Origin of the sequence: Kitasatospora sp. NPDC058115, assembly GCF_042884635.1 — a bacterium.
GTDB lineage: Bacteria > Actinomycetota > Actinomycetes > Streptomycetales > Streptomycetaceae > Kitasatospora.
Genome location: NZ_JBHVTL010000045.1, coordinates 1 through 40,758 on the forward strand (window position 1 = coordinate 1; position 40,758 = coordinate 40,758).

Below are 40,758 nucleotides of genomic sequence, written 5' to 3' on the forward strand. Positions count from 1 at the left end.
TCTCGGAGTGCCACGCGCAGGCGCACTGGACCAACCCGCCCTGCAAGCCGGCAACCGACTCGTGGGCAACGAACCCGACACCACCACCAACGCCGCCCACCCAGCCCACCCCGCCCACCGACGGCCGGAGGCACCACATGCCTGACGCGATGACCGTGATCCGGTCCGGACCGTTGAGCACGGTGCAGGACCTGGGACGACGCGGAGTCGCACATCTCGGAGTGCCACGCGCAGGCGCACTGGACCAACCCGCCCTGCGAGCCGGCAACCGGCTCGTGGGCAACGAACCCGACGCCGCCGCCGTCGAAACCACGCTGGGCGGGATCGCCGTGCGCGCGCTGCGGCCGCTGCTGGTCGCGGTGACCGGGGCGCCGTCGCCGGTGCGGGTGGACGGCCGGCCCGCCGCCTGGGGCGCGCCGGTGCTGGTGCCCGCCGGGGCGGTGCTGGACGTCGGTCCCGCGGCCGCCGGGGTGCGCGCCTATCTGGCGGTGGCCGGCGGGATCGCCGTGCCGCCCGTGCTCGGCAGCCGCTCGGCCGACCTGCTCTCCGGGCTCGGTCCGGCCCCGCTGGCCGACGGCGACCGTCTGCCGGTCGGCCCGCGCCCGCCGCTCGGGCCCGCGCCCGAACTGGTCCCGCTGCCCGCTCCCCCGGCCGAGCTGGTGCTGCGGCTGCGGCTCGGCCCGCGCGCCGACTGGTTCGCCCCGGACACGGCGGACCGGCTCGCGCGCACGCGCCTGCGGGTCGCCGCCGCGAGCAACCGGATCGCGCTGCGCACCGAAGGCCCCGCGCTCGACCGCGCCCGGGAGGGCGAACTGCCCAGCGAGGGCATGGTGCTGGGGGCCGTGCAGGTACCGCCGGACGGCCTGCCGGTGGTCTTCCTGGCCGACCATCCGACCACCGGCGGCTACCCGGTGGTCGGGGTCGTGCCGCCCGCCGACCTGCCCGCCGCCGCACAGGCCCGCCCGGGCACGCCGCTGCGCTTCGTCGTCCTCCCGGGCCGCCCCGCCGCCCGCTGACGGCCGGGCCGGCCACGGCGGTGACGGCCGTCCGGGAGCGCGGCACCGTGCCGGGCGTGCCGGTCCGGTCCCGACCCGGCATGCCCGACCGGTGACCCGCAGATGATCGTGAACGCGGAACGAAGTGGTCGGCCCGGCCGCCCGCTCCACCGCACCCCTGGCGACGGCATGCGGACCGGAGGGCGGATTCGGGCCGGCCGGAGGCTCCGGGCGTTCCTGCCCCAGGTCGACGTGAGGTACGACGACCCGGACGCGGTCGGGCTGCGCCGGGCCGGGCTGCGTCCCGGGCCGCGGTGGAGTGGGCGGCCGGCCGACGACGATCAACGGGCCCGCCGGGGACGGCGGACTCGTCACCGCGGCCGTCTGCGGCGAGGTCGTCGTCGTGGGATCGACGGGTGACCGGATCACGGCGGTGCTCGCGGTCCCGAACCCGCACCGGGCGGGCACCCCTCCGGCGCCGCGTCGGATTCATGCTCCGGGACGGCGCACTCCCGGGCGTCGGAGCCGGCACCGTGAGGACCTGGCCCGCACGGGACCGGCGCCGCCCCGCAACCGGGTGCCCACCGCATCGTCCGGCGGGCCACCGGAACGGGTCACCGGCACGGGCCCCGGGGCGGCCTACCGCCCCGACAGGGCCGAGGCGACGGCCCGTTGGTGGCCGTCGATGACCGACGCGCCGTCCTCGACGTCCCAGAGGACGTTCTGCAGGACCCGGGCGAGGGTCCAGCGGACGGCGCGGGCGCGGTCCAGGGCGAGGCGGTCGGTCATCAGGTCGAAGCGGCGGCGCAGGGCGTGCGGGAGGTCGCCGGTGGCGGTGAGGTCGGACCGGCGGTTCTGCAGGGCCGGCAGGAGCTCGAACCCCGGGTCGCCGGCGAGGGGTTTGGGGTCGATGGCCAGCCAGGGGGCGCGGGCGCCGGGGGCGGGCGGGGCGAGCACGTTGCCGTAGTGCAGGTCCCAGTGGAGCAGACGGTCGCCGGGTTCGGGCCGGACCTCGCGCAGGGCGGCCGCGAGGTCGGCGAGCAGCCGGCGGTCCCCCTCATCGGCCAGCCGCTCGCGCGCCCGCGGGACCTCCGCCAGCATGGCGTCCGCGACGGCCGCCAGGGTCCGCACACCCTCCGGGGCCTGATGCTGCGTCAATTCCGCCAGCAGTTCGGCGAGGACACCGGTGGCGGCGAGGTGGTCGGGGACGGCGAACAGGGAGCGCGCGGGATCGAGGCGCTCCAGCAGCAGGGAGCCGGTGGCCGGGTCGTGGTCGAGCAGCCGGACGGCGCCCCGGCCGCCCCAGGCGCGCAGGGCGAGCGGTTCGCCGGCCGTCTCCTCGTCCACGGGCTGGAGCTTGAGCACGGCGCCGGTACCGTCGGCCCGCCGGACGGGCAGCACCAGGCCGACCACGCCGTGCGCGGGCGCGCCGTCGATCCGCAGCTCCCACCGATCGGCCAACTCCGAAGCCAGCGCGGGCAGTCGGCGGACCCAGGCCCGCCCCTGCGCCCCGAAGAGGTCGACGAGGGAGGCGGCCAGCGCTTCGGGGACCCGGATCGGCACGACGGACACGGGACGACCCTACGCCAGCGCGGCGGCGACGGCCCGCGCGAAGCCCTCCGGGTTGTCGATCATGATGTTGTGCCCGCAGTCCGGCACCGCCTCCAGCACCACGCCCGCCGCGCGGAGCCGGTCCGCGCCGGGCAGTTCGCCGTCGGCCCCGGGGTGGAGGAAGGTGCGCGGCAGGTCCAGGCCGTGGAGCTGCTCGCGCAGGGGCGGCACGGTCGCCCGGCAGCGGTGGACGGCGCTGCGGTGGAGCGCCTCGGGACCGGCGAGCCGCATGGTGGCCCACCAGAACGGGCCCGCCCACTGCTCGACCTGCTCCCGGCCGCCGGCCAGGAACTCCTCCTCGGTGAAGGTGGCGATGCCGCTGCTGCCCGGGCCCCGGCTCGGGGTCACCGGGTCGATGACGGCGTCGACCAGCACCAGCCGGGTGACCAGCCCGGGGTGCCGGTGGGCCAGCGCGATCGCGACCGCGCCGCCCAGGCTGTGGCCGATCACCTCCACCCGCTCCGCCCCCGCCGCGCGGACGGCCGCGGCGACGGCGTCGGCGTGCGCCTCCAGGGTGTAGGGGAAGTCGGCGGGCCGGTCGCTGATGCCGAAGCCGAGCAGGTCGAGCAGCAGCGAGCGGTGACCGGTGAGCAGCGGGTGGGCGGCGGCCGCGGCGTAGTAGACCGGCGAGCTGGCGCCGAGGCCGTGCAGGTAGAGGCGGACGGGCTCGCGGCCGGGGATCTCCACCCAGCGGATCCGGTCGCCGTTCGGGGTGACGGTGGCGTCGCGCACGGTCGTGCTCCTCTTCTGGTCGTCGGGGTGGCGCCGGGGGCTGCCCCCGGGGCGCCGCGAAAGACCATACCTCGATTCCGAGGTATCTCAACAGCGAGATATCGGCCCCCGGATCTGAGAGAGTGGCCCCATGCTGAAGCTCGCGATCCTCGGGTTCCTCCACGACCGGCCCCTGCACGGCTACGAGCTGCGGCGCCACCTCGCCGCGCTCACCGGCCACGTGCGGCCGATCAGCGACGGCACGCTCTACCCGGCGATCAAGCGGCTGGAGGCCGACGGCCTGCTGGTGCGCGCCACCGAGCCCGGCGCGGCGGCCGCGCCCCGGCACACCCTGCGGCTCACCGACGCCGGGCGGGCCGCCCTGCTCGACCGGCTGCGCACCCCGGACGACCTGGACGTCAGCGACGAGAACCGCTGGTTCACCGTGCTCGCCTTCCTGCGTCACCTCGACGGCGAACCGGCCGCGCAGGCCGCCGTGCTCCGGCGCCGCCTCGCCTTCCTGGACGAGCCGGCCAGCTTCTTCTACGACGGCGACCGGCCGGTGGACGCCGAGGAGGTGGCCGATCCGTTCCGCCGCGGCATGCTGCTGATCGCCCGTGCGACCACCACCGCCGAGCGGGACTGGCTGCGCGCCACCCTCACGGAGCTCGACCGCACGGCCTGAGCGCGCGCGGCCTGAGCGCGCACCGCCCGGGCACCCCCGGCCGGGCACACGCCCACCGGGCGCACGCCGGAAACGCCGCGGCCCGCGCCGGCCCCCTGCGGAGGGAGCGGGCGCGGGCCGCGGCGTCCGGTGCGGGCAGCGCGGGCCGACCGGTCAGTGCTGGTGGTAGGCGTGGACCACGGCGTGGCCGCGGCCCTTGCCGATCATCCACTTGTTGACCGGCACGGTCAGGACGAAGGCCAGGGCGAGCGAACCGGCCAGCGCCAGCCAGAACAGGATGTCGGCGAGGCCCGCGTCCATCGCGCCGGGCACGGTCATCATCACGGTGTTGTCGATGATCTCCATGACGATGATCGAGACGGTGTCGGCGGCCAGCGCGACCTTGACGGCGGTGCGGACGTCGAGGCCGGCCTTGAGCACGCCGCGCATGGTCAGCGCGTAGCCGAAGACGAAGGCCAGCAGGACCGAGAGCACCACGGTGGTGCCGTTGCCCAGCCCGAAGGCGGTGCCGAGCACCATGCCGAGGATCTCGCCGATGGCGCAGCCGGTGAGGCAGTGCAGGGTCGCCTGCGCCGCGGCCGCCCAGGTCACCGCCCCGCCGCCGTGCCCGTGGTGCGCGTGCTGCTCGTGGTGCTCCGCGTGACCGGCGTGCTCCGCGTGACCGGCGTGGTCCCGGTGCTCGCCGTGGTGCTCGTGGTGGCCCTGGTGCTCGTGGCCGGCGTGCTGCTGGTGGTCGTGCTGGGCGGGGTGTGCCATGTCGTCCTCCACGTGCTCGTTGCCTCGGTCGTGCTGCCCGGTTCGTCGATGACTCTATACCCCCCTGGGGTATCTGCCAAGCATGGATCCCCACGCCCTCTTCCCACCTCGCGCCCACCGTGTTCGGATGGTTCGCATGGCTGACGAAGGACACGACGAGGGACACGGCGAAGGACACCGCGAAGGACACGAGGAGTTCCGCGAGGGGTACCGGGGCACCGGCCCCGGCGCGATCACCCCGGACGGCTGCGCGGTCGACATGTACGCGCGACTGCCGGTCAACGACGAGCCCGAGGTGATCGCCGGCGCCGTGCCGCCCGGTGCGAGCCTGCTCGAACTCGGCTGCGGCGTGGGCCGGATGACCCGCCCGCTCGTGGACCTGGGCTTCCGGGTGACGGCGGTGGACGAGTCCGCCGAGATGCTGGCGCGGGTGCGCGGGGCGCGCACCGTGCGCAGCCCGATCGAGCACCTCGACCTCGGCGAGCGCTTCGACGTCGTCCTGCTCGCCTCCTTCCTGGTGCACGCCGGCAGCCTGGACGTCCGCCGGGGCCTGCTGGACGCCTGCCGCCGGCACGTCGCCGAGGACGGCTGCGTGCTGATCCAGCGCGAGGGCGAGGACTGGCAGACCAACGTGCCGCGCGAACGTCCGCTGGGCGAGGGCGGGCTGGTGCGGGTGGCGTCGGCCACGCCGGTGTCCGCGGGCGTCAACCGGGTGCACGTCGAGTACGAGTTCCCGGACGCGCGGTGGACCCAGACCTTCCTGTCCCGCCCGATGGACCGGGCGGAGTTCGAACAGGCGCTGGCCGAGGCCGGGCTGGCGGTCGACGCCTACCTGACCGAGGACCGGATCTGGGTGCGGGCCCGGCCGGTGGCCGGCTGACCGGTACGGGACCGCCGCGGCCGGCGGTCGCGGGAACGGCCCCCGAGGGTGGGGGCGCGCGACAGGCCGTCACCTGAACGGCGTAGCATCAGGCGGACGCCGGGCCCGCGCGCGGCCCGAGCGCCGGGCGGGACCGGTGGTTCGCCTGCCATCGAGCCGCGCCACTGGACCGCGCCGGCCGGTTCGCAGGGCCGTTCCCGCACCGACCAACAAGGAACGCTTCATGCGCATCGAGCGACGGATACCCCGGGCGGGTGTCCGGTGATCGAATGGTTCCACGGGGCCGTCCTCGGCCTGATCCAGGGACTCACCGAGTTCCTGCCGATCTCCTCCAGCGCCCACCTCCGGGTCTTCCCCGCCCTGATGGGCTGGAAGGACCCGGGCGCGGCGTTCACCGCGGTGACCCAGCTCGGCACCGAGACCGCGGTGCTGATCTACTTCCGTCGCGACATCGCCTCGATCGTGAAGACCTGGACGCTCTCGCTGTTCCGGCCCGCGCTCCGCTCGCACCAGGACGCCCGGATGGGCTGGTTCGTGATCATGGGGACCCTGCCGATCGGCATCCTGGGCAAGCTGTTCCAGGACACCATCGAGCAGGACCTGCGCGACCTGCGGATCATCGGCACCACGCTGATCCTGTTCGGCGTGATCCTGGCGGTCGCCGACCGGACCCGGGCCGTGCGCTACGCCAAGCCGATCACCGAGCTGACCCTGCCGCACGCGGCCGGCTACGGCATGGCCCAGGCGCTCGCGCTCATCCCGGGCGTGTCGCGCTCCGGCGGCACGATCAGCGCAGGCCTGCTGCTCGGCTACAGCCGCGAGGCGGCGGCCCGGTACTCGTTCCTGCTGGCGATCCCGGCGGTGCTGGCCTCCGGCGTGCTGGAGCTGTTCAAGATCGGCGAGGGGCCCGCGCCGGCCTGGGGGCCGACCCTCCTGGCCACCGCGATCGCCTTCGTGGTCGGGTACGCGGCGATCTCCTGGTTCCTCAAGTACATCTCGAACAACAGCTTCATGCCGTTCGTGATCTACCGCATCGCGCTCGGCATCCTGATCATCGTCCTGGTCTCGGTCGGCACCCTGGCGCCGGACGCCGGCGTGGTCGCCAAGTAGCGGCGAACGAGAACGGCGTTCCACAGCGAAGCGGGCCGGTCCACCCCCGGGGGTGGACCGGCCCGCTTCGTCGTCCTCGAAGGCGGCCGCGAACCTCGGCGGCCGCGAACCCTCAGCGGCGGCGCTCCCGGGCGGCGGTCAGCCGGCCCCGGACGGCGGCGTGGACCTCGGCCTCCTCGGCCGGATCGGCGGCGAGGCGGCGCAGGCGCTCCAGCACACGGGCGTCACCGGTGGTGGCGACGTGCCTCGCGGCGAGCTCCCTGGTCGATTCCTCGCAGTCCCAGAGGCACTCGACGGCGGGCCCCTCGGGGAAGTGCACGTCGGTCGCGGCGAGCGCCCGGGCGGCGCGGCCGCGCAGTTCCGAGGAGACGGCCTCCCCGTAGATGTGGCGCAGGACCGGGACGGCACCGGCGGCGGCCAGCCGCCCCGCGCCGTCGACCAGCGTCCCGAGCCCGGCGTCGGCCCCGGACACCCCGTGCAGCGAGACCCAGCGGCGCAGCCCGGCCACCACCAGCGGGCCGTCGGCCGGCTCCCCGGCGTCGGCCAGCAGCCGGACGGCGGCCTCGCCGAGGGCGCTGTCGGCGCCGCCGGTGGCCGGATCGGCCCAGCGGCGGGCCTGGGCCAGCGCCTCCGGGCCGCGCATCCGGCCGAGCAGTTCCAGGGCGAACCGGACCATCCGGTCGTCCACGTCGGCGGCGGCCAGCTCGATCAGGCCGGCCGCGGCCGGGTCGCGCTGGTCGACGAGGTAGCGCAGGGCGGCCCGGCGGGCGCCCGGCAGGCCGGTGCGGGCGGCCTCCAGGACGGCGCAGCGGTCCTCGGCGCGCACCACGGCGGCCAGGCAGCGGGCGGCCGCGGCGGCGCGGCGGTCCACCCCGTCGGGGCGGGCCGGTGAGCCGTTGTCGCAGGAGGCCTCCGGGCGGACCGGGCCGCCGGCGAAGGCCCCGGCGCCGAGGCCGCCGAGGTCGCCCTGATCGGCCCAGGCCAGGACGTCGGCGGTGGACCAGCCGGGGGTGACGCCGCTGCGGTTCAGCTGGCGCTGCCACAGGTCGAAGGGGGACTGCTCGCTCGCCGCCGCGACTCTCGGGTGGTAGGCGGCCCAGAGCCGCCAGGGCCGGGGCTCGTAGGCGCCGCGGATGGTCTCGCGCAGCTCGGCGTCGCCCTCGGGGCCCGGCGGGAAGCGGTCCAGCACGGCGGTGCCGAGCAGCAGCAGGCCGCGGTCGTCGTCGCGCAGCGCGAGCTCGTCCAGCGCCCAGGCCCAGTTGGTGCCGGTGGCGGCGTACTCGCGGAGCATGAGGAGGGCGTCCCGGCGGCCGTACGCGGCGAGGTGGCCGAGGACGGAGAGCGCGAGGCCGGTGCGGGCCTCGTCCTCGTCGAGGAGGTCCTCCGGGGAGTGGAGGTGGTCCTCGATGCCGTCCAGCGACGCCTCCAGCTCCATGTAGAGGCGCGCGTAGTAGAGGGAGCGGTTCTCGACCTGCCAGTCGGCTCGCGGATCCCTGGTGACGCACTCCTCCAACGCGGTGATGGCCTCGGTGCGGTCGGCGGCCAGCGCATGGAGCTGCCCGTCACCGCGACCTCGCTGCAGGAGGCCGAGGAGGCTGGCACTGGGTGCTATCACTGGCTCGAACATGAGGTCAGCATCCGTTGCGGCGGTCGTAGTGGCAACGGGATTTCCGTCGCCGGGGTCTCTGGTCGGTACTGCGCGGGCGCCCGGGCGCCGGAATCACCGAAGGTTACCGCCTCGGACAGCCCGTCGCACACAGGGCGACGGACGCTTTGTGCGCACTGGCATATGCCGGGGGCCCTTTGTCGGCGTTCTGTCCAAATCGCGGACGGCTGTCGGACCGCTGTGCGACAGTCGTTCCCACACCCGCCGACCGACCGCCGCGAACGGACGAGTGGACCTGCCATGCCCATGACACCGACGCCCGGCCGCGACACGGTCGCCGCGGCCGAATGGGATCTGCGCACCGACGACGTGCGCTGGTCCGCCGAGGCCTACCCGCTGCTCGGCTGCGACCCCGGCCACGGCCCGCTCAGCCTCGACCGGCTGCCCGACCGGCTGGCCGAGGCGGACCGGCCGCAGCTGCGCCGGATGATGACCGACGCGCTGGTGCACGGCCGGTACGCCGTCGGCACCCTCCGTGTCCGCCACCCTGGCGGCGGACACGGCACGGTGGAATGCGCCGGCGAACCCGTCCTGGGCACCGACGGCACCGTCACCGCCCTGCGCATGCTGCTGCGCCCGGCGGACCCCGACTAGCGGACGGCTGCCGGACGCCCCGGACGCCGACTCCGACGCCTCAGACGGGCTGCGGCCGGTACTTCGCCCCCACTGTCCTCAGCTCCCGGCCCAGCTCGTCCCGCAACTCGTCCACCACCGGAACCCCCCGGTAGCGCGCGGTCAGCCGGTACATCTCCCGCAGCCGGTCCCACGTCCGGTGCGAGGAGTTCTGGCCGATCAGGTTCAGCACCAGCTTGACCTGGGTGTCCGCCGCGTCCGGCTCCCCGGTGAGCCAGTGCACCGAGGCCAGCGTGATCCGGTCGAACAGCGCCGAGCGCAGCTGACCGGTCCCCTCCCGCAGCTCGATCACCCGCTCGGCGTGCCGGCGGGCCTGCCCGGCGGCCGACAGGTCGTGCTCGGCGAGCGTGCGCAGCACCAGCGCCTGCATCCCGCGCAGCTCCGCCTCGTCGAACACCTGCATCCAGGACGGCGGCGGCCCGTCCGGGTCCTCCGCGAAGAGGTCCTCCGCCTCCCCCAGCAGCCGCCAGGTCGTCTGCGACTGCCCGATCGACGCGAACGCCCACGCCTCGACGGTGTTCAGCATCGCCTGCGTCCTCGGCAGCATCCGGCCGCCGCTCGCCCGCGCGGCGGCCATCAGGTCGATCGCGTCGTCGGCCCGCCCGAGGTGCACCATCTGGCGCGCCGCCCGGGAGATCGCCTCCCCGGCACGCGGCCGGTCCCCGGCCTCCTTCGCCGACTCGGCCGCCAGCATGAAGTACTTCTGCGCGGTCGGCTCCAGCCCCACGTCGTGCGACATCCAGCCCGCCAGCACCGCGAGGTTGGCCGCGACCAGCCACAACCGCTGCTCCACGGAGCCACCGTGGCGGTGCGTCAGCAGCCCGCCCACCTCGTTGAGTTGACCGACCACCGCCTTCCGCTGCAGGCCGCCGCCGCGGGCCGCGTCCCAGGCCCGGAACACCTGCACCGAGTGCTCCAGCGCCTCCACCTCGTCGGGCCCCACCGGGCCCGCGTCGTACTGGTCCACCACCGGCCGGACACCGCCCTGGGTGACCACCCGGCGCGGGCCGGGCGCCGAGGCCGCGTACGCGACCGCGTCCCCGCCCAGCCAGCCCTTCAGCGAGTCGGCGATGACCGCCCCGGCGGTGAGCGCGGCACCCGCGCCCATCAATCCACGTCGGTTCAGCATGAGGTCCATTCCCGTGAACTCGGTGAGGACCGCGGCCGTCCGATCCGGCTCCCACGGCGACGAGGTGGCGGACTGCGCCGCTCCGGTCCTGGTGGGCCGGTGTCGTTCCAGACCGAGGTCCTCAGTGGTGACGACACGGCCGAGCCGCTCCGTGAACACGGCTGCCAGTACCCTCGGCACCGGATCGCGCGGGATCTCCCCCTGCTCGATCCACCGCCGCACCCGCGAGGTGTCGGTGGACAGCTGCTGCTGTCCCATCGCGGCACCACGCCTGTTGACCAGCCGCGCGAGCTCGCCCTTCGACCATCCGGTCAGGACGAACAGATCGGCGAGTCGGGTGTTGGGTCCCCTGCTCACGTGAAGCCCCCAGGTTCCTCGGCTGATCCGAGGCTAGAGCTTCCGTCATGTGCCGGGCGAGCATTCGCCAGGCTTCGCCAGGGTCCGCCACATTACCAACCACCGTCCTGCGGGTGTCATGTAGAGGTGCGCCACCTCGCCCCCGGGTCGGGCGGCGTCCCAGGCCGGTTCGGGGGTTCCCCCGTGCGGGTCGCGGGGCGCTCCCGGTCCTCACCCGAGGGGGTGGCGCGGCCGGGTGGCGCGGGGGCGCCGGGCACGGCCACGGCAGAACCGGCCATCCGCATTCCCCAGGGTGCGGAAGGCCGGTCCACCGCCGCAGCACGGGGTTCCGGCCCCGGCGTCCGTGCCCGGCGCCCGCGCACCACCCACCGGACCGCACCAGGGCCGGCCGCCGGACCAGGAACCCGGCGGCACCGGCCCTCCCGCCCCCGCGGGCCTCCGAGACGGACCAGGAAGGGACTTCCCTCACCCCATGTACTCCTCAGCGACCTCCCCGACGCCGACCGCGCCCCGGACCGCGCTGCGCCCGCCCACCGCAGCCGCCGGCCGTCCCGGCCCGAAGCAGGTCCCGCCGCCGTCCCGGCCGGCCGCCCCCCGCGGTGCCGTCGACGGCCGGCCCGTGGACCCGCGGGGCCCGGCCGCGCGGACCGCGCTGGGGCTCCGCTCGCCCGAGACCGCCGCCCCGGCCGGCCCGTGGACCCCCGGAACCCGGATCCCCGCCGCCCGTCCCGGCGACGGCCGGCTGCTGCGTCCGCCGACGCGGCCGGGCCAGCCCGCGGCGCAGGAGCGGATCGACCCCTCGGCGCTGCAGACGCCGTCCGTGCGGGCCGCGCTCGCCGGCGTCTCGCGGATATGTCCCGCGTTCACCCCGCGCCAGGTACTGCGCGAGGGGAGCCGCCACATCCTGGTGGCGGGCACCATCGGCCGGGCCCCGGTGGTCGCCAAGTGCCTGGCCCCGCAAGCGGTGCGCAGCGAGTACTTCGACCAGCTGGTGGCCGACTTCCACCACGAGGTCGCGGTCTACCGGGCCTTCGTCCGGCACCGCCCGCCGGTACGGCTGCCCCGGCTGGTGGCGGCCGACCACGACCGCTGCGTGCTGGTCATGGAGCGCGTCCCCGGCCGGCCGGCCGCCCGGGAGCGCCACCCGGCCAACGCGCCCACCCCGGGCGAGGTGCGGGCGCTGCTGACCGCGGTGCGCACGCTCAACCTGTGGCGGCCGCCGACCGACGTGTTCCAGCCCCGGCTGGACTACCCGTTGGAGATCGCCCGCTACCACTCGGTGGGCCAGCTCACCGACCGGGACGCCGGGGACCTGCGCGGTCTGCTGCACGGCCTCGGGCACGCCCCGCTCCAGCTCTGCCACGGCGACGCGCTGCTCAGCAACATGCTGCTGGCGCCGTCCGGTCCGGTGCTGGTCGACTGGGAGCAGGCCGGCTGGTACCTGCCCGGCTACGACCTGGCGGTGCTCTGGAGCGTGCTGTCCGGGGACACCGCGGCCCGTCGGCAGATCAGCCAACTCGCCCAGAGCGGCGGCACCCTGGCCCGGGACGCGTTCCTGGTGAACCTGGTGCTGGTGCTGATGCGGGAGATCCGCCTGTACGACGTGCCGGGCGCCGGCGAGGAGCAGCGGATCATGATCCGCCGGCTCTACGACGACGCCGCGCTGGCCCGCCGCGCGGTCCGGGCCGCCGTCGGGACGCGATGAGGCCGCCCGGCCGCCGGCACCCGGTCAGGGCCGGGTGCCCCGCTCCAGGGCGGCCCGGCCCGCGGCCTCCAGGACGGCCTCGTCAGAAGCCAGGTGGACCCGGCTGCTGAGCACGTCCCGCAGGTAGCGCTCCAGCGGGTGACGGCGGCTCAGTCCCGGGTTGCCGGTGAGCGAAACGGCCTGCTGGACGGCGGCGATCGCGGCCCGGGTGGCCAGCAGGTGGGCCGGTCCGGTGCGGGCGACCGCGTCCGGCTCGGCCCGGTCCACCCGGGGGGCCAGGCCGTGGACGAGCTCCTCGGCACCGATCAGCTGGGCCTCGATCTCGCCCAGCGCGCCGCGGTAGCGGGGCAGGCTGCCGAGCGGCTCGGTGAGATTGGCCGGAGTTCGCTGGTGCAGGAACCGGACCAGCCAATCCTGGGCCGAGCGGGCCACCCCGACGGCCACCGCGGAGAGCGCCAGATCGTGCCAGGCCCGGGCCAGTTCGGCCGCCGGGACGGCCCCGGCGGCCGGCGCGGTGGCGGAACCGGGGCGCGCGGCCGCACCGGACGCGCCCTTTCCGCCGCCGCCCTTCGGCGGGTTCAGGCCGAGCGCGAGTTCGGCGGGCACCCGCACCTCGTCCAGCACCACGTCGTGGCTGGCGCTGGCCCGCAGGCCGAGCTGGTCCCAGGTCGGGTCGACCTCCAGGCCCTCGCTCTCGCCGCGCACCAGGAACGTCCCGCTCCGGGGCTCCGGTTCGTCGGTGCGGGCGGTCACCGCCATCCAGGCGAGCGCCTCGGCGCCGGTGCAGTAGGTCTTGCGGCCGGTGAGCCGCCAGCCGGTGCCGTCCCAGCGGGCCAGCGTGGCCGGCGGCTCGCCGCTGCGGCCGCCGGGTTCCGCGTGCAGGGTGTTGACCAGGGCCGGCCCGCGCCGGGACTCGGTGAGCAGCCGCCGGTAGCCGGCGGTCGGCCAGTTCGCCGTCCGCGCCTGCTCGGCGTGCTGGAGCAGGGTGAACGCGGTGACCACGGCCACCGAGGCGTCCCCGCGCCCGAGTTGGGCCAGTACCTGGACGGTGTCGGCGAGCGTTCCGCCGGGGCCGCCGTACCGCCGGTCGACGGTCAGGGTGAGCAGTCCGGCGTCGTGGACGGCCTCGATGCCCTGGTAGGGGAAGGTCGCGTCGCGGTCGTGCTCCTCGGCCCGGGCGGCCAGCAGGTCGACGACCCGGGGCAGCCCGGCGAGGGCGGCCTCGACGGGGGACGGGGCGGCGGGCGAATGGTCGGCAGTGATGATGCTCATGGGGCAGGTGCCTCCGGGCGGCAGCGTGGGCTCTGGCTCCTCGGCACGCCGGGACGGGCGCGCGGGACGGGCAGGCGACCCCGGAGGTCGGTGGAACACCCGCCCCCGGAACCCGGGCTCGGCGGACACCCGCCCCCGGACCGGCGCCGGCCGCTCGGCCGGCCGCCCGCCGCCTCGGGGACGAATCCCCCTCAGTGACCCGGACACACCGCGCTGGCGGTGCGCCGCAGGTCGAGGTAGCTGCGACGGGTCAGCAGCGGGAGACGGCACGGCATGTCCGCGACTTTACGAAGCCGTGATCGAGGCCGTCAAGCAGTGCCCGAGGCCCGGAACGAGCGGGGTGACGCAAGCGCCGCGAGGACCGGAACGGGAAGCGGAACCCTGCCCTCCGGGGCACGGTCGCGGCGTCCGGTCAGCCCTGCTGGAACATGTCCGCGGGCAGCGGTTTGAGCAACTGGTAGAGGTCGTCCGAAATCGGTCGGTCCCAGGAGGCGATGGTGACCTGCACGCCGTCACTCCGGCCGAACTGGGCACAGAAGACCCGGCCCTCGCTGACCTTGACCTTCTTCACGATCAGCAGGTCGTCCCCGAGCATGACCGGGAAGTCCTCCGCCGAGACGAACTCGACCGGTTCCTCGTCCCCCAGGGCGGCGAGCAGCTGGCGCACCTCGAAGGGCACGCTGTCGCCGGTCTCCCGGGCCGGCGAACCCTCGGGGAGGTTGCCGATGAACATCGCCGGGCCTCTGCCGCCGAACAGGTCGTAGCGCAGGAAAATCCCCTGGCAGGAGCCGTCCGGGCCGGTCATCATGGCCGCACCGAAGTCGCCGGGCCAGTCGCCCGGGTCCATGGCGAGCACGTCGAAGTCCGGGCCGGTGGGCTGACCGGAGCGACGGCGGAGAAAAGACATGGGAACATCGTACGTGCCCGGCAGACCCCGCTCGCGGGGTGGGTGGGGCGCCGGACGGAGATCCACGCTCAGAGACCAATGTTGACTCTGAGCAACCGTCCGGGCTACGTTCGGTTCAGCACGACAGCCGTTCTGGGTTTCACCCTTCGGGGGGACGGCATGTCGCAAACGCGGCCCTACACGCGTTTCCCTCACTGTGCATACCGTCGTGCCGATCCGCCGAGCACCCAGCTTCGACGTCGCACACCGCACAGCACACAAGCCAACAGTTCCATGCACCACAAGCAAGGTCCGCGGGGCCCCGGCCCGTCGCTCCCGCGGATCTGCTCGGGACGCCGCCGCGTGGGGGCGTGCGGGTCCCGGGCACCGGCGCCACCTCCCGAGTCGCTCTCGGGTCCGGCGCCATCCTCCCGGCGACTGCCGGCCCCTCCGTGGGGCCGGGACCGGCCGACGCACCCCCGGTGCGCAGGGGATGACTGGGAGGAGACTCGGCAGCACTGCCGGGTTGCACAGCAGGCGCCGTGTCTGGCCGCGTGGGGGCGGTGGGCACGGCGTCTGCCTGTGCTCATACTCTGAGCTGCGTTTGTCCAGCAGTCAACAGAAATTATGACGGGGCACGTTCAAATGTGATCGGAACGATGACCACCGGAGACCTTCGGGCCCGGCCGGGCGCCCCGTGCGGGACGTCCGGCCGGATCCGGTCAGGTGAGGTCGAACTCGCCGTCCCGCGCGCCGAGCACGAAGGCCCGCCACTCCCCGGGCGTGAACACCAGCACCGGGCCGTCCTCCTGACGACCGTCCCGCATGCCGATGTAGCCGTCGACGAACGCGATCTGCACGTCGCCGACGCCCTGGCTGCTGCACAGCCAGGTCGCCCCGGTGAAGTCCACCTTCGGCTTGCCGTTCGCGCCGAGCTCCGCCGGCCCCGCCTCGACCGGCTCCACCCCGGTCCCGCTGTTGGCTGTCACTGCTGGTCTCTCCTCCCGACGGCCTGAACGGCCCCAGCCTAGTCACCCGCACGGCCCCGGTCAGCGGGATCGGGAGGACTCCCCCGGCCGCGTCCGACGGCCCGTCAGCGGCCCCGGCCCGCCCCCGCCGGGCGCGTGTCCCGCGCGGCGGGCGGCGGGCGAACTGCCAGAGTGTGGGGAGCCCCCACCGGGCCCCACCGAGTCCCTTCCCGCCCCCACCCCGCCCCCACCGAGCGCCCCGAGGAGCAGCCGATGAGCCGCCGGGACGGCACCCGCGCCGATGTCATCCCCATCTCCGAGGCCCCCTCGGCCCACCCCCCGGCGCCCCGCACCCCGCCCGCCCCGGCCCCGCTGCCCCGGCCCACCCCGGGCCGCCCGCCCGGGCACGGCCGGGTCGGCGTCGTCCTCGTCTCGCACAGCCAGGAACTCGCCACCGCCGTCCGCGCCCTGGCCCTCGCGCTGACCGGTGACGACTCCGCCGCACCGGTGGCCGCGACCGGCGGCGACCTGGTGTCCGGCCCCGGCATCAGCGCCGTGCTGGTCGCCGCCGCCACCCGGCGGGTCGACCAGGGCCACGGGGTGGTCGTGCTGGCCGACCTCGGCGGCGCGGTGACCACCGTCCGGGCCCTGCTCGCCGACGCCGACGAGCACGGCCTGCCGTTCCCGGTCCGGTTCGCCAACGCACCGTTCGTCGAGGGCGCGGTGGCTGCGGTCGCCACCGCCACGGCCGGCGGCGACCTCGCGGCGGTGCTGGACGCCGCCGAGGAGGCGTACCGCCAGCCCAAGGGCTGATCCCCCGTCCGGGGGCCGCCTCGACCCGCCGGGACCGCCGGTGACCGCTTCCTGCCGTTCTGCGGGATCGGTTCCACAGCGGGTGACCGCACGGCTACCATCGGCACCGGGCCGGCCGCGGGGCCGGCCGGTCATGAGGGGGGAACCTCGGCCATGCGCGCGGTCGTCACCGGCGGAGCCGGACTCGTCAGGGCCGGACTCGTCGGAGCCGACCCGCCGGCCGGTGACCACGCCGACGCTGGCGGCGCCCCGGAGGTGCCGGAGGGCTCGCCACCCGGCCCTGCCGGGCGTGCCGACGCTGCGGTTCCCACCCGACTGATCACCGGGGAGGCCGGCCTTCGGCACCCGCACCCGCGCGCCGGTCCCGGACGTCCGGCCGGCGCCGCTGCGGGAACCTGCGCCGGGGCCCGCCGTCAGGGGCGCGGCGCGCCGTTCCACTCGAAACCGGCCTCGGCGTGACCGGCCACCGCGCGCTGGATCCAGGCGAGTTCCTTCTCCGCCATCGGCGGCAGCGCGTCCAGCGCGTACCAGCCGACCGCGAGCGTCTCGTCCTCGTCCACCCGCACCTCGCCGCCCACCGGGCGGCAGCGGAAGATCAGCTCCAGGTACTGCGTCATGTCGCCGTTGGGATAGGTGACCTCCGGCGAGACGGTGACCGCCACCAGCCGGTCCGGGACGGCCACGACACCGCTCTCCTCCAGGCACTCGCGGACCGCGCCGTCGGCGGGCTGCTCGCCCGGGTCGAGGATGCCGCCGGGCGGCGTCCAGCTGCCGTCGTCGGCGCGCTGCACGAGCAGCACCCGGCCGTCGTCGTCCAGGACGACCGCCACGACGGCGCTGAGCCAGAGCATGCGGGATCCGACCACGGCGCGGAGGTCGGCGAGGAACTCGGGAATGGCCATGGCCCGCACCCTATCCGGCGGGGGCGTCGCCGACCGGCGCCGTCCGCCGGCAGCACGGCGCCGCGGCGTCATGGCAGGACGGCGCCGCGACGCCCACGACGGCCCGCCCGGACGGGCCGTCACCCGCCGGGCGGTCGAGCCCCGACGGGGCGGTCGAAGTCCTACGGGGCGGTCCGGCCCGCGCAGGCCGCGGCCGTCACCAGGGCGGTGAAGGCGGCCTCGGAGGCGTGCCGCCCGGCGGAGTCGTACGGATTGCGGACGAGCACGACCTGGCGCGTCCCGGTGTCGTCGCTGAGCATGATGCTGCTGTAGCCGATGCTGTCGCCGCGGTGGCCCCAGAAGTTCCCGCAGGGGGTGGGCGTGCGCTCCAGGCCGAGGCCGTAGTCGGCCCCGCGCCCGAGGCCCGTGGTGCGCTTCATCTCGGCGAGTTCGGCGGGCCCCAGGAGCCGTCCGCCGAGCAGGGCCGAAACGAAGGCGGCGAGGTCGGCAGTGGTCGAGATGCCGGCGCCGGACGGGCCCGCGACGCTCGGGTCGAACAGCGTGACGTCCACCGGGCCGCCGGGCAGGGCGACGTAGCCGTGGGTGTGGTGGCCGGGCACCGCGGGGTCGTTCTCCGGCATGGTGGTCTCCCGCAGGCCGAGGGGCCGGATGATCCGTCGTTCGACCTCCTGCTGCCAGGTGCGGCCGGTGGTCCTCTCGATGAGCATGCCGAGCAGGATGTAGTCGGTGTTGGAGTAGTGCCAGTCCTGACCCGGCGGGAAGTACGGCGGGTGGCTCTCGGCGACGGCGACGAGTTCCGCCGGTGACCACGACTTCCAGCGGTCGGTGCTGAGCCAGGTCCGGAACGAGGCCTCGTCGTCGTACGCGAAGGCCGGGTCCGAGGTGTAGTTGTAGACGCCGCCCGTGTGGTTGAGCAACTGGCGGAGACTGATCGCGGCGCCGTTGTGCACGACGCCGGGCAGGTACTTCTCCACCGGCTCGTCCAGGCCGATCCGGTGCTCCGCGACGAGCTGGAGGACGACCGTCGCCACGAAGGTCTTGGTGGCGCTGCCGATCCGGAAGCGGTCGCGGGCCGCGGCGGGCTCACCGGTGGCGAGGTCGCCGGTTCCGGCCGCGCCCCTCCAGAGGGTGCGGCCGTTCTCGCTCACCCGGCCGAGCGCGGCGGTCGCACCGCCCGGCGCCACCACCGCCCGCAGCCCGGCGTCCAGCGCCGCCCGGTCGACCCGTCGTGCCGAGTCCGACACCGCACCCGCGTCGACGGCGCCGGCGGCGCCCCCTGCGTACGCCGCCGGGACCACGCCGGCCACCAGGCCCGCCCCCGCCAGCACAACCGCCGCCCGGCGCACGGCCCTGCTCCTTGACGTCCCCACCGCTCCGACCTCCGCCTCATCCGCCCGGAGTCCTGTTCAACTCCAGCTGTTCGCATGGCTGTTGAAACTGTCGCAGCGCACAGGGGGCGGAGCGTCGGCCTGGGGTCCCACCTCGTGTCGCCATCAAGTCGCACGCCTCGCGCCGGGTCTCTACGACTTGGGGAGGGGGCGACCCCCGACGGCTCCCGGGGTCGACGCCGCCCCGGACGGCCGTCGCGGGAGGGGAAGGGGAATGTGGGGCTGCTGCCCCGGAATTGTGAAAGAAACGAGAAGGAATTGGCGGATGGGCCGATTACCCGCCGACCCGACCGGATGAACGCGATCGGGCGATCGGCGTTCGAGCGACTTCCCGGTTTGCCGGTTTGTCGGTTTGCCGGTTTGCCCCGGGATCCGCCGCGGCGGTCCGCGCTCAGGCCGCCGCGCGGCGGCGGCGGAACAGCGCGAAGCCGATCCGCCCGAGCAGCAGCACGCCGGCCGCCAGGCAGCCCGCCACCGCCATCGCCCAGGCCGGACCGTCACTGTCCGGAACCACGACCGCCACCACGATCCCCAGCGCGAGGCAGGCCAGGCCCACCAGCGCGAGCGGCACCTGGTGTGTGACCAGCGGACCGCCGTGACAGTACCGGGCCAGCCGGGTCGCTCCGTGCGGGTGGAAGTGATCACGTTCCGCATCTGCCATGAGCCCAAGGTACCCCGGAGCCGCCGCCCCGGCAGCATGCGGGACGCGATCGGGCGGACACCCTCGGTGAAGGCCGCCGACGGGCGTCGGCGGATGTTCGGAAAGGTGTCGCCATGCCGTCCCGAAGCCGTTCCGGGCTCGTCCCGGAATTGTTCCCGATCTGCGAAAAAACCTTGCCGGTCCCGTACAACCATCAACGGGGCGTAGCTGTCTCCATTACATTGAGCGATCCAGGAGCCGTCCGCGGTGCGGGTTGGGAGTCCCCGCCGTGGACCGGACATACCCAGGGGGCGGAGCCGCCGTGCCCTGGAGTCGGAGGCCGGGCTCCGTCCTCCGGCGGTACCGCCACGCCGCATCGGCGACCGAGGGGGAACCGTGCCGCAGTCCCATTCCACGACATCGACCTCCAGCCCCACGGCCCGGACCAGGGCCGTGGTGACCGCCCTGTCGGACCTGCGGCCGCCACCCACCACCGCCGCCCCGCCCGTGCCGCCCCGCCCGGCCGGACCGCCCGGGCCGGGCACCGTGACGACCGACGGGCAGCCGGTCGTCACCCCGCCGGCCGTCACCCCGCCGACCGGCCTCCAGCCCGCCGTACTCCCGCCCGGCGTGCACCCGGCCGGCGGCCGCGCGCTACGCTCCGCCGTCCCCCTGACCTGCCCCCGGCCGGTCCGCCGGCCGGCCGAGCCCGAGCGGGCCGACCGCCGCGCCGGCCACCGCGCCGACGCGCGCGGCGAGTGGCTGCGGTTCGCCCCCGTCCAGCCGCTCTTCCGCGCCCGGGCGGCGCAGCGCCTCGCCGTGCTCGCCTACCACGGGGTCACCGACCCGCGCTCCTTCGGCGCCCAGCTGGACCGGCTGCGAAGACTCGCGACCCCCGTCTCGCTGGCCGCCGTGCAGCAGGCCGTCGCCGAACGGCGCCCGCTGCCCGCCCGCAGCGTGCTGGTGACCTTCGACGACGCCGACCGCAGCGTGCTCACCCATGCGCTGCCCGCGCTGATCGAACGCGGCATCCCCGCCGCCGCCTTCGTCATCTCCGAGCTGATCGGCACCGAGAAGCCGTTCTGGTGGCACGAGGCCGACTTCCTCGCCCGGCACGGCGGCCGCGCCCGCTCGCTCGACTGCGGCCATCCCTCCCAGCTGCTCCGCCGGCTCAAGGCGATGCCCGACCCGGACCGCCGGCGCAGCCTCCAGGAACTGCGGGTCAGCGCCGACCGGCGCCCGCCCGGCCAGGAACAGCTCACCCCCGCCGACCTGCTCGCGCTCCGCGAGGGCGGCGTCGCCATCGGCAACCACACCCAGGGGCACCCGTGCCTGGGCCGCTGCGACGACGCCACCGTCCGGGCCGAGATCACCGGCGCCCACGAAGCCCTCACCCGCTGGCTCGGCGAGCCCCCGATCGCGTTCGCCTACCCGGACGGCGGCCACGACGTCCGGGCCGAAACCGTCCTTCAGGAGCTGGGCTACCGGCTCGGCTTCCTCTCCGACCACCGCCTCGGCCCCCGGCTGCCCTCCCACCCCCTCCAGATCAGCCGGCTCCAGGTGGACTCCACGACCAGCAGCCGGTGCTTCGACACCATCCTCTCCGGCCTCGAACCCGCCTACCGCCGCTGGCGCGGCCGCGCCGCCTGACCCTCCCCCGCGCAGGAAGTCGCCCCACCGGCTTCCTGCGCACACCACCCCGCCACACGCTCCGGCCCCCTCACCCGCGAGCCCCGAGCGGCGCCAACCGGCAGGCCCCCCGGGCACCCCGCCGAGCCCGTCGCCCGGGCGGCCTTCGGCCACCACCGAGCCGGAACGGCGGACCGTCGTCCGCAGCCAGCCCCACGCAGCGCCCCGCCCGGGTCCCGGCCCGGCGCCGGGACAGTCGGCGTACCCGCCCCCGACTGTCGGGCCGGGATGACGGAGATCTCCAGCGCGACCGACGCCCGCATGCAGGCCCGGAACCCGGGCGCGCGCCGCCAACGGCCGGCGAGGCAGGGCGGCGGACGACTCCGCCGCCCTCCACACCCGCCCGCACACCCACGACCCGCACAGACCCTGCCCGGCGCCGAGCCGGAACAACGATCAAAAACCACACCCCCGCCACAGCGCCGAACGGCTCCACCACATCCACGCCTCACTGCGCCCACGACCTGCACGGACACCGGCCGGTGCCGAGCAGGACAGCGATCACGCCCGCCGCCACGCCCAGAAGCCCGGACTCGCCACCAACGGCCTGCGGGGCAGAGCGGCGGACGAATCCGCCGCCATTCGCAGGGGGCGCAACGGGCCCGGGTCCGGGGATGGGCAGGCCGGGCGGAGGCCGCCACCGCCGTCTGCGCCAGGACACGGGGCGGTGAGGGCCGCACGACGAAGGTCGGCGCCGCCGCGCCGGGCCGGAGCTGCCCAGGGCAAAAGGCCCGGCCTCTGCGAGCCCAAGCCTCACGGGCAGACCGTCAGCCCCGCTGACCGACCGCGCCCGGACGCCGAAGCGCCATGAACTCGCCGCCGCCACGATCCGCGGCCACCCAGGAAACCAAGCTTCGCGGACAGCCCATCGCACCCCCGACCGCACCCGGCGCCCAAGCGCCCCGAACTGGGCACCGCCTCGATCCGCGGCAGCTCAGGACACCGAGCCTCGCGGACAGGCCATCGTCGCCCCCGACCTCACCCGGGTACCACGAACTGGCCACCGCCACGATCCGCGGCCACGCACGAAACCGAGCCTCGCGGACAGGCCATCGCCGCCCCCGAGCCCCACGAGCGTCTGCGCGAGCTCGGGGTGCCGGGTCCTGCGGCCCAGGCCGTTGCCGAACCGCGCCAGGGGTCAGGGTCAGGGGTCAGGACGCCGGGGCGGTGAGGGACAGGGTCTGGGGGTAGGCGAGGGCGGCGGGAGGGAGGGTGGTGGGGGTGCCGGCGTGGAGGACGGTGAGGGTGGCGGTGCCCTCGCGGGTGGGGTCGAGGACACGGCGCAGGGCCTGGGCGGCGACCGGGTCGGCGGAGCCGTGCAGGGTCAGCGAGGGCAGCGCGGCCGGGGCGACGGCGGCGCGGATGCGCTCGGCGACCAGTTCGTAGTGGGTGCAGCCGAGCACGACCGCCGCCGTGCCGGCCGGGGTGCGGGCGGCCGCGTCGGCGACGGCGGCGTCGATGGCCGCCTCGTCGCCGTGCTCGACGGCGTCGGCGAGCCCGGGGCAGGCGACCTCGGTGACCGCGGCCGTTCCCGCGAAGTCGCGGATCAGCCCGCGCTGGTAGGCGCTGCCGGTGGTGGCGGGGGTGGCCCAGATGGCGACCGGGCCGCCGAGGGCGGCGGCCGGCTTGATCGCCGGGACGGTGCCGATGACCGGCAGCGCGGGCTCCAGTTCGGCCCGCAGCGCGGCGAGCGCGTGCACCGAGGCGGTGTTGCAGGCGACGATCAGCGCGTCCGGCCGGTACTCGGCGGCGGCCCGGGCGCAGCCGAGGGCGAGTTCGGTGATCGCCTCGGGCGTCCGGGGCCCCCAGGGCATCGAGGCAGGGTTGGAGGAGAGCACCAGATCGACGTCCGGACGCAGCGCCCGGAGTGCGGCGGCGGCGGCCAGCAGGCCGATTCCCGAGTCCATCAGTGCGATCTTCACGGGTCAAGACTTTAGTCGATGCCCCCCGTCGGGCCCCGGGTGCGGCAGACTGCCCGGGTGACCGTCCTGCTGTGGATCGCCGCGTTCTCCCTGCTGGTCTGGCTCTGGCTGGCGGGCTGCCACGGGTTGTTCTGGCGCACCGACGTGCGGCTGCCGCCGCGCCGGCCGCCGGTGCGCTGGCCGCAGGTGGCGGTGGTGGTGCCGGCCCGGGACGAGGCCGGGGTGCTGCCGCTGTCGCTGCCGGGCCTGCTGGCGCAGAAGTACCCGGGGCGGGCCCGGGTGGTGCTGGTGGACGACCACAGCTCGGACGGGACGGGCGCGCTGGCGCGCTCGCTCGCCGCCCCGGGGGGCCTGGAGCTGACGGTCACCACCCCTCCCCCGCTGCCGCCGGGCTGGACCGGCAAGCTGTGGGCGCTGCGACACGGGGTGGAGCTGGCCGGGCCGGACGCGGAGTACCTCCTGCTGACCGACGCGGACATCGCGCACGGGCCGGACTCGCTGGCCGAGCTGGTGGCGGCGGCGGAGAGCGGCCGGCTGGACCTGGTGTCGCAGATGGCCCGGCTGCGGGTGGAGACCGGGTGGGAGCGGCTGATCGTGCCGGCCTTCGTGTACTTCTTCGCCCAGCTGTACCCGTTCCGGTGGAGCAACCGGCCCGGGTCACGGACGGCCGCGGCGGCGGGCGGCTGCTCGCTGGTGCGGCGCGAGGCCCTGGAGCGGGCGGGCGGGGTGGCGGCGATCCGGGGCGCGGTGATCGACGACGTGTCGCTGGCCCGGGCGGTGAAGGCGGCCGGGGGCCGGACCTGGCTGGGGCTGGCGGAGCAGGTGGACAGCGTGCGCCCCTATCCGCGCCTGGCGCAGCTGTGGCGGATGGTGTCGCGCAGCGCGTACGCCCAGCTGCGGCACTCACCGGTGCTGCTGCTGGGGACGGTGCTGGGGCTGGCGCTGGTGTACCTGGTGCCGCCGGTGGCGGCGGTGGCCGGGCTGGTGGGGGGCGCGTGGCCGGTGGCGGTGGCGGGCGCGGCGGCGTGGGCGCTGATGGCGGGGACGTTCGTGCCGATGCTGCGCTACTACGGGCGGCCGGCGCCGGCCGCGCTGCTGCTGCCGTTCACGGCCTCGCTCTACCTGCTGATGACGGTCGACTCGGCGGTGCAGCACTGGCGGGGCCGGGGCGCGTCCTGGAAAGGCCGGACGTACTGAGGCCGGGTGGGTCACACTGGCCGGATGGACCGTCGGACGATCTCCCGGCTCGCGCACGCGCGTCATCCGATCGCCGCGCCGCTCTGCGACGCGTCGGTGGCGGCGCTGCTGGAACGGGCGCTCGCGCCGGACGAGCAGGGGCGGGCGCTGGACCTCGGCTGCGGGCGGGCGGCCTGGCTGCTGCGGGCGCTGGGCGCGCGCCCGCGCTGGCGGGCGGTCGGGGTGGACGTGGACGCGGCGGCGCTGACCCTGGCCCGGGAGTCGGCCGAGGCGCTGGGGGTGCAGCGGCGGCTGGGGCTGCACCACCTGGACGCCCGGGAGTTCACCGACCGCCGGCCCTTCGAGCTGGTCCTGAACGTCGGCGCGACGCACGTCTTCGGCGGTCTGCTGCCGGCGCTGGCCGCGGCCCGGGAGTTCCTGGCGCCGGGCGGCCGGGTGCTGGTGGGCGAGGGGTTCTGGGAGCGCGAGCCCTCGGCGGCGGCGCCGGCCGCGCTCGGCGCCGCGCGCGAGGACTACGCGGACCTGGCCACCACCGTGGACCGGGTGACGGCCGACGGCTGGACGCCGGTGTACGGCCATGTGAGCAGCCGGCAGGAGTGGGACGACTACGAGTTCTCCTGGACGGGCACGGCGGCCGAGTGGGCGCTGGACCACCCGGAGCACCCGGACGCCGCGGCCGTCCGGGCGGCGGCGGAGCTGCACCGCGCCCAGTGGCTGCACGGCTACCGGGGGACGCTCGGCTTCGTCACGCTGCTGCTGCGCCGGGACTGAACGCCCGCGGGGGCGCGCTACTTCCCGATCCGGGTGAGGAAGTCGTCGATCAGCGGGGCGATTTCGGGCAGCTTCTCCTCCAGGGCGAAGTGCCCGGTGTCGAACACGTGCAGGTCGGCGTCGGGCAGGTCGCGCAGGTAGGCGCGGGCGCCGGGTTCGGTGAAGAACGGGTCGTTGCGGCCCCAGACGACGAGCGCGGGCGGGCGGTGGGTGCGCAGCCACTCCTGCCAGACGGGGTAGAGCTCGACGTTGTGGTGGTAGTCGAGGGCGAGTTCGACCTGGACGTCCTTGCGGCCGGGCAGGTCGAGGTGGTGCTGGTCGAGGGTCCAGCCGTCGGGGGCGACGAGGGTGGGGTCGCCGGTGCCGCCCTCGTACTGGGAGCGGGTGATCTCCAGGGTGAGGATGGCGCGGGCGCGTTCGGCGGCGCCCTCGACGCCGGGGCGGTTGGCTATGAACGCGCGGGCCTGCTCGGAGAGTCCCTCCTCGTAGGCGTTGCCGTTCTGGACGACCAGGCCGGTGATCCATTCGGGGTGGCGGGTGGCGAGCCGCAGGCCGACGGGGGCGCCGAAGTCGAAGACGTAGAGGGCGAAGCGGTCGAGGCCCAGGGCCCGGCAGAAGCCCTCGACGACGTCGGCCAGGGTGTCGAAGCGGTACGCGAAGGCGTCGGGCGCGGGGCTGTCGCTGTGGCCGAAGCCCGGGTAGTCGGGGGCGATCAGCCGGTGGCGGGTGCCGAGCGCGTCGAAGAGCCGCCGGAACTGGTGGGAGGCGGACGGGAAGCCGTGCAGCAGCAGGAGCACGGGGGCGTCGGCCGGGCCGGTCTCCCGGTAGAAGACGCGCAGGCCGTCGACGTCGACGTGGCGGTGGTGGACGTGCGGGATCGTCAGCTCGCTCATGCTAACCATTAAACACACTGGTAATGGTTAGGGGAAGGGCCGGAAAGCAGCCCGGCGGGCCGGCCTCGTGCGGCCGGCCCGCCGGGACCATCCGGGGAGATGACGGGAGATCAGAACAGCGTGTGGGCCCGCGGGTGGCGCTGCTGGTCCTCCGCGACCAGACGGTCCATCACCCCGGGCATCGCCTCGACGCCGCCGGCCTTGGTCGGCGAGGTCCGCGCGTCACCGTGCACGACCACGGTCGGCAGCTCGTTGATGCCGTGGCGGACGAACAGCTCGGCCGCCTCGTCCACCGCCTTGGCCACCTGCTGCGAGCCGTAGGCCTCGCGGAAGCGCTGCTGGTCGACGCCCTGGCGCTGCGCCCAGGCGGTGGCGGTGGCCTCGGTGGTGAGGTCCTGGTCCTCGGTGTGGACGGCCCGGAAGGCACCGGCCTGCAGGCGATCGACCAGACCGAGCCGCTCCAGCGTGTAGTACAGCCGGGCGTGCCCGCGCTGCGCGGTCTCCTCGCGGCTGCCCGGCCAGATGGCCGGCACCCGGCGCAGGTCGACGTCGGCGCGGTGCCGCTCGGCCCAGGCCTGCAGCGGCTGCTCCAGCGCCTGCGAGTGGCTGCAGTCGTACCAGAAGAACTCCAGCGCCTCGGTGCGGGCGCTCTCCCGCACCGGCTGGATGGTGTTGAGGTGGGAGAACGGGGTGCCCTCGCGGGGCGGCTGGTGACTGACGGCGGCGGCCTGGAGGGGGGACGCGGCGATCCCGGCGGCGACGGCCAGCAACAGGGAGGTTCGAAGGATCGGCTTCACACCGGGAGTGTGACCCGTGACGAGGCGTCAACGGCCTGTCGTCCCGGTGCGTCGGGCCGGGATTCGCCTGAACAGCGCACCCGACCCGGCGCACCGGGACGCGTCGGCCGCGTCAGCCGCGCCCGCGCGGTCCGCCGCGGTCGCAGACCTCGTTGAACAGGCGCTGCCAGGCGTCGGCCACCACGTCGAGATCGCAGTGGGCCAGCGCGTGGGCGCGGGCGGCGGCGCCGAGTCCGGCGCGGTCGCCGGCCAGCACCCCGGCCAGCGCCTCGGCGAGGGCGAGCGGGTCGCCGGGGGCGACCAGCGTGCCGGTGACGCCGTCCCGGACCACCGAGCCGACCCAGCCGACGTCGGTGGCGACGGCCGGCAGGCCGGCCAGCGCGGCCTCGATCAGCACCCCGGGCACCCCCTCGCTGTCACTGCTGAGCAGCACGGCGTCGGCGGCCCGGTAGAGCGGCGCCGGGTCGGCGAGGGTGCCCAGGAAGTGGGCCCGGGCGGCGGCCGGATGTCGCTCCAGGGCGGTGCGTTGCGGGCCGTCGCCGGCCACGGCGAGCCGCACGTCGGGGAGCCGGTCGAGGGCGTCGAGGGCGAGGTCGAGGCGCTTCGCGGGGGCGATCGGGCCGAGCCAGGCCACCAGCAGGCCGTCCGGCGGCAGGCCCAGCGACTGCCGGGCGGCGCGCCGGTCGGCCTGCCCCTGCGCGGGCGGGTAGCGGTCGGCGGCACGGGCGTTGGGGATGGTGCGGACGGTGGCGGCGGGCAGCCGGAAGTGTTCCACGAGCAGGTCGCGGGCCCCGTCGGAGAGGGCGGTGACGGCGGCGGCGCGGTGCAGCAGGGCGCCGGTGCGCAGCCTGCGGACCGGGCCGGCCGTCCAGTTCCGGGGGTCGCCGATGGAGGCGTAGACGAACGGGGTGCGGGTGCCGGCGAGGGCGAGGGCACAGGCGGGGAGGGTGGCGGCCCCGTGGGCGACCACGAGGTCGGCGGTGCGGGCGGCGGCGCGCAGGGCGCCGAGGGTGCGCGGGTGGAGCCGGCCGGGGCCGAGGACGGTGGTGCGGGAGTCGGAGGCGTCCGGGTGCGGGGCGAGCGCGCGCAGGGCGGAGGCCTGGCCCCGGCGGCGCAGTTCGCGGTGGAGGTCGTGGGCGAGGTTCTGGGCGCCGCTGCGGCGTGGATCGGTGATGAGGTGGAGGATGCGGGGGCGGGTTCCGGTCACCTTGACCGGTGTCGCGTCAGGCATGGGAACGACCTTGGCACAGCCTCCGGCCAGGGACGACCCCTTGGCGCAACCCGGCGGTGGTCCGCACGCCAGCGCGGGTACTCCTGAAAAGCGCCGGACGGGAGCCGTCGTGCGCCCTTCGAGGGGCCAACACGCCCTGCTGCACGCTGTCGTCCGCCCCCGGACGGTTCGCCACCGGCCCTCCGGCACCGCTCCGGGTGTGACCTAATCGCTGGCGGGCACCGACCGCGACCTGCGATGCTGAGCGGCAGTCAGGGCGCCGTCCCGGCACGGGAGAACGGGCGCGCCCAGGAGGGCGGGGGTTGGCCTGTGCATGTGCTCTATGTGATCGACAGCGTGAGCCGGGCCGGCGGGGCCGAGCAGGGCCTGATGGCGATGGCCCCCCAACTGACGCGGGCCGGGGTGAAGCTGGACGTCGCGTACCTCAAGGACTCCCCCGGCGGCTTCCAGCCGGAGCTCACCGCGGCCGGCGCCGAGGTGTTCGGGGTCGGCCGGCCGACCCGGGGGCGCACGGCCGCCGCCCTGCACCGACTGGTCCGCGAGCGCCGCCCGGACCTGGTGCACACCACGCTGTACGAGTCGGACGTGCTCGGCCGGGCCGCCGCGCTGGCCGCCCGCACCCCGGTGGTGACCACCCTGGTCGACGCCTCGTACGGCCCCGAGCACCGCAACGCGCGCGGACTGAGCCCGTGGAAGGTGCGGGCCGCGCAGACCGTGGACGCGGCGACCGCGCAGGGCACCCGGCGCTTCCACGCGCTGACCCGCTACGTGGCCGGGGCGATGGCGCGCCGCCTGCGGGTGCCGTACCAGCGGATCGACGTGGTGCCGCGCGGGCGCGACCCGGAGCGCCTCGGCACGGTGACGCCGGACCGGCGGGCCGCCGTGCGCACCGCGCTGGAGCTGCCCCCGGAGGTGCCGGTGGTGCTGGCGGCGGCCCGTCAGCAGTACCGCAAGGGCCTGGACGTCCTGCTGGAGGCCTGGCCGGAGGTGCTGCGCGCGGAGCCGGAGGCGGTGCTGCTGCTGGCGGGCGGCGAGGGCGCCGAGAGCGAACGGCTGCGGGCGCTGGCCTCGACGACGGCCGGGGTGCGCTTCCTCGGGCCGCGCGACGACGTGTTCGACCTGATGGCGGCCTCCGACGCGTTCGCCGTGCCGTCCCGCTGGGAGGGGCTGGGCAGCGCGGCGCTGGAGGCGATGGGCGTCGGCGTGCCGCTGGTCGCCGCCGATGTGCCGGCGCTGCGCGAGACGGTGGGCTCGGAGGACTACGCGCGGCTGGTGCCGCCGGAGCGGCCCGCCGCGCTGGCGGAGGCGCTGACCGACACCTTGCAGGACCGGGCCTCGGCGCGGGTGCGGGCGAAGTCCGCGCGGGCGCGGTTCCTGACCTCCTTCACGCTGCACCGGGTGTCGGCGCAGATGGTGGAGTTCTACGAGCGCTCGCTGCGCCTGCGGGTGGTCTGACGCCCGCCGGACGGGAACCGCCGAAGTGCCCGCGCCGCGCGTCGGGGCCCGACGCGCGGAGCCGGGGCCGGTTCCGGTCCCACCGCACCGGCGTGCGCCGACGCGCTGCGCGCCGACGAGATCGGCTCGCGCCGTCGCGTCCACCCGCCGGTGCGGCGCCGGTGCTCCGGCACCCGCCCCGGGCAGGCGCGGGCGGTGGTCCGGATCCAGCCGTACGCGGAGCGTCCGGGCGGCGCCCGAGCCGTCGGCACCGTCCCGCGGTCCCGTTACGCGGTTCGGGTGACGCCGGTTGGACCGCGGGCCCGCCCGGTCGGCAGGATGACCGGCCGGGACCCGTGGTCCCGCCCCACCCTCCCCCGTACCGTTTGGAGTTCCCGGTGTTCAAGGGATTCCGCAGCTTCCTGCTGCGTGGAAACGTGGTCGACCTGGCCGTCGGCATCGTGATCGGCGCGGCCTTCACGGCCGTGGTCACCGGGTTCGTCACGGCGTTCCTCACCCCGTTGGTCGGGGTGGCGACGGGCGCGGTCGGCGACTTCACCGAGAAGACCTTCGAGGTGGCGGGCGCCCGCTTCCCGTACGGGGTCTTCGTCAACGCGCTGATCGGCTTCGTGCTGGTGGCCGCGGTGATCTACTTCGTCGTGGTGGTGCCGGTCGGCAAGCTCCAGGCGAAGCTGGCGGGCGCCGAGCCGGAGCCGGTCGCCAAGGAGGACTGCCCGGAGTGCCTGAGCCGGATCCCGGTCGCGGCGGTGCGCTGCTCGTTCTGCACCACCGAGGTCGCCGGCCGCCCGGGCTTCCCGGCCCAGCGCGGACCCGTCGAGCCGCCCGCCGCGAAGACCGGCGGCAAGACCACCGGGAAGACCGCCGCGAAGGCCGCCGAGCGCGGCGCCGAGCAGGGTGGCGAGCAGGCGGCGGAGCAGTCCGCCGAGCAGGCCGCCCCCGCGCGCTGAACGGTCTCCGGCCGCGCTGACCGCGGCCCGCGAAAGACCTGACGGGGACTTTATTCCCGAAACATTCACGAGCCCCCGCCGCGCCCCCGGCGGGGGCTCGAATGCGCCGGTGCACGCCCCGCCCGCAAAAGTTTCTTCGACGGTCCCCGAACCGTCCACCGGCCCGTCACCGCACGGGCCTTCGGCACCCCCGTCCGGACCGCGTTCGAACCCCCCGAGCCACCGGACAGTGGCCGGAAGTCGCCGCCGGAATGTCCGTTCTTCCCACTTTCGAAACTTTTGTTCGAGCGAAGCTTGTGTAAACACTCGAACTGCTCCGCCTCCCAGTCTCCTCAGCAGGCGCGTTGTGGGCTTACCGTATGCCCCATGACCTCGCCCCGCTCCTACGACGGAGTCGGCTACCCCTCTCCGTCCTTCTCCTCCGGCACGCCCATCTACGACAGCCTCGTCGCAGAGCGCGGTGTCCCGCAGATCGCCCCCATCAACGTGCCGGCCGCCCTGCCGCCGGCCCTGTCGACCGGTTACGGATCCGGCCTCTCCGGCCCGTCCTACGAGAACAACCGGTACGGCACCGGGTACGACGCCCCCGGCGGCAACCTCCCCGCCCTGCCGCCCGCCCGCCTCGCCCTGGGCCCCGGCCCGAGCAGCGCGCCGTCCTCCGGCCCGGCCACCGCGTACATCCCGGCGCAGCCCGCGCCCGCGTACGCCGCCGCGCCGCAGCCGCCGGTCCCCGGCTACGGCGGCCCGCAGCCGTACCTGCCCGGCCAGCGCCCGCAGACCCCGCCCCCGGGCTTCACCCAGGCCGCCACCGGCGGGTACCAGCCGTCCGGCGGTCAGAGCTTCGGCGGCCAGAACACCTTCGTCGGCGGCCACGGCGGTCCGCAGACCTTCGGCGCGCAGCCGGCCGGCGGCCCCACCGGTCCGCACGGCGCCGGCCAGCCCCAGGGCCCGCAGGCCTTCGGCGGCCCGCAGGGCTTCGGCGGCCCGGGCAGCCAGCCCGGCGGCTTCGGCGGCTCCGGCGACCAGTCCTTCGGCGGCGCCCAGCTGCGCCCGGCGGTCACCCCGGTCGCCCCGGTCCGCCCGATGCAGCCGCAGCGGCCCGGCCCGTACGGCGAGCCCGGCCAGTTCCAGCAGGGCTACCAGCCGCAGGCGCAGGGCTACTGACGCCTTCCGGGCCGGCCCCCTCCGGCCCGCACCCCGCACCACCTAGCACCACCCGGCGCACCCACATCCGCCGGGCGTACGGAGAAACGGGTCATCCACGGACCGCCCGGAACGCCGCCCCACCAGCGTCCCGGGCGGTCCGTGCGCATTCGGGCACCCTCCGGGGAGGGCACCCGGGACGTCTCGGGCCGCATCGGAGCGCGTCGGGCGCGTCGGTTCGCGTCGGGGGCACGTCGGGGGCACGTCGGTCCACGTCGGGGGCACGTCGGCGGCACGTCCGGGCGCCGACCGCGGGCGCCGGCGGTCCGCGCACGGCTGGCAGGATGGAGGAATGCAGCTCACCGGACTCCACGTCTACCCCGTCAAGTCCATGTACCGCCTGAGCCCCGAGAGCGCCCGCGTCGAACCGTGGGGCCTGGCCGGCGACCGGCGCTGGATGCTCGCCGACGCCACCGGCCGGTTCGTCAGCCAGCGCGAGAACGCCGCCCTCGGGCAGGTCCGCGCCGAGCTCACCCCCGCCGGGACCCTCGTGCTCACCACCGCCGACGGCTCGCGCGCCGAGATCCCCGCCCCCGCCGTCGCGGCCGGCGACCAGCTCGCCGACGTCGAGGTCTGGGGCACCCGCTTCCACGCCGTCGAGGCCGGCAAGGAGAGCCAGCTGTGGATCGCCGAGCACGTCGGCGACTACCGGCTGGTGCACCTGGACGACCCGCGCGCCCGGCCCGCCGACCCCCAGTTCTCCTCCCCCGGCGACACCGTCTCGATGGCCGACGGCTTCCCGCTGCTGCTCACCACCACCGCCTCGCTCGCCCGGCTCAACGCGCTGATCGCCGCCGAGCACCCGGACGGCCACGAGCAGCTGCCGATGGAGCGGTTCCGCCCCAACGTGGTGGTCTCCGGCAGCGAGCCCTGGGCCGAGGACGGCTGGCGGCGGATCCGGATCGGCGAGCTCACCTTCCGGGTGGTCAAGCCCTGCGGGCGCTGCGTGGTCACCACCACCGACCAGGAGAGCGGCGAGCGGCGCGGCCCGGAGCCGCTGCGCACCCTGGCCCGGCACCACCGGCTGCTGAAGAAGGCGGCGTTCGGGCAGAACCTGATCCCCGAGCGCCCGGCCGGCGTCGAGGACGACGTGCTCGGCACGCTGCGGCTCGGCGACGAGGTCGAGGTGCTGGAGGACGGCGCGCACTGGCCGGCCGACCTCAGGGTCTGACGGCGGGCGCCGGGCGGTGCGCTCCCGTTCCCGCACCCCGGTCCCGGTACCGGGCGTGTGCGCGCTCGTTGAAGCAGGTATTGGCGCACGCCGTGGGGCCGCGGCGCCCGGCCGCCCCGCCCGGCCCGCGCGGCCGGACCACCCGCGCGGGCGCGCTACGGTGGGCGGACGACCCGCGCACCCCGGTGCGCCGCGTCCGGGCGCGCCGCGTCCGCGTGCGTCCGGTCCGCAGATCACCGGCTCGATGAAGGTGGGGACGACAGACCGTCATGGCTGAGCACAGGGTCCGGGTCACCCAGGACAGCGCATCCCGCTGGCGGCGCCGCGCCGGCGAGTACGACACGCTCACGGAGGCCCTGGCGGCCGCCGAGCCGGGAGACACGGTGGCCGTGCGTCCGGGCACCTTCCGGGAGAACGTGGTCGTGGACAAGGCGGTGACGCTCGTCGCCGCCCAGGGCCCCGGCAGCGTCCGGATCGACCCGCCGGGCGGGGTCCCGCTCACCGTGACCGCCGCGGCGGTGGTCCGCGACCTGGTGATCGAGGGCAGCGACCGCTCCGTGCCCGCCGTCCTGGTGACCGGGCGGGACGCGACCCCCGCGTTCACCGGCTGCCGGGTGGAGACCCACTCGGCCGCCGGGGTCGAGGTGACCGACGGTGCCCGGCCGACCCTGAAGGGCTGCGTGGTGGCCAACCCCGACGGCCTCGGGCTGCGGCTGCGCGGCGCGGGCACCGCCGCCGCCTTCGAGGACTGCGAGGTCGCCGTCGCCGGGCAGGCCGGGCTGGCGGTGCTCGGCGGCGCGACCGTCGCGCTGGACCGCTGCCGGGTGCACCACGCCGCCGGCGCGGGCGTCCTACTCTCCGACCCGGGCAGCGCGGCCGAGCTGACCGGCTGCGAGATCTACGAGATCCGCGGCAGCGGGGTGCAGGCCGAGGCCCAGGCGGGCGGGCGGCTGGTCGACTGCGACATCCACCGGGTCACCGGCAACGGGCTCACCCTCGACGGCGAGGCCGAGCTCGTGCTCACCGGCTGCCGGGTGCACGACGTCCCGGAGAACGCCGCCGACCTGCGCGGCCGGGCCCGGCTGAGCCTCGCCCACTCCACCGTGCGGGACTTCGGGCGCGGGGCGCTGTCGGTCTGGGACCAGGGCACCGAGGCGAGCGCCGAGTCCTGCCAGATCCACGGCTCGAACGGCGAGTACCCGGCGCTCTGGGTGAGCGACGGCGCCCGGCTCACGCTCACCGACTGCGCGCTGCACGACCTGCCGGACGCGCTGTTCGTCCTGGACCGCGACTCCGCCGCCGTCGCCGAGGGCTGCTCGTTCAGCCGGATCCGCAGCTCGGCGGTGTCGGTCAGCGGCGGCGCCACGGTGACGCTCACCGGCTGCCGGGTCCAGGAGGCGGGCACCGGGCTCTGGTTCCGCGACCACGGCAGCGGGGGCGTGCTCACCGGCTGCGAGATCTCCGACGTGGCCACCGGCGTGATCGTCACCAAGGGCGCCGACCCGGTGCTGCGGGACTGCACCGTGCGGGCCGGTTCGGACGCCGGCGTCTACGTCTCCGCCCAGGGCCGGGGCACCTTCGAGGACTGCCGGGTCTCGCACGGCAAGGGCTTCGGCTTCCACATCATCGACGGCTGCCGGACGGTGCTCACCCGGTGCCGGGCCGAGCAGAACGAGCGGGCCGGCTTCGAGTTCTCCGAGCCCGGACCGGTCGTCGAGGGGTGCACCTCGGACGACGTCCCGGCGGCGTCGGCCGCGGCCCCCGAGATCCCCACCCCGCGCACCCAGCCGGCGCCCACCACCGCGCCCTTGGCGTCCTCCGCACCCACCGCCACGGCCGCCGCGGCGGTGATCGGCCCGATCCCGGACTGCCGGCCCGCCGACGAGGCGCTGGCCGAACTCGACGGGCTGGTGGGCCTGGCCACCGTCAAGCAGGAGGTGCGCACGCTGATCGACCTCATCTCGGTCGGCCGGCGGCGCCGGCAGGCCGGGCTGAAGGCGCCCTCGCTCCGCCGCCACCTGGTCTTCACCGGCGCCCCCGGCACCGGCAAGACCACGGTGGCGCGGCTGTACGGCGAGATCCTCGCCTCGCTCGGGGTGCTGCAGCGCGGCCACCTGGTCGAGGTGGCCCGGGTGGACCTCGTCGGCGAGCACATCGGTTCCACCGCGATCCGCACCGCCGCCGCCTTCGACCGGGCGCGCGGCGGCGTCCTGTTCATCGACGAGGCGTACGCGCTGGCGCCGGAGGACGGCGCCCGTGACTTCGGGCGGGAGGCGATCGACACGCTGGTGAAGCTGATGGAGGACCACCGGGACGAGGTGGTCGTCATCGTGGCCGGCTACACCGCCGAGATGGAACGCTTCCTCTCCGCCAACCCCGGGGTGTCCTCGCGGTTCTCGCGCACCATCACCTTCCCGGACTACTCGGCGGAGGAGCTGCTGGAGATCGCCCGGGCCCAGTGCGCCGAGCACGAGTACGCGCTCTCCGACGCCACCGAGCACGCGCTGCTCGACCACTTCGCCCGCATTGAGCGGGGCCCCAACTTCGGCAACGGGCGCACCGCCCGGCAGGTCTTCGAGACCATGGTCGAGCGGCACGCCATGCGGGTCGCCCAGCTTCCCGACGCCTCCACCGAGGACCTCCAGCTGCTCGTCCCCGCCGACCTCCCGGCGCAGCGCCTGCCGTAGGGCGGCGGGGTCCGGCGGGTCCGGCGGGTCCGGCGGGTCCGGCGGAAGGGGAACTCCCCTCCGCTGCGGGTCCGTTGGACCTGTCATGAGCTCCCTCCTCAGCGGCGCGGCGGGCGGCCTGCTGCTCCCGGCCCTCCTCGTGGTGGTCTTCTTCCTCGGGGCCGCCGGGCGACGGCTGCTCGGCCGCCGGGGCGGGCGCGGCGTGGGCGGGGTCGGCGTCGATCGGGGTGCCGGGCACGGGGTCGGCGCGACGGCCACCGAGGAACTGCACGCGCTGCTGTACCCGGGCAAGCGGGCGCAGCTGGAGCAGCGGCGGGTCGAGCTGGTGCTGCGGGAGGACGAGCACGACGGGGCGCCGCGGCGGACCGGGATCGACCTGGCGGGCGGCCGGGCGGTGATCCGGGGCGACGCCCGCCGGTCGTCGCGGTGGTGACGGTCAGACGCGTTCGCCTGCGAGCATCAGGGCGATCAGGAGGTTCAGGCGGTCCTCCGCGAGGTCGGGGCGCAGGCGGCCGCTGCGGGTCAGGGTGACCAGGCCGTGCAGGGCCGTCCAGACGACCTCGGTGAAGGTCTCCGGATCGTGGGGGCCGGACGCCTCGGCGACCGGGGCGGCCAGGGCGGCGAACGCCTCCTTGAGCTGTGCGGGGGTCTCGGGCCGGCCGAAGGGGAGGCCGGTGGCGAGGGTGAACATGGCGTCGTAGAGGGCGGGGTGGGCGGCCGCGAACCTCGCGTAGGCGCCGACGACGGCGGCGAACGCCTCGACCGGGCCCTCGGCGTTCCGGGGCGCCTCCCGCAGGTCCGCGGCGAGTTCCTCGAAGCCCTCCAGGGCGACGGCGGCGATGATCGCGTCCCTGTTGGCGAAGTGACTGTAGAGGACGGGCTGGCTGTACTCGATCAGCGCGGCGAGGCGGCGGACCGTCACCGCCTCCCAGCCCTCGTCCTCGGCGAGGTCGCGAGCGGTCCGGATGATCAGTTGATGCCGTTCGGCGCGTTCGCGCTCGCGGCGGTCGTAAGCGGTCATGCCAGATATGCTAGCAGTGCTAGATATTCGAGCGACGATCGCACTGTTGTTCCCTCCATCTTCTGGCGGCCGCTAGAAGTTCTGGCGGCCGCCGGAAGACTCCGCGACGGCGCTCGGTACCGCGCGTCAGCCCGTCCACTCACCACCGGCGAGGAAGGACTCCAGTCCGGCCAGGTAGGGCGCGATGTCGATCCGCTCGCCCGCCAGCCAGTCGTCCGAGTAGTACCTGTCGAGATAGCGGTCACCCGGGTCGCAGATCAGGGTGACCACGCTGCCGCGCTCCCCTGCCGCGCGCATCTGCGCGACGATCCGCAGCGCACTCCACAGCCCGGTCCCGGTGGACGCGCCCGCCTTGCGGCCGAGCACCTGGTCCAGCATCCGCACGGCCGCGACCGAGGCGGCGTCCGGGACCTTCATCATCCGGTCGATCGCCCCGGGCACGAAGCTCGGCTCCATCCGGGGCCGGCCGATCCCCTCGATCCGCGAGCCGCGCTCGCACACCGCCGCCGGATCGTCGTGCACCCAGCCGTCGAAGAAACAGGAGTTCTCCGGATCGGCGACACAGATCCGGGTGTCGTACTGCATGTAGTGGACGTACCGGGCGATGGTCGCCGAGGTGCCGCCGGTACCGGCGGTGGCCACGATCCAGGCCGGCTCGGGGTGCGGCTCCAGGCGCAGCTGGGCGAAGACCGACTCGGCGATGTTGTTGTTGCCCCGCCAGTCGGTGGCCCGTTCGGCGTAGGTGAACTGGTCCATGTAGTGGCCGCCGGTCTCCTCGGCGAGCCGGGCCGAGGCCTCGTAGACCTCGTCCGGCCGGTCCACCAGGTGGCACTCACCGCCGTGGAACTCGATGAGGTCGATCTTGGCCTGGCTGGTGGACTTGGCCATCACCGCGATGAACGGCACCCCGACGAGCTGCGCGAAGTACGCCTCGGAGACGGCCGTGGAGCCGCTGGACGCCTCGATGACCGGCTTGCCGGGGCGGATCCAGCCGTTGCAGAGCCCGTAGAGGAACAGCGAACGGGCCAGCCGGTGCTTGAGCGAGCCGGTGGGGTGGGTGGACTCGTCCTTGAGGTAGAGGTCGATGCCCCACTGCGCGGGGAGCGGGAAGCGCAGCAGGTGGGTGTCGGCCGAGCGGTTGGCGTCCGCCTGGACCTTGCGGACCGCCTCCTTGAGCCAGCGCCGGTACGCCGGGTCGGAACGGTCCACGTCGGCCGTCGGGTCGATCCCCATCTGTGCCACTCTCCTCGTGCGGTTCGTGCGGGTCGTGCGGGCCCCGGAAGGCCCCCCGGCCCGCTCACAACGAGTGTACGAGTGTCACGATAAGTAACATTATCTGAAGCCCCAGGCTCCGCTTATCCCCCGCTCGCCCCGCCCACCCGCCGTGCCCACCGCACCGCCCGGACGCACCGCGCCCGCGCCCGCGCCCGCCTACCCGGCGGTCACCGACTGCGGGTCCGCCAGGTAGGGCATCCAGCCCAGCTCGGCCGCCCCGGCCAGCGCGCTGTGCTCCAGCTCGGCCCCGACGATCGGCACCCGGCCGCTGCGCCCCCACAGGCTGCGCTCGGCCACGACCGCGCGCAGCCGGTCCGGCGCGGCCTCCAGCAGGTCCAGGTGCAGCCCGCTGAGCACCACCCGGTCCGGGTTGAGGATGTTGGCGACCCCGGCCAGGCCGAGCCCGAGCCGGTCGATGACGTGCTCCACGGCCGCCCGGGCCCGCTCGTCGGTGGCCGCGGCCCGGCAGAGCTCGCCGGCCTGGTCGAGCGGCGGCCGGGCCGGATCCGGCGTCAGGCCCGCGGCCGCGAACAGCGCGTCCGGGTCGGTCTCCGAGTTGAGGCAGCCCCGGTTGCCGCACCCGCAGGGCCGGCCCTGCGGGTCGACGGTCAGGTGGCCGACCTCCAGGGCGAGCCCGGCGCTGCCGGTGTGCAGCCGCCCGTCGATGACCAGCGCCCCGCCGACGCCCCGGTGGCCGGAGGTGACCAGCAGCAGGTGCCGCGCACCGCGGCCGGCCCCGTGCCGGTACTCGGCGAGGGCGGCCAGGTTGGCGTCGTTGGCGATCGCGGTGGGCAGCGGGTCGAACGCGCGCGGACCGTGGTCGGCGCGCCCCACCTCCACGTCGTACAGGTCCGCCACCGGCGTGCCGCTGGGCCAGGCGAAGTGCAGCGCGGCGAGCGCGGTGCCGTCCGGCTCGGTGACCGGGTTGGGCAGCGCCAGTGCCGCGCCGAGGCAGCGCCGCTCGGTGCCGCGGGCGAGTTCGGCGCCCGCCTGGGCGACGGCGCGCAGCATCCGCACCGGGTCGGTGGCGGCGGGCAGCGGCAGGTGGACCGGCGGGTCGAGCAGGCCGCCGAGGCCGGCCAGGGTGACGCTCAGGCCGTCGGCGTGGATCTGCCCGGCGACCACCACCGGGCCGGCCGGGTCGATGGCCAGCCGGTGCGAGGGGCGTCCGCGGCCGCCGCCGGCGGGGCGGGAGTCGACCGTGATGAGGCCGAGCGCCTCCAGTTCGGCCGTGACGGCGCCGGCGGTGGCCCGGGTGACGTCGAGCGCGCGGGTGAGCGCCGAGCGGGTCGGGGTCCGGCCGGTGTGGATCAGCTGGAGCGCGGGGCCGAGCAGCGTCCGCCCCCGGTCGGGAGCCGCGCGGCGGTGGGCGTCGCGCTGCGCGTCGTGGTCGGCCCCGGTCCCGGGCTTCGGGCTTGAAGGTGAGAGCTGCACGGACCTATTGTTACTTTGTGCCGCTCCGAAACAAAATCCGTCCCCACGGCCCCACCCGACGGCCGTTCCCCCAGTCTCGCAGGACCGCGGCGAAATCCCCCAGCCCCTTCGCGCACTCCCGCGTCTCCTGGGGCACCGCCCGGCTCGCCCTCACCGCCTTCTTCGCCGTCGACGGCCTGCTCTTCGCCGCCTGGGTCGTCCGCATCCCGGACGTCCGCAGCCAGGTCAGCGCCTCGCACAGCGCCCTCGGACTCGCCCTGCTCTGCGTCTCGGCGGGCGCCGTCGCCACCATGCCGATGGTCGGCCGGCTCTGCGTGCGGTACGGCTCCCGGCCGGTCACCGTCGCCTCGCTCGCCGTGCTGGCACTCTCCGTCCCGCTGCCCGCGCACGCCCACTCGGTGGCCTCGCTCGGCGGCGGCCTGCTGCTCTTCGGGGCCGGCTACGGCGGGGCCAACGTCGCCATGAACAGCGCCGCCGTGGAGATCGTCGGCGAGCTCGGACGCCCGGTCATGCCCAGCTTCCACGCCGGGTACAGCCTCGGCGGCCTGCTCGGGGCGGGCATCGGCGGACTGCTCGCCGGTCCCCTCACGGCCGCGCAGTGGCTCGCCCTGGCCGGGCTCACCGGCCTGGCGGTCACCGCGGCGGCGGGCGTCGCGCTGCTCCGCTGCCCGCCGGCCCGGCCGGTCACCCCCGCCACCGCCGCCTCCGCCACCCCGGCCGCCGCCGCCTCCGGACGGCTGCTCGTCCTGCTGCTCGGCCTCACCGCACTCTGCACCGCGTACGGCGAGGGCGCCGTTGCCGACTGGGCCACCCTCCACCTCACCGACGACGTCCACGCCGGCGCCCGGGTGGCCGCCGCCGGCTACGCCGCCTACGCGCTCGCCATGACCACCGGGCGGGTCAGCGGCACCTGGCTCTCGCTGCGCCTCGGCCAGCACCGGGTGATGGTCCTCGGCGGCCTCACCGCGGCCGCCGGGATGCTGCTGGCCGCCCTCGCGCCGCTGGTGCCGCTGGCCCTGGCCGGCTTCGTCCTGACCGGGCTCGGGCTGGCCAACATCTTCCCGCTCGCCATCGCCCGGGCCGGCGCCACCGGCGGGCCGCGCGGTGTCGCCCTCGCCTCGACGCTCGGCTACGCGGGCATGCTGATCGGCCCGCCGGTGATCGGCTTCCTCGCCGACGCGACCAGCCTGCCGCTCGCCCTCACCACCGTCGCCGCCACCGCGTGCGCCGCCGCCGTCCTCCCCCTGGCCGCCCGCCGCCACTGAAACCCCTCCCCGGAAACCCCGCTCCCCGCCGGACCGGTGCCGTGCGAGGATCACGCCATGACGAACAGCACCGCCCCGGTCCGGTACCTGCGCGCCGCCGAGCGTCCGGCCATCGCCTGGCGGAACGGCGGCGGGGTGACCAGGGAGGTCGCCGGGTTCCCCGAGGGCGCCGGGCTGGACGACTTCGAGTGGCGGGTCAGCCTCGCCGACGTCGCCGCCGCCGGGCCGTTCTCCGCGTTCCCGGGCGTCGACCGGGTGATCACCCTGGTCGAGGGCCCGGGCATGGCGCTGACCGTCGACGGCGCCGAGCACGTGGTCGACGCGCCGTTCCGCCCGTTCGCCTTCCCGGGCGACGCGGCCACCGACTGCCGGCTGCTCGGCGGACCGCTCGTCGACTTCAATGTGATGACCCGTCGCGGCCGCGCCGCCGCCGGCCTCGTGCTCGCCGAACGGCCGGGCCCGGTCACCGTCCCGCCCGGCGCCACCGTGCTGCTGGTCTGCCTCTCCGGCACCGCGACCCTCGACGGCGCCGCCCTCGCCCGCTACGACGCCGCGCTCCTCACCGCCCCGGCCACCCACGCGCTGCACCCCGACGGCGTCACCGCCGTGGTCACCCTCCGCGGCTGACGCCCCCGGCCCGGCCCGCCCGCCCGCCGGGAGGCCGGTCTGCGGGTTCGGGCCCGGGCCCGGGCC

General features: G+C 75.8%; 37 protein-coding genes. 19 read left to right on the forward strand and 18 right to left on the reverse strand.

Annotated elements, in window-relative coordinates:
* The first annotated feature begins 7 nt into the window (after nt 1–7).
* Nucleotides 8–145: a hypothetical protein gene (locus tag ACFVVL_RS33190; RefSeq protein ID WP_387681939.1), complete on the forward strand. Its 138-nt coding sequence runs from the start codon at nt 8–10 to the stop codon at nt 143–145.
* On the forward strand, nt 138–1,016 hold the full coding sequence (locus ACFVVL_RS33195; RefSeq protein ID WP_387681860.1) for a biotin-dependent carboxyltransferase family protein: 879 nt from the start codon (nt 138–140) through the stop codon (nt 1,014–1,016). Before ACFVVL_RS33190 ends, ACFVVL_RS33195 begins: the two co-directional genes overlap by 8 nt.
* A gap of 618 nt (nt 1,017–1,634) precedes the next feature.
* On the opposite strand, the gene ACFVVL_RS33200 is transcribed toward ACFVVL_RS33195, so the two are convergent.
* On the reverse strand, nt 1,635–2,567 hold the full coding sequence (locus ACFVVL_RS33200) for an aminoglycoside phosphotransferase family protein (RefSeq protein WP_387681863.1): 933 nt from the start codon (nt 2,565–2,567) through the stop codon (nt 1,635–1,637).
* A gap of 9 nt (nt 2,568–2,576) precedes the next feature.
* Complete coding sequence (locus ACFVVL_RS33205) at nt 2,577–3,338, reverse strand: alpha/beta fold hydrolase (RefSeq protein ID WP_387681866.1); 762 nt, start codon at nt 3,336–3,338, stop codon at nt 2,577–2,579.
* 130 nt (nt 3,339–3,468) lie between these two features.
* On the opposite strand from ACFVVL_RS33205, the gene ACFVVL_RS33210 reads away from it, so the two are divergent.
* Nucleotides 3,469–4,002 carry a PadR family transcriptional regulator gene (locus tag ACFVVL_RS33210; RefSeq protein ID WP_380292187.1) on the forward strand — a complete coding sequence of 178 codons (534 nt, stop codon included), beginning with the start codon at nt 3,469–3,471 and terminating at the stop codon, nt 4,000–4,002.
* 153 nt (nt 4,003–4,155) lie between these two features.
* Here ACFVVL_RS33210 and ACFVVL_RS33215 read toward each other — a convergent pair whose 3' ends face one another.
* Nucleotides 4,156–4,758 carry a DUF4396 domain-containing protein gene (locus ACFVVL_RS33215; protein ID WP_387681869.1) on the reverse strand — a complete coding sequence of 201 codons (603 nt, stop codon included), beginning with the start codon at nt 4,756–4,758 and terminating at the stop codon, nt 4,156–4,158.
* A 136-nt stretch (nt 4,759–4,894) separates the two neighbouring features.
* Here ACFVVL_RS33215 and ACFVVL_RS33220 point away from each other — a divergent pair, with 136 nt between their 5' ends.
* Nucleotides 4,895–5,638 carry a class I SAM-dependent methyltransferase gene (locus tag ACFVVL_RS33220; RefSeq protein WP_387681872.1) on the forward strand — a complete coding sequence of 248 codons (744 nt, stop codon included), beginning with the start codon at nt 4,895–4,897 and terminating at the stop codon, nt 5,636–5,638.
* A gap of 264 nt (nt 5,639–5,902) precedes the next feature.
* Nucleotides 5,903–6,748: an undecaprenyl-diphosphate phosphatase gene (locus ACFVVL_RS33225; RefSeq protein WP_380292215.1), complete on the forward strand. Its 846-nt coding sequence runs from the start codon at nt 5,903–5,905 to the stop codon at nt 6,746–6,748.
* 112 nt (nt 6,749–6,860) lie between these two features.
* Here ACFVVL_RS33225 and ACFVVL_RS33230 read toward each other — a convergent pair whose 3' ends face one another.
* On the reverse strand, nt 6,861–8,375 hold the full coding sequence (locus ACFVVL_RS33230; RefSeq protein ID WP_387681875.1) for a HEAT repeat domain-containing protein: 1,515 nt from the start codon (nt 8,373–8,375) through the stop codon (nt 6,861–6,863).
* A gap of 279 nt (nt 8,376–8,654) precedes the next feature.
* Here ACFVVL_RS33230 and ACFVVL_RS33235 point away from each other — a divergent pair, with 279 nt between their 5' ends.
* Nucleotides 8,655–9,008: a PAS domain-containing protein gene (locus ACFVVL_RS33235; RefSeq protein ID WP_380292182.1), complete on the forward strand. Its 354-nt coding sequence runs from the start codon at nt 8,655–8,657 to the stop codon at nt 9,006–9,008.
* A 40-nt stretch (nt 9,009–9,048) separates the two neighbouring features.
* On the opposite strand, the gene ACFVVL_RS33240 is transcribed toward ACFVVL_RS33235, so the two are convergent.
* On the reverse strand, nt 9,049–10,533 hold the full coding sequence (locus ACFVVL_RS33240; RefSeq protein ID WP_380292180.1) for a hypothetical protein: 1,485 nt from the start codon (nt 10,531–10,533) through the stop codon (nt 9,049–9,051).
* A gap of 472 nt (nt 10,534–11,005) precedes the next feature.
* Here ACFVVL_RS33240 and ACFVVL_RS33245 point away from each other — a divergent pair, with 472 nt between their 5' ends.
* Entirely contained in the window at nt 11,006–12,238 is a 1,233-nt protein-coding gene (locus ACFVVL_RS33245; RefSeq protein WP_387681879.1) for a phosphotransferase, read from the forward strand.
* A gap of 24 nt (nt 12,239–12,262) precedes the next feature.
* On the opposite strand, the gene ACFVVL_RS33250 is transcribed toward ACFVVL_RS33245, so the two are convergent.
* The 3 genes from ACFVVL_RS33250 to ACFVVL_RS33260 form a co-directional block, all read right to left on the reverse strand.
* Complete coding sequence (locus ACFVVL_RS33250; protein ID WP_387681882.1) at nt 12,263–13,510, reverse strand: acyl-CoA dehydrogenase family protein; 1,248 nt, start codon at nt 13,508–13,510, stop codon at nt 12,263–12,265.
* Between the two features lie 412 nt (nt 13,511–13,922).
* Nucleotides 13,923–14,417, reverse strand: a complete 495-nt coding sequence (locus ACFVVL_RS33255) for a hypothetical protein (protein ID WP_350554877.1) — start codon at nt 14,415–14,417, stop codon at nt 13,923–13,925.
* A 701-nt stretch (nt 14,418–15,118) separates the two neighbouring features.
* Nucleotides 15,119–15,361 (reverse strand): DUF397 domain-containing protein, encoded by a 243-nt coding sequence (locus tag ACFVVL_RS33260; RefSeq protein WP_380292213.1) that lies wholly within the window; start codon nt 15,359–15,361, stop codon nt 15,119–15,121.
* Nucleotides 15,362–15,637: 276 nt separating this feature from the next.
* Between ACFVVL_RS33260 and ACFVVL_RS33265 the strand changes: the two genes are divergently transcribed.
* The gene (locus ACFVVL_RS33265) at nt 15,638–16,177 is read left to right on the forward strand and encodes a PTS-dependent dihydroxyacetone kinase phosphotransferase subunit DhaM (protein ID WP_380292174.1); all 540 of its coding nucleotides are present in this window, start codon (nt 15,638–15,640) and stop codon (nt 16,175–16,177) included.
* A gap of 413 nt (nt 16,178–16,590) precedes the next feature.
* Here the strand turns inward: ACFVVL_RS33265 and ACFVVL_RS33270 are convergent, their stop codons facing one another.
* The 3 genes from ACFVVL_RS33270 to ACFVVL_RS33280 all read right to left on the reverse strand — a co-directional run bounded on the left by ACFVVL_RS33270 (nt 16,591) and on the right by ACFVVL_RS33280 (nt 19,128).
* Nucleotides 16,591–17,079 carry an NUDIX domain-containing protein gene (locus ACFVVL_RS33270; RefSeq protein ID WP_387681886.1) on the reverse strand — a complete coding sequence of 163 codons (489 nt, stop codon included), beginning with the start codon at nt 17,077–17,079 and terminating at the stop codon, nt 16,591–16,593.
* Between the two features lie 161 nt (nt 17,080–17,240).
* Complete coding sequence (locus ACFVVL_RS33275) at nt 17,241–18,425, reverse strand: serine hydrolase domain-containing protein (RefSeq protein WP_387681889.1); 1,185 nt, start codon at nt 18,423–18,425, stop codon at nt 17,241–17,243.
* A gap of 433 nt (nt 18,426–18,858) precedes the next feature.
* Nucleotides 18,859–19,128 carry a hypothetical protein gene (locus ACFVVL_RS33280; RefSeq protein WP_380292169.1) on the reverse strand — a complete coding sequence of 90 codons (270 nt, stop codon included), beginning with the start codon at nt 19,126–19,128 and terminating at the stop codon, nt 18,859–18,861.
* A 375-nt stretch (nt 19,129–19,503) separates the two neighbouring features.
* On the opposite strand from ACFVVL_RS33280, the gene ACFVVL_RS33285 reads away from it, so the two are divergent.
* Nucleotides 19,504–20,757, forward strand: a complete 1,254-nt coding sequence (locus ACFVVL_RS33285; protein ID WP_380292167.1) for a polysaccharide deacetylase family protein — start codon at nt 19,504–19,506, stop codon at nt 20,755–20,757.
* 1,190 nt (nt 20,758–21,947) lie between these two features.
* Here the strand turns inward: ACFVVL_RS33285 and ACFVVL_RS33290 are convergent.
* Nucleotides 21,948–22,718, reverse strand: a complete 771-nt coding sequence (locus ACFVVL_RS33290; protein WP_387681893.1) for a glutamate racemase — start codon at nt 22,716–22,718, stop codon at nt 21,948–21,950.
* An 18-nt stretch (nt 22,719–22,736) separates the two neighbouring features.
* Between ACFVVL_RS33290 and ACFVVL_RS33295 the strand changes: the two genes are divergently transcribed.
* Together ACFVVL_RS33295 and ACFVVL_RS33300 are read left to right on the forward strand one after the other, a co-directional pair.
* Complete coding sequence (locus tag ACFVVL_RS33295) at nt 22,737–23,915, forward strand: glycosyltransferase (protein WP_387681896.1); 1,179 nt, start codon at nt 22,737–22,739, stop codon at nt 23,913–23,915.
* Between the two features lie 24 nt (nt 23,916–23,939).
* Nucleotides 23,940–24,686: an SAM-dependent methyltransferase gene (locus ACFVVL_RS33300; RefSeq protein ID WP_387681899.1), complete on the forward strand. Its 747-nt coding sequence runs from the start codon at nt 23,940–23,942 to the stop codon at nt 24,684–24,686.
* A 17-nt stretch (nt 24,687–24,703) separates the two neighbouring features.
* Here the strand turns inward: ACFVVL_RS33300 and ACFVVL_RS33305 are convergent, their stop codons facing one another.
* The 3 genes from ACFVVL_RS33305 to ACFVVL_RS33315 all read right to left on the reverse strand — a co-directional run bounded on the left by ACFVVL_RS33305 (nt 24,704) and on the right by ACFVVL_RS33315 (nt 27,607).
* On the reverse strand, nt 24,704–25,579 hold the full coding sequence (locus ACFVVL_RS33305; RefSeq protein WP_387681902.1) for an alpha/beta fold hydrolase: 876 nt from the start codon (nt 25,577–25,579) through the stop codon (nt 24,704–24,706).
* 110 nt (nt 25,580–25,689) lie between these two features.
* On the reverse strand, nt 25,690–26,376 hold the full coding sequence (locus ACFVVL_RS33310) for a DsbA family protein (protein WP_387681905.1): 687 nt from the start codon (nt 26,374–26,376) through the stop codon (nt 25,690–25,692).
* Between the two features lie 112 nt (nt 26,377–26,488).
* Nucleotides 26,489–27,607 carry a glycosyltransferase gene (locus tag ACFVVL_RS33315; protein ID WP_387681908.1) on the reverse strand — a complete coding sequence of 373 codons (1,119 nt, stop codon included), beginning with the start codon at nt 27,605–27,607 and terminating at the stop codon, nt 26,489–26,491.
* 324 nt (nt 27,608–27,931) lie between these two features.
* On the opposite strand from ACFVVL_RS33315, the gene ACFVVL_RS33320 reads away from it, so the two are divergent.
* The 6 genes from ACFVVL_RS33320 (at nt 27,932) to ACFVVL_RS33345 (ending at nt 35,503) form a co-directional block, all read left to right on the forward strand.
* Entirely contained in the window at nt 27,932–29,062 is a 1,131-nt protein-coding gene (locus ACFVVL_RS33320) for a glycosyltransferase family 4 protein (RefSeq protein ID WP_387681911.1), read from the forward strand.
* A gap of 377 nt (nt 29,063–29,439) precedes the next feature.
* On the forward strand, nt 29,440–30,009 hold the full coding sequence (gene mscL / locus ACFVVL_RS33325) for a large conductance mechanosensitive channel protein MscL (RefSeq protein WP_387681914.1): 570 nt from the start codon (nt 29,440–29,442) through the stop codon (nt 30,007–30,009).
* A 366-nt stretch (nt 30,010–30,375) separates the two neighbouring features.
* Nucleotides 30,376–31,173, forward strand: coding sequence for a DUF6643 family protein (locus ACFVVL_RS33330; RefSeq protein ID WP_387681917.1), 798 nt, complete (start codon nt 30,376–30,378; stop codon nt 31,171–31,173).
* A 331-nt stretch (nt 31,174–31,504) separates the two neighbouring features.
* The gene (locus ACFVVL_RS33335; protein ID WP_387681920.1) at nt 31,505–32,383 is read left to right on the forward strand and encodes an MOSC domain-containing protein; all 879 of its coding nucleotides are present in this window, start codon (nt 31,505–31,507) and stop codon (nt 32,381–32,383) included.
* A 269-nt stretch (nt 32,384–32,652) separates the two neighbouring features.
* Nucleotides 32,653–35,070 carry a right-handed parallel beta-helix repeat-containing protein gene (locus tag ACFVVL_RS33340; RefSeq protein WP_387681923.1) on the forward strand — a complete coding sequence of 806 codons (2,418 nt, stop codon included), beginning with the start codon at nt 32,653–32,655 and terminating at the stop codon, nt 35,068–35,070.
* Between the two features lie 85 nt (nt 35,071–35,155).
* Nucleotides 35,156–35,503: a DUF6191 domain-containing protein gene (locus tag ACFVVL_RS33345; RefSeq protein ID WP_387681925.1), complete on the forward strand. Its 348-nt coding sequence runs from the start codon at nt 35,156–35,158 to the stop codon at nt 35,501–35,503.
* 3 nt (nt 35,504–35,506) lie between these two features.
* Here ACFVVL_RS33345 and ACFVVL_RS33350 read toward each other — a convergent pair whose 3' ends face one another.
* The 3 genes from ACFVVL_RS33350 to ACFVVL_RS33360 form a co-directional block, all read right to left on the reverse strand.
* Nucleotides 35,507–36,091: a TetR/AcrR family transcriptional regulator gene (locus ACFVVL_RS33350; protein ID WP_387681928.1), complete on the reverse strand. Its 585-nt coding sequence runs from the start codon at nt 36,089–36,091 to the stop codon at nt 35,507–35,509.
* A 126-nt stretch (nt 36,092–36,217) separates the two neighbouring features.
* Complete coding sequence (locus ACFVVL_RS33355) at nt 36,218–37,324, reverse strand: PLP-dependent cysteine synthase family protein (protein ID WP_387681930.1); 1,107 nt, start codon at nt 37,322–37,324, stop codon at nt 36,218–36,220.
* Between the two features lie 198 nt (nt 37,325–37,522).
* A complete protein-coding gene (locus ACFVVL_RS33360) occupies nt 37,523–38,701 on the reverse strand; it encodes an ROK family protein (protein WP_380296116.1) in 1,179 nt (392 codons plus the stop codon).
* 116 nt (nt 38,702–38,817) lie between these two features.
* Between ACFVVL_RS33360 and ACFVVL_RS33365 the strand changes: the two genes are divergently transcribed.
* Nucleotides 38,818–40,065: an MFS transporter gene (locus tag ACFVVL_RS33365; RefSeq protein WP_387681933.1), complete on the forward strand. Its 1,248-nt coding sequence runs from the start codon at nt 38,818–38,820 to the stop codon at nt 40,063–40,065.
* 57 nt (nt 40,066–40,122) lie between these two features.
* Complete coding sequence (locus ACFVVL_RS33370; RefSeq protein ID WP_387681936.1) at nt 40,123–40,692, forward strand: HutD family protein; 570 nt, start codon at nt 40,123–40,125, stop codon at nt 40,690–40,692.
* Nucleotides 40,693–40,758: the final 66 nt, after the last annotated feature.

Excerpts from the sequence above, each read along its gene's own strand:
- ACFVVL_RS33215 (WP_387681869.1), bottom strand. The coding sequence starts at position 4,758 with ATGGCACACCCCGCCCAGCACGACCACCAGCAGCACGCCGGCCACGAG.
- ACFVVL_RS33300 (WP_387681899.1), top strand. The coding sequence starts at position 23,940 with ATGGACCGTCGGACGATCTCCCGGCTCGCGCACGCGCGTCATCCGATC.
- ACFVVL_RS33210 (WP_380292187.1), top strand. The coding sequence starts at position 3,469 with ATGCTGAAGCTCGCGATCCTCGGGTTCCTCCACGACCGGCCCCTGCAC.
- ACFVVL_RS33315 (WP_387681908.1), bottom strand. The coding sequence starts at position 27,607 with ATGCCTGACGCGACACCGGTCAAGGTGACCGGAACCCGCCCCCGCATC.
- ACFVVL_RS33330 (WP_387681917.1), top strand. The coding sequence starts at position 30,376 with ATGACCTCGCCCCGCTCCTACGACGGAGTCGGCTACCCCTCTCCGTCC.
- ACFVVL_RS33235 (WP_380292182.1), top strand. The coding sequence starts at position 8,655 with ATGCCCATGACACCGACGCCCGGCCGCGACACGGTCGCCGCGGCCGAA.
- ACFVVL_RS33245 (WP_387681879.1), top strand. The coding sequence starts at position 11,006 with ATGTACTCCTCAGCGACCTCCCCGACGCCGACCGCGCCCCGGACCGCG.
- ACFVVL_RS33270 (WP_387681886.1), bottom strand. The coding sequence starts at position 17,079 with ATGGCCATTCCCGAGTTCCTCGCCGACCTCCGCGCCGTGGTCGGATCC.
- ACFVVL_RS33280 (WP_380292169.1), bottom strand. The coding sequence starts at position 19,128 with ATGGCAGATGCGGAACGTGATCACTTCCACCCGCACGGAGCGACCCGG.
- ACFVVL_RS33195 (WP_387681860.1), top strand. The coding sequence starts at position 138 with ATGCCTGACGCGATGACCGTGATCCGGTCCGGACCGTTGAGCACGGTG.
- ACFVVL_RS33250 (WP_387681882.1), bottom strand. The coding sequence starts at position 13,510 with ATGAGCATCATCACTGCCGACCATTCGCCCGCCGCCCCGTCCCCCGTC.
- ACFVVL_RS33350 (WP_387681928.1), bottom strand. The coding sequence starts at position 36,091 with ATGACCGCTTACGACCGCCGCGAGCGCGAACGCGCCGAACGGCATCAA.
- ACFVVL_RS33355 (WP_387681930.1), bottom strand. The coding sequence starts at position 37,324 with ATGGGGATCGACCCGACGGCCGACGTGGACCGTTCCGACCCGGCGTAC.
- ACFVVL_RS33230 (WP_387681875.1), bottom strand. The coding sequence starts at position 8,375 with ATGTTCGAGCCAGTGATAGCACCCAGTGCCAGCCTCCTCGGCCTCCTG.
- ACFVVL_RS33305 (WP_387681902.1), bottom strand. The coding sequence starts at position 25,579 with ATGAGCGAGCTGACGATCCCGCACGTCCACCACCGCCACGTCGACGTC.
- ACFVVL_RS33255 (WP_350554877.1), bottom strand. The coding sequence starts at position 14,417 with ATGTCTTTTCTCCGCCGTCGCTCCGGTCAGCCCACCGGCCCGGACTTC.
- ACFVVL_RS33335 (WP_387681920.1), top strand. The coding sequence starts at position 31,505 with ATGCAGCTCACCGGACTCCACGTCTACCCCGTCAAGTCCATGTACCGC.
- ACFVVL_RS33370 (WP_387681936.1), top strand. The coding sequence starts at position 40,123 with ATGACGAACAGCACCGCCCCGGTCCGGTACCTGCGCGCCGCCGAGCGT.
- ACFVVL_RS33295 (WP_387681896.1), top strand. The coding sequence starts at position 22,737 with ATGCCCCCCGTCGGGCCCCGGGTGCGGCAGACTGCCCGGGTGACCGTC.
- ACFVVL_RS33220 (WP_387681872.1), top strand. The coding sequence starts at position 4,895 with ATGGCTGACGAAGGACACGACGAGGGACACGGCGAAGGACACCGCGAA.
- ACFVVL_RS33265 (WP_380292174.1), top strand. The coding sequence starts at position 15,638 with ATGAGCCGCCGGGACGGCACCCGCGCCGATGTCATCCCCATCTCCGAG.
- ACFVVL_RS33345 (WP_387681925.1), top strand. The coding sequence starts at position 35,156 with ATGAGCTCCCTCCTCAGCGGCGCGGCGGGCGGCCTGCTGCTCCCGGCC.
- ACFVVL_RS33340 (WP_387681923.1), top strand. The coding sequence starts at position 32,653 with ATGGCTGAGCACAGGGTCCGGGTCACCCAGGACAGCGCATCCCGCTGG.